Origin of the sequence: Candidatus Competibacter phosphatis, from assembly GCF_012939995.1 — a bacterium.
In the GTDB taxonomy this organism is placed as follows: Bacteria; Pseudomonadota; Gammaproteobacteria; order Competibacterales; family Competibacteraceae; genus Competibacter; species Competibacter phosphatis.
On sequence record NZ_SPMZ01000014.1, the window covers coordinates 1 to 57,671 of the forward strand.

Genomic DNA, 57,671 nt, shown 5'->3' on the forward strand with positions numbered 1-57,671 from the left:
ACCCGCAGCCGTATTTCGTCGTACCGATGCGATTCGCCCGCCGTAATTGGCGGGCGCGGATTGAAACCGCTAAAGAGGCGCGTCAAATGTCGTTTGATGCTGGATTCGCCCGCCGTAATTGGCGGGCGCGGATTGAAACCATACCTCACCTCACATCACAACAAAGAAATACGGATTCGCCCGCTGTAATTGGCGGGCGCGGATTGGAACGATGAACTGCGCTCAGTAAATCACCTGCGCCGAGTCGATCTCGTTGGTTCGCAGGGATAAGGTCACGCTGCCGCCGGATTTGCGAATCTTGATCTTGACGATCCCTTCCGCGACTGCTTCCAACTGCCCTTTGAAGGTGGCGCCGGTGGCGGTTTTCAGCTTGGCGATTTTACCGACGTGTTGACCAAGTTCGCCGACTGGAGTCGGGTGGTAGCTCTTCTGGATCATGACGACCTGTTCGGCAGGGGCCGGCGCGGCTTCCTCCACCAATTTTTCCGGTTGCGGTTCGGCCCCCAGGGCGCGGGCAATCTTGGCGCTGTCCCAGCTTGCGGACAAATCGGCGACCGCCTCGCCATTGACCTGCATTTTCAGACCCAGCAGTTTGATGACGTCTTCGGCGGTGTAATGCTGAAGCTCGGTGGGGTCGATGGGCGCGGGAGGCGTGGCGGTGAGCGTGATCCGCCCGCCATCGACAAGAAATTTCCGGTAGGCCGCAACCAGTCCCGGACCTGGATTGATGCCGTTGGCGCCCAGGCGTTCGACCAGCAACCGCACATGGTTGGCGAGGTAGTCGTCGATGGTTTTGCCGGCCTTGGCGGCGCAGTAGTTGTTTCTGCGCTGGTTGAAACCGTCATCCTGGATCGTGACGTTCAGGCTGGCCAGTCTGGGTTTGGTTTGGGCGGCCAATTCCGTGATGGAGCGTACGGAACCGGGGATGGCGAAGCCGATGTCCATGTTCAGCGTCGCCCAATCCCGAGTGTTGCTGTCTACCCGAACCGCCAATACGTTGCGAGCGGCATCGAGGTGGTAACCAATTTCGACGTTGCCGATGAAATGATCGTAACCCATCTCCTGCCACTCGGTGCCGCCAAGATGCGCGACCTGCCCGCACCCCAGAGCATCCAGATCTTCAAGCGGGCCACTTTGTTGGGAAGACGGCGGCGACGCGCCGAGAATGCCGCCGTGCAAGGGAAGCTCGAATTCGCGTACGGAGAGCGACAACGCGCCGGGTAGTTCTGCTTGGCTCAGTTGCCAACGGGTTTTCAGTAGGGCCAGAATGTTGGGGGCATGCATCCGAATGGCGCCGATGGTGATCACATCGTTCACCATGTTGGGCGAGATCCGTAGCCGCGTGACTCCCAGCGATCCGGCCGGCGAGACTTCGATGCCACCGTAACTGATTTCGGCGAATGGCTTGGCCATCATCACGAATTGATCGACGTGCTGTTTGGTGTCGTACCACAGGTAACCGCCCACACCGCCGGCGATCAGGATCAGGACGATGAGGAGGGCGACCACGATTTTCATCAGCTTGCGCATGACGGATACCTTGCGGGTTGCGGGTTGCGGGATGTTGGTGGCGCGGCGGCCATGGTTCGATGGTCAAATGATACCCCGCCGCCGACCAGCTTGCTGGACGGCATGAGGATGGTTTGTTCGATTCGGACCATTTGTTAAGCTTGCGAGCGCACCGCCGGCGCGTTGGCCGGAGTTGCCGCCGCCACCCCTATCAAAGAGGCTGTCCATGAATTTCGCGCAGATCGCTCTACAGATTCCGACTCTTCTGCTGCCCCGAGTGGAGACAGACCTCACTCGCTGGGCGGTGGTCGCTTGCGACCAGTACACCTCGCAGCCGGATTACTGGGCACGGGTCGAGGCGCTGGTGGGGGAGGCGCCCTCCACGTTGCGGCTGATCCTGCCTGAGGTGTATCTCGGCGCCGCCGACGAGGCCGCGCGGATTCAAACCATTCAGGACACCATGCGTCGCTATCTGGCCGATGGGGTACTGGCGCCGCAACCGCCGGGTCTGGTGTTGGTGGAGCGGGAGACGGCGCGTGGCCGAACCCGCCGGGGACTGATCGCGGCCCTGGATTTGGAGCATTACGATTTCAATCCTGGCGCCAAGACGCTGATTCGTCCGACCGAGGGCACCATCCTGGAGCGCTTGCCGCCGCGAGTGCGAGTGCGGGAGCGCGCGCCGCTGGAGTTGCCGCATGTCATGGTGCTGATCGATGACCCGCAACACCTGGTTCTCGATCCGCTGTTCCTCGAACCGCTGGAGCCTCTGTACGACGTTCCGCTGATGCTGAACAGTGGCCGGGTACGTGGCTGGCGCTTGGGGCATCCGCTGCTGGTGCAGTGGGTGGTCGAGCAACTCGCGCGGTTGGCCGATCCGACGCTGTTCGCCGAGCGTTACGGCGTGACCGACGAACCGGTTCTGCTGTACGCCATGGGTGACGGCAACCACTCCTTCGCCACCGCCAAGCAGATCTGGGAGAACCTCAAACGCACCGCGCCCGATCCGGCGGCGATCATGAACCATCCCGCCCGCCATGCCCTGGTCGAATTGGTCAACCTGCACGACGAGGGTCTTGAGTTCGAGGCGATCCATCGAGTGGCGTTCGCGGTGGATGCCGAACGGCTGCTGGCAGCGCTGGCGACGTTTTGCCAGACGCAAGGTTCGTCGCTGACGGTGCTCGAAAGCCCGAGCTGGGCCGCCGCGCGGCAGCGCGCGGCGGAGGTGGGGCAGCCCGACCGCCATGCGATTGGTTTTGTGGCGGGGGAGCGTTACGGCGTGCTGGCGATCGAACGGTCGTCTCTGACCCTACCGGTCGCCACCTTGCAAGCGTTCCTGGATCGCTATCTGGCGGACCAGCCCGGCACTCGGCTGGATTACATCCATGGCGAGGACACTTTGGAGCAACTCGGCGCCCAGCCCGGCAACATCGGCTTCCATCTGCCGGCGCTGGCCAAGGACGACTTTTTCCGCACCATCATCCGCGATGGTGCCCTGCCGCGTAAAACCTTCTCGATGGGCGAGGCCGACGAGAAGCGCTTCTATCTGGAGTGCCGGCGAATCGTACCCTGATGGATCGAAGAACGAGGATGGGGGACAGGCTTGGACAGTTGAAGACTGGCATCCTGTGCCCTGCCGCATAAGCTGATGCTTGGTTGACGAGGAGTTTGCAATGTCCAAGGCCCCGGACTTGAATTGGGTTCGCAACATCGGCATCGCCGCGCATGTGGACGCCGGCAAGACCACGCTGACCGAGCGGATGCTGTACTACGCCGGCGCCTCTCACAAGATCGGCGAGGTCCACGAAGGCGCGGCCCACATGGATTACATGGCCGAAGAGCAGGAGCACGGCATCACCATCACCGCCGCCGTGACCCGCTTGCCGTGGCGGGATCACCTGATCCAGTTGATCGATACGCCGGGCCATGTGGATTTCACCATCGAAGTCGAGCGCTCGATGCGGGTTCTGGACGGTTGCGTGATCGTCCTGGACGGGGTGCGCGGCGTGGAACCGCAGACCGAAACCGTCTGGCGTCAGCGCACTCGTTTTCTCCTGCCGACCCTGTTTTTCGTCAACAAGCTGGATCGGCCCGGCGCCGACTTCGGCCGCGCCTTGGCGACGGTGCATGAGCGCTTGGGCGTGGAAGCGGTGGCGGTGACGGTGCCGTTGCCCGACCACGATGGCACGGTCGTCCATTTGCTTGACCGCACCCGGTTGCGCTTCAGTGGCGAGCGTGGTGAGCAGGTGGAGAGCGAAGCCTGCGACCCGGCGACTTGGGAGTGGGCGCAACCTTGGCGGGAAAGCCTGCTGCTGGCGGCGGCGGAGATGGACGAAGCGCTGGCCGAGCAAGTATTGACCGAGCAGGAACCGGAACCGGCGGCGGTGTGGGCGGCGCTGCGTCAGGCCACGCTGGCCGGCAGGATCTGCCCCTGTTTCGCCGGCAGCGCCCTGCGCAATCAAGGTGTGCAGCCGTTGCTGGATGGGGTGGTGCGGCTGTTGCCGGCTCCGCCCGAGCGGCCTCCAAGCCTGGCGCATCGCGCCGATGGCGGCGAGGAGTGGGTGGCGATGGACCCAACCGGTCCGCTGGCGGCGCTGGCGTTCAAGGTGCAAATGTGGGAAGGCCGCCGCCATGTATTCGCCCGGTTGTATCGAGGAATCTTGAAGGCCGGTGACGAGGTGGCGATTCCCGGCCCGGACGGCGCGGTGCGTCAGGAACGGGTGGCGCGGCTGTTCGAGGTGGACGCCAACCACAAGGCGCGGCTGGATCAGGTGAGCGCTGGGCAGATCGTGCTGTTGGCCGGGCTGCGTTGGGCGACCACCGGCGATACCCTGTGCGCGCCGGAGCACCCGCTATGGTTGGAGCGCATCGAGACCCGAGAGCCGGTGCTGGGGTTGGCGATCGAGCCCCAGTCCAGTGCCGATGAAGAGAAATTGCTGGAGGCGCTGGACAAATTGCAGCAGGAAGATCCGACCCTGCGGGTCGAAGAGGACAAGGAGACCGGCCAGCGCGTGCTGCGTGGCATGGGCGAGCTGCACTTGCAGATTGCCGGCGAACGGCTGCGACGGGAGTTTAACGTCAACATCCGGGTCGGCCATCCCGATGTGGTGCTGCGCGAGACGGTCACCCAGGCGGCCGAGGCCGATAATCTGTTTCATCGGGTGATCGAACAGCCCGATGGCAAGAAACTGGAAATGAAGGCATGGGCGCGAGTGGCGGTGGAACCGTTGCCGCGCGGGGCCGGCACCACCATCGGTGCCGAACCGCGATTGCGGCCGGAAGGGGTGGACTTGAATCCGGCCCAGCGGGAAGCCATTACTGGTGCCGTCGAGGACGTGCTGGCCAACGGCCCAAGCACCGGCTCGCCCTTACGAGATCTGGCGGTGCGGGTGCTGGAAGTAGAGCTGTTTGGTGCCTTGTCCAGCCCGCAGGCGTTGCGGGTGGCGGTGGCGGAAGCGACCCGCAAGGCGTTGACGCGGGCTGGTGGGCTGATCTTGCGGCCGATCATGGCTACCGAGGTGGTGGTGCCCGAAAGCGACGTCGGCGCGGTGCTGGGCGATTTGCAGTCCCGTCGGGCGGCGATCCGGGATACCACCAGCTTGGGCGAAGTGACGGCGATCCACTGCGATTGCGCCCTGGACCGGCTGCTCGGTTACATCACCGATCTGCGCGGCATGACCCACGGCCGAGGTCAGTTCACCATGCGCTTCGACCGTTTCGACGTCGGTTGAGCCAGCTTGGCGTAGCAAGAGACTCCGCAGCACCGGTTGACCATCAATCGAACTTTCCCTGGTCGAGTTGTTCCAGCAGCAGCGGCGTGACGTCGTCGAAACGGACGATCCGCCGGCCCCGATGATCACGCAGGAAATCCTTGGCCTCTTCTTCGCTGCCGAGCGGCACCAGTTCGTGGCCCATCGGGCCGAGCATGTCGGAACCGATCACGTACCAGGCGGCGCGGGCGTCAATCCGACTCAGACCGTAGTACTCGGTCACGCCGATGCGGGTGATGTCGTCCCGATTGTGACCGGGCGCGTATTTCGGCAGGTTCAGCAGGTACTTGAACAGATCCTTGGCACCGTCGAAGTGGTGGGCGTGACCGTCCTGGTACACCACCGTCGCTACCCAGTCGGGATAAAGGCTGACGAACATGCCGCAGACCGGGCAGGTGTCCTTGGGACCGGGCGCGGGCAGTTGCAAAGATTCGGCCCAGACCGACGACAGACTGAAGATCAGCAGCCATGCCGCCAGCCTGTGAATTACACCTCTCGTTCCAAGGCGAAGGGAGCGCTTCACTGCCCAGTTCCGGCCTGTCCGGCGTGCTGCCGCCGTTCCGCCCGCTTTTTGCGGATCATCGCGGTATCGCTGGCCATGCTCAGATAGGCAGCGCGCAAGGCGGCGTCGAAATTGCCCAGCTCTCCACCCTGCGCGGCCTTGGCCGCTTCCGCCGCCGGTCGGGAGCTGAAGGCGACCTTACTCTGTTTGGTCATGACCCCCGGCAGCTTCGAGCCGACCAGATAGATCGCCTTGTCGACATCCACCAGCGGTTTCGGCTCAGCAGTGGCGCCGTAGTCAGCGGCGTAGATGGCCTTGGGTCCCCGATCCATGTTCAGTGCCAGGCTGAGTGCGGTGCAGTGCAGCGAACAGGTGGCGTCCACCAGATCGTCCTGGTAATGAACCAGATGACGGCTGTAATGGAACTTGCGCCGATCCATGCCGCAATAGGGGCATTTGGGATATTTGCCCAGTTCGTTTTCCAGCGGATTGGGGTCCGGCTGGGTCTTGGGCGCGAATTGCAGGGGCGTGCCGTCGTCCGCGCATTGGGTGGCATGTGCCACCGGGCTTAGAGCGGCGGTACTCGCCACGGCACCCGCTGCGGCGAGAAGGCGCAGAACCTGACGGCGTTCAGTGTGGATGGGATCGCTCATGGATTACAGGACTCCATTTGTGGTTTTAAGAACGGCATTCTAAGACAGGGCAGCACGAAGCGCTTTGAGAATGCTCATAGCAGGGTGGCGATCGCTCGTTCGAACACCTCTGGCGTGGATTCACCGACGATCCGGGCGCGGATGACGCCCTGCCGGTCGACGATGAAGGTCATCGGTAGACCCATGACCCGATAGTCGCGGGTCACCGCGCCTTGCGGATCCAGCAGCACCTCGTAGGAAATGTCGAGTCCCTGGACGAAGGGCCGCACCGTTTCCAGCGGTTGCAGCACGTTGACGGCGAGAATGGCTAGTCCCCGGTCGCGGTACTGGCGGTAAACCGGTTCCAGCGCCTGCATTTCGGCGTGGCAATACGGGCACCAGTCGGCCCAGAAGCGGATGGCGACCACTTGGCCGCGATACTGTTCGGGGAAATGGACGGCGGGACCGTCTAGCCGCTCCAGGGTGAAGGCGGGGGCGGGAGAATCGGTTTTGGCGGCGGTGACGTTTTGCTCGCAGCCGGTCAGCAGGACCGACAGGAGTAGAAAAGGGAGTATTCGCAATGGATTCATGATCGTTCGGTTATCCCAGCAAAATCAAATTCGACCGTAGTATCAGCCACGTCGCCAGTCCGTAGAACACCCCGAATCCCGTCAGCGCCAGTCCGGTCAGGTGCCGCATTTCGCCTGGAATCGTCGCTTGCAGACTGACGATTCGGTGGAACGGAGCGATGATGCCGGCGCCCATACCGGCGGCGGTGGCGGCGAACAGCGGCAGATACAGCGCATAGCCGACGTAATCGTAACCCGCTTTCAACAGACAGAATGGGCAGTGATGATTAGGATTTTCGTACACGTACAGCGACAGGAAGGCGACGATGCCGGCAATGGTGACAGTGAAGGCCAGCAAATTGGTGGCGGCGAACAATGGTCCCAGTTGGGGCCAGCGCCGAAACGCCAACTCCATGACCAGCAATAGCCCTGACATCGCATAAAACAGCACCAGTGCCGGGCGCGCTGGGAGACCGGCCAATTCAGCCGCCACGCCCTGGCCCGTCGCGCTGAACAGCGAACCGCAGCAGGAGGTGATCACCTCCGGTTCCAGTCCCAGGAAAAAGCGGGTTTGCACCGCTCCTTCCAGCAGCGCCAGCGGCGCCAGCGCTAGCAACAACCCGTACTTCACTCGCACCAGCGGATAATCGTAGCCCCGATTGTCCACCCGATTGAGTAGTAGCCACAGCGCCGCCAGGAAAAACAGGGCGATCTTCAGCAGCAGGGTCGGGAAACCGAAAGGATTGACGTTCAGCACGCCGGTGGCGCACATCGCGCCGACGAACTGGCCGGACAGGCTTTCGGCGGTCTGCGCGAACAGCAGCAGCGACAGCAATTCCGCGCCCAGGGCAAAGCCGAGCAAGGTGGAAATCAGATAGGTCCGTCGTTCCAGCCTCAGCTGTAATTCGCTGCCGCTGTGGATGTTCCAGTGGCGTAGGATCTTCCAGGCGAAGCCGGCGGCCAGCAGCACCGTGCCGGCGACACTCAGGGCGATAAGTTGCAGGGCGACGATGGCGGGGGTGATCAGCATCGCGAGTCCCCAACCATGCGCCCGTCGTGCAGTTCGATGATTCGGTCCACCTGAACCGCCTCGAACACCAAGGGATCGTGGCTGCTGATCAGCACGGTTCGCCCTTGCGTTGCCAGTTCGCCCAGCAGCGCCAGCACCTCCCGCGACAAGGCGCTATCGAGGTTGGCGGTTGGTTCGTCGGCGATCAGCACCGCCGGATCGTTGATCAGGGCGCGGGCCAGCGCGGTGCGTTGCGCCTCGCCACCGGACAGCCATTCGACCCGGCTGTCCGCCTTCGCGCCCAGCCCGAAACGATCCAACAACGCCCGCGCGCCATCCCGCAATTCGCGATGCGGTTTACCCAGCGGATAGGCCGGCAGCATGACGTTGTCCAGTACCGTCAACCCCCGAATCAGATTGAACTGCTGGAACACGAAGCCGAAGGTGTGCCGCCGCACCTCGGTCAGAAACCGCTCCGGCAGGTTGGACAACAGCCGGCCGTCGAGCGTGATCCGCCCGGCGGTGGGTCGCGCCAGACAACCGATCAAGGTCAACAGCGTGGTTTTGCCGGACCCGCTTGGCCCCTTGAATACGGTAATGCCGCCGCGTTCCAAGCGCAGACTGACTTCGCGCAGCGCCCGGCATTCGTTGGGCTGACCCTGGTTGAATACCTTGCTGACTTCGTGCAATGCGATCATCCGCGCATCGCCGCGTCGGGGTCGATGATCGCCGCCCGCCAACCGGGAATCAGGGTGGCGACGATATAGGGCAGCACGGTGACCGCCAGCAGGACGAGGATCTGTTGTAAATCGACCGCCGGCGTCAATCGGAAGTCGGGATACAGCACCGCCCAACCCTTGAGTACCGGCGCGAACAGCCGCGCGCCGCCGTGGAACACCTGCCACCAGGCCAGCAGATAGCCGACCAGAAACGCGGTCAGCGATAGCAGCGTGCCTTCCCATAATTTCATGCGCAGGATGTCGCCGGTTTCCCAGCCGATGGCCTTGAGGATGCCGATTTCCCGTTTTTCCTCGGCGCTCAGCCCGGCGGCCTTGTCCCAGGCCAGGATCAGAAAGGCCAGCAGCAGCGAACCCAGCGCGACGAACACCATTCCCTCGCGCCAGTGGAACACGGCGTCGTAGGTGCGCAGGATTTCCGCGCGCAAAATCGGCCGGCTGGCGGGTAGGGCGAGCGCGATCTTGCCGGCCACGGTGCTCGCCTCGCGCGGGTTGCGCACCGTCAGCACGGCGTCGGTGTAGACCTCCGGCGGCAATTGGAACAGTTGGCGAAAGCCGGTTTCGGACAGCAGTAGCAGGTCGGCGCCCAGCAGCTCCGAGGCGGAATCCAGCACGCCGACGATGTGCAGCGACAGCGGCCGGCCGTCGGCGGCACGCAGGCTGAGATAGTCGCCGACGCCGATCTGGCGGATTCGGGCCAGCGCCGCGCCGACGACGATTTCATCCGCCGCCAGTCCGCGTTCCGGCGCGACCATCAACGTGTAATTGGCCTTGATCGCCGGATCGTAGTAGTAACCCCACAGCCGACCTCTCGCGGAACTGACCCCGCGAATTCGCCGCAAGGTATCCAGCCAGGCCGCCGGCAACGGATCGTGGCGGCCGGCAATCAACTTTTGTACGACCACCTCGGGGGCGTCTTGCAGCAGCAGCGTCGCTTCCCGCCGCAATCCTTGACTGAGCAGCAGCACCGAGGCGAACAAAAAACACCAGTAGGGTATAAACCAGCAGCAGGCCGAGGTTACGGGTTTTACGTCGCAGCAGGGCGGCTAGGGTGTAGTCGATCAGGTATTTTTGCCGTTCGAGCAAGGCGCGCATGGCGGAATCGGCAGCGGTGGGGAATAGAAGCGGTGACGTAGCGTGACAATCGCATTAACCGGCCTCGACCGGCATTGACAATTCTCAGAAAGGAAGATGTTGTTTTCACTTCGGCTCGGCATCTCGCTACCCTGTGCAAGTATCTCCACATTCTATAATGCCTACACTAGCCAGGGTGATTTTCGAGTGAGCTACCCGCTGGTTTGAGTACTCGTGGGGATACGGACGAAATATAGGACTGATCTCAAATGGGTATTGAGCGGTGGCAGATCGGAGTCTGGACAAGGCTGGGCGCGATTCTGTTTGGTTTGATGATCGTGTTAGGCGGTTGCTCGAAACTGGAACCGATCGAGATCGGCTTCGTGGGCGGTACCTCCGGGCGGGTTGCCGATCTCGGCATCGCTGGGCGCAACGGCGCCTTGCTTGCCGTGGAGTTGCGCAACCAGGCCGGTGGCGTGGCGGGACACAAGGTGGAACTGATCATGAGGAACGACGAGCAGAACCCGGAAGTGGCCGAGCGGGTGACGCGGGAACTGATCGATCGGGGTGTTGCCGCCATCGTCGGACCAATGACCAGCGTTATTGCGGCGCGCATGGTGCCTATCGCCAACGAGGCTGGGATGCTCCTTATGAGCCCGACCGTTGCGACCGACGACCTCTCTCACCAGGACGATTACTTCTTTCGCGTAAGTTCCTCCGCCCGGGAATATGCAACCAAGGTGGCCATTTACCAGAGGCACTTGCGGCGCGTGGCGGCGGCTTACGATCTGAGCAACCAATCATATACGATAAGCTGGCTCCATGGGTTTCGCGATACCTTGACCAAAAATGGCGGCGCGGTCATTCAGGTGCTTGGTTTCAAATCGGCGGGCGACACTCCGTTTTTGCCCATCGCCCGCGATTTGCTCGCGACCCAGCCAGATGAGGTGCTGATCGTCGCCAATGCGGTGGACACGGCGCTGTTGTGCCAGCAAATCCGCAAGCTCAATGCCCATGTGCCCATCGTGATCGCCGAATGGGGGGCGACCGAACAGTTGATCGAGCTGGGCGGCAAGGCGGTGGAGGGCGTGATCATGACGCAATTTTTTGATCGCAACAGCATCGTGCCACGTTATCGGGCATTTCGTCAGCGCTATCGAGATCGTTTCGATCAGGAGCCCGGTTTCGCGGGTACAGCAGGGTTCGATGCCGCCAATGTGGTTATGGACGCGCTCGCCCAGCGCCGGTCCGGGCAGAGCCTCAAGGAGGTTGTTCAGGCGGTGCGCCGGTTCGAGGGGGTCCAGCATCTTGTGTATTTCGATGAGTACGGCGACACGAAACGCGAAACGTTTATCTCCGTCGTGCGCGGCGGTCGGTTCGTCAGGGTCGAGTGAAGTTTGTGCGGAGGCAATCTCTCCGGTGGTGGTTGACGCTGCGGTTCGTGTGGGTGGCTGCATTGCCCTTGACTGTGGTCGCCATGTTGGTGTGGCTGTGGTTGGTGCCCCTCATCCGTGCCGACTTCGAAACGCGCCACCAAGCGCTGGCCCGGGCCGTGGCCGGTCAGATTGAGACCTACCTGTTCGGTGTCCAGCGCCAGCTCGACGCGGTCGCCGGACTATGGCGTGGCTTGGGCTATCGCCCCACCCCCTACTGGTTTGCGCTGCTCGACGCGCATGTCGGCACAGGCGAGGTGTTCGAGGCGATCTACATGTTCAATTCAGCCGATAGGGTGCATTCCGTGGGTTTACCCGAGACTCAGCGGGGTCGGCGCGAGGATTTGATCGGGCTGGATCTATCCCAGCGCGATTTTTTGCGCCGGACGCGCACGCTGGGTGAACGGGTTTGGTCCGAGGTTTTTCTGTCGGTCGTAACGGGACGTTTGGCGGTGGCGCTGGCGGTTCCGGTCAACAATCAGGGGGTCGTCGGTGAGATCGCCATCGAGCCGCTTGCCGCCTTCTTGAACGGCTTGCCCGGCCAATCGGACCTGCTTGCATTGATTCTCGACCATCGCGGCCAGGTTATCGCTCATTCCGGGCGTGCCTTCGGTGGCCAGCAACTCAACTTGAGTCACCTACCCATCGTCCGCGAGGCATTGCATGGCCAGTTCTCGACCCAGGGTTTCGAATTCGAGGGCGAGGCGTTGCTTGGAACCGTGGTCGGAGTTCCACGGGTCGATTGGATCGTTCTGATCGCCCAGCCGCAACGCGAGATATTTCAGCAGGTCGCGACCATACTGTCGGTGATGGTCGTTGGTGTGGGGGGGGCGCTACTACTGGCGATTTTGGCCGGATCGGTGCTGGCCCGCGCTTGTTCGAAGCGCTTCGCCGATTACGTTGAGCAAACCGGCGCGATTGCCAGAGGTGACTACGACCGTCCGTGGCCAACCTCCCGCATCGTGGAATTCGCCGATTTGGCGAACGGTCTTCAGCGTATGTCGGATGCCATTCACCAGCGCGAACAAGCGATTCTCGCCAGCGAAGCACGGTTTCGCGACCTGTCGGCCATGGCGTCGGACTGGTTCTGGGAGCAGGACGAGCAATTTCGATTCACCTATTTTTCCACGGGCGACGCGACGCACTGTCTGGAGCAGTCCGGCATCGTTCTCCCCGCATTGTTGGGTAAGACCCGCTGGGAAATACCCATCGACATGACGGCCGAACAGTGGGCGGAGCACCGGTCCATGCTGGAAGCTCACCAACCGTTTCGGGACTTCGAGTACCGACGGTACCTGAACGACGATGCCGAACACTGGTTCAGCATCAACGGTCAACCGCGGTTCGATGCCGCCGGCCGGTTTGTCGGCTATCGCGGTACCGGCCGCGACATCACCGAGCGCAAGCGGGCGGAAGCGCACCAGCGGTTGGCGGAGGCGGTGTTCGAGGCGGCCCAGGACGCCATTCTGGTACTCGATTCCGAAGGAAGAATCGTTGCCGTCAACCCGACCTTCACCACGATTACCGGCTATACCGAAGCGGAGGTGCGGGGGCAAACCCCACACCTGCTGTGGGCCGACAGCCAGCCGGAGGCCTATTTTGCAACCCTGTGGCAGACCGTTTTACACGAGGGAGCATGGCAGGGTGAGTTCTGGAGCCGATGCAAGGACGGCGAACACCGTGCGATGTTGGCCAGCCTGGGGGCGGTGCGGGACACGGCCGGTCGAGTGACCCACTACGTAGGCATTGCCACCGATATCACCACCTCGAAGGTTGCCGAGAAGCGCATTGAGCGTCTGGCCTTTTTCGACACGCTGACCGATCTGCCCAATCGGGCACTGCTGGCACAGCGAGCCGAACTGGCGCTGGCGCTGGCCAAGCGGCATCACGATACCTTGGCGGTGCTATTTCTCGATCTGGACCGCTTCAAGGAAGTCAACGATTCGCTCGGTCACGCCGAGGGCGACGATCTGCTGATCCAGGTCGCTGAGCGCCTTAAGGCGCTTACCCGGACCGAGGATACGGTCTGTCGGCTGGGGGGTGACGAATTTGTACTGCTGTTGCCCGAGGTCAACCAGGAGAGGACATTGCGGGTGGCTGGTAAGATCCTGGCGGCGTTTTGCCAGCCGTTCACCGTGGCCAGCCACTCCTTGCAGGTCACCGTTTCCATCGGTATCGCTCTCTACCCGCACGACGGCATCGACTTCGCCGAACTGATGAGAAACGCCGACACTGCCCTGTACCGAGCCAAGCAGGACGGGCGCAACACCCGCGTGCTCTACGATCAGGCAATGAACGCCGCGCTCGTCGAGCGACTGATACTGGAGACGGATCTGCGCGGCGCCATCGCCGCTGGCCACCTGCGCGCCTATTTCCAACCCAAGGTGCGGTTGGGCGACCAAGCCTTGGTCGGGGCCGAGGCCCTGATGCGCTGGTTCCACCCCGAGCGCGGCCTGATCCCACCGGACCAGTTTATCCCGGTGGCGGAGGCCAGCGATCTCATCATCACGCTCGGTGACTGGATGCTGGCCGAGGTCTGCCGGCAACTGGCTGCTTGGCGCGGAGAGGGCTGGCCGCCGTTGGTCGTCGCGGTCAACCTGGCCGCCCGCCATTTCCGCCAGCCGGGTCTCGTCGAGCGGATTTGCGGTTTGCTGGAGGCCCATGGTCTGCCGCCACATGTCCTGGAACTGGAGCTGACCGAATCCACCTTGCTGGAGCTTGGGGCGCAGACCGAGGATACGCTGCGGTCCCTGAAGCAATTGGGGGTTGGGCTGGCCATCGACGACTTTGGCACCGGCTACTCCAGCCTGAGCTACCTCAAGCGCTTGCCGCTGACCGCCCTGAAGATTGATCGGGGCTTCGTGCGCGACCTGGCCATCGATCCTGACGACCGTGCCTTGGTTGCCACCATCGTCGCCATCGGTCATCAGATGAATATGGTGGTGGTGGCCGAAGGAGTGGAGACCGAGGATCAACGCCATTTCCTGCTGGAACAGGGCTGCGATCTGGCCCAAGGCTATCTCTTCGGCCGCCCCATGCCCGTTGAGGAGTTGGTCAACTGGTTGGCGAGCGCGTCTTACGAGCTTGACCCAGGTGCGTGCTCGGCTTGACTGGTGTGTGAAGCGACCGGTGCGAAAGGGCATTATTTTTAGTTGCCCTGTCGTTCGGCGACAAACCGGGGTACTGGGTTACGCTGCTGATCAACCGAACATGGTCAAGCCGGATCGGGATGATGGGAAATTCCCGCCGCTCAGCGGGAGGGCAAGGTCAGGCTAGGTGGAGGAGGCAGCAGCGCGCCGCTGGGAAAATGGTCCAGTGCCGCCGGATGATCCTGAAACGGGCTGTGCCGGTCGGCCTGGGCCGGGTGGCGGGTGTAGCGGGCCTCGGTGAACAGGCTGAGGTCCGTCAAACCCAGTTCGCGGACCAGCGCCCGGTCGGCGGCGCGAGCCGTCGGCCGGGAGCGCCACGCCGAGTCCGCCAGCGTCAGTCCGAACAGCAGCGACAGAATCGCTAGCAGGGTCAAGGCGGCATTCGCCTTGTGGGGATGAGGGAAGCGTCGCAGCGGCATGGATAATTTCAGGTGATTGACTGATCGCAGCTTATTCGGCTGGACTTGCTTTGGCAACGGCAAACCGGACCGGGTCCGTTTCATCCAGGCGAATCGCTGGGCGGCTCCCGTCGTTGCGTCCCCTGGCCTTTCCTCCTAGAATACCTACCCCTTGCGGTCCGCTTGGACCGCGACTCCTTGCCTCACCGGTTCTCGGGAGGCTGTCTATACATCCGTAAGGAGCCGCAATGCGACATTACGAAATCGTGTTTCTGGTCCATCCCGACCAGAGCGAACAAGTGCCGGCGATGATCGAGCGTTATCGCGCGATGGTCGAAGAGGATGGTGGCCATCTTCACCGCCTGGAGGATTGGGGTCGGCGACAACTAGCCTATCCCATCCATAAGATCCACAAGGCGCACTACGTATTGATGAACGTCGAGTGCAGCTTGGCGGTGCTGGAAGAGTTGCAGAGCGCCTTCCGCTTCAACGATGCCGTGATTCGCAACCTGATCATCGAGCGGGATGGCCCGGAAGTCGAACCGTCGCCGCTGGTCAGGTCGCGCGACGATCGTGGCGATCGTGGCGATCGTGACGATCGCGACGACTCCGACGATGTCGTCGAGGCCGACGACGAAGCCGCCTGAGCCCGAGCCGGTGTCGGCCTCGCGTTACCATGCCGTCCGCACCACCCGCCGACAACTGTCTGCTCATCGTCGGTCAGGTCGCGGGGAGTTGCGAAACCCGCCAGTCGCCAGCGGGCGTGCCCATCAGCCGTTTCCTGCTGGAACACCATTCCGGCCAAGTGGAAGCCGGTATTTCGCGCGAGGCGCGCTGCCGGATTCCGGTGGTGGCTTGTGGCGAGGCCCTGACCGGCATTGCTGGCTCGCTGGTGGCCGGTACCCGGTTGCGGGTGCGAGGCTTTGTCAGCCGCGCCAATTATCGCGAGGGCGAATACCGTTTGGTGTTGCACGCCGCCCGCATTGAGATGCTTGATCACGAATCATCCGAGGATTGAATCCCATGTCGCGTTTTTTTTTCGTCGTAAGAAGTTTTGCCGTTTCACCGCCGAAGGCGTCAAGGAAATCGACTATAAGGACATCGCCACCCTGAAGAATTACATCAGCGAGACCGGCAAGATCGTGCCGAGCCGCATCACCGGTACCAAGGCTCGCTACCAGCGGCAACTCTCGGTGGCGATCAAGCGCGCCCGTTTTCTGGCGTTGCTGCCGTACTGCGACCGGCATTAAGTTCGCCGAGCGGGACGATCGACCCGGCCGCGGCGGGTATCCGGCGTGAAATCCATTGCCGTCTTCGTCATGCGCGGCCGGTCCGCAGCGGTGCTGATCGCGGCACCCACGGCGGTGCTGTTTTGGTTGTTCCCACCACTCCTGATCGTATCCGGCGCGGTGGTGGCGTTGGTGACCTTGCGCCGGGGCGCGGCCGAAGGCGCATTGCTCGCGGTGCTGGCCGGGTTGGGTGCCGGCGCGCTGGCCGGACTGGTGCTGGGTCTGGGCGCAATGTGGCCGATGCTGTCGGTGGTGCTGGCCTGCTGGATCCCGTTATGGGCACTGGCGTCGCTGTTGCGAGCCACGGTATCGCTGTCCGTGACGCTGCGAGCCGCCGCCCTGCTGGGTTTGCTGGGCGTGGGTGGATTCTACCTGGTGCTAGGCGACCCGGCGGTTTGGTGGAGCCAGACGCTTGACGGCCTGCGGCAGGGATTGACGACGTTGCCATCGGGCGAACGGGCTACCTTGGAGCAGTTGCTGGATCTGTTGCGGAGCTGGGCGCCGTTGTTGCCGGGACAGGTGGTCAGCGCGGCGCTGTTATTCGTGCTGGCGGGATTGCTGCTCGGCCGCTGGTGGCAGGCGCTGTTGTTCAATCCAGGAGGTTTTCGTCCCGAATTTCATCAGTTGCGCCTGGGTCGTCCGCTGGCGTTGCTGGCGCTGGCGTTGTTCGGCGCGGCGGTGTTGTCCGGCTGGCCGGCCCTGAGCAATCTGGTGTTGGTGCTGGGAACGCTCTACAGCGTGCAAGGCATCGCCGTGGCACACGCCCTGGTCTTCAAGCTGCGGCTCTCGCCGGCCTGGTTGCTGCTGCTTTACCTGTTCCTGGTGCCGCTGCTATCGCAACTGGTCATGGCGTTGGGCATCGCCGATGCCTGGGCCGATTTTCGGACCCGTGCCCGGCCGCGTCCGGGCAAACCCTGAACTCACCTTATTTACCCTACGCGTCGAAACGCACATCGGAGTTTGACGATGGAAATCATTTTGCTGGAAAAAATCACCAATCTGGGCGGTCTGGGCGATCGGATCAAGGTCAAGCCGGGCTATGCCCGCAATTTCCTGATCCCCAAGGGCAAGGCCACCGAGGCGACCCCGGCCAACCTCGCCCGTTTCGAAGCCCGCCGCGCCGAACTGGAACGGATAGCCGCCGAGTTGCTGGCCAAAGCCAAGGCCCGTGCCGAACAACTCGCCGAGTTGATCGTGACCTTGTCGGTCAAGACCGGCAGCGAAGGCCGTTTGTTCGGCTCGGTCGGTGCCGCCGATATCGCCAATGCGGTGTCGGCCGCCGGAATCGAATTGCAGAAGCACGAGATCCGGCTGTCGACCGGTTCGATTCGCCAGATCGGCGAGTACGATGTGGATTTGCTGTTGCACCCCGAAGTGAAGACCCAGATCCGGGTCAACATCATCGCCGAGGCCTGAGCCGCGACTAATCGGCGCGTCCCCGCCGGGGATTTGGACTAGACTCAAATCATCCATTTCCCGCGCGGGCCCGGTCCGCGGGCCGGCGCCGCATCGGGCGTCTTGCGCCCACTCATCCCCCCTCGCGGGAATTTCGTGGCCGTGCCGCCGAACCATAGCGGCGGGCGGCGGATCGCCGGTTGTTTCCGAGAGTTCCGTCATGCTGCCCGTTTCCCCGTTTCCCAACCGTAAGGACGCCGCCACCGAGGCGCTGCGGATGCCGCCGCATTCGCTGGAGGCCGAACAGGCCGTGCTGGGCGGTCTGATGCTGGATAACGCCACCTGGGATCAGGTGGCCGACCGGCTGGATGAATACGATTTCTACCGCGCCGATCACCGGCTGATCTTTCGCGCCATCCGCCGGCTGGCCGAACAAGGTAAGCCGTTCGATTTGCTGACCCTGGCGGAATGGTTGGAGGACCACAACGAACTGGAGGAGGGCGGCGGCTTCGCCTACCTGGGCGTGTTGGCGCGGGATACGCCAAGCGCCGCCAACGTCCGCGCCTACGCCGACATCATCCGCGAGCGGGCGATCCGCCGCGAATTGATTCGCTCCGCCACCGAGATCGCCGACAACGCCTACGACCCCAAGGGTCGCGATAGCAAGGAATTGCTAGACGAAGCTGAAAAAAAGGTGTTCGCTATCGCCGAGCGAGGGTTTCGCGCCCACGAGGGTTTCGCCGACATCAAGGATCTGCTGGCGCGCACGGTGGAGCGGATCGATCTCTTGTTCCAGCGCGACAATCCGATCACCGGTCTGCCCACCGGCTGGTCCGATTTCGATGACAAGACCGCCGGCTTGCAGCGCGGCGATCTCATCGTGGTCGCCGGCCGGCCGTCGATGGGCAAGACCGCCTTCGCCATGAACATCGCCGAGTATGCGGCGATTCAAGCCAAGTGTCCGGTGGCGGTGTTCAGCATGGAAATGCCGGGCGAGAGCCTGATCATGCGGCTGATGTCGTCGCTGGGGCGGATCGACCAGCATCGGGTGCGGACCGGACGGCTGGAGGAAGAGGATTGGCCACGGCTGACCTCGGCGGTCACCATGTTGTCGGAGGCGCGGCTGTTCATCGACGATAGTTCCAATCTGAGCCCGAACGAACTGCGAGCGCGGGCGCGGCGTCTGCATCGGCAGGAAGGACAACTGGGCCTGATCGTGGTGGATTACCTGCAACTGATGCAGGTGCCGGGCACCAACGAGAACCGCGCCACCGAGGTTTCGGAAATTTCCAGGGCGCTCAAGGGCCTGGCCAAGGAACTGTCGGTGCCGGTGCTGGCACTGTCGCAGCTCAACCGCACGCTGGAGCAGCGCGGCGACAAGCGGCCGATCATGTCGGATCTGCGCGAATCGGGGGCGATCGAGCAGGACGCGGACCTGATCTGCTTCATCTACCGCGACGAAGTCTACAATGCCGACAGTCCCGACAAGGGCATCGCCGAAATCATCATCGGCAAACAGCGCAACGGCCCCATCGGGACCACGCGCTTGACCTTCTTGGGGCAATACACCCGTTTCGAGAGTTACGCCCCCGAATTCTATTCGACAGGTTCCGCTTATGAGTCGAGCAACCACGGTGCGTCTCGATCTGGGGGCGCTGGTTCACAATCTGCGGCGAGTCAGGGCGGCGGCGCCGGGCCGGCGGGTGGCGGCCGCCGTTAAAGCCGAAGGCTACGGCCATGGCTTGGTCCGAACCGCCCGCGCGCTGGATGCCGACGCCTTCGCGGTGGCTTGTGTCGAGGAGGCGCTGGCCTTGCGCGAAGCCGGCATCGACCGGCGGATTGTGTTGCTGGAAGGAGTGTTCGAGGCGGACGAACTGCCATGGTGCGCCCGGCATGCCCTGGATATCGCCGTCCACCAGCCCGAGCAGTTACGGATGCTGGAACTCGCCCGGTTGGAACGGCCGCTGCGGGTCTGGCTGAAGATCGATAGCGGGATGCACCGTCTGGGTCTGGCGCCGGAAACGACCTCAGCGGCGTTCCAGCGCTTGCGCGCTTGCCCGGCGGTGCAAGCGGAAATCGGCATGATGAGTCATCTGGCGCGGGCCGACGAGCGGGATTGCGACTACACCCGCCAGCAACTCCACACCTTCGAGACTGCCACCGCCGGCCTGCCGGGCGAACGCTCGCTAGCCAATTCCGCCGGTATTCTGGGTTGGCCGAACACGCATTTCGACTGGGTACGGCCGGGCATCATGTTGTACGGCGCTTCTCCCTTCGTGGATAGCCTGGCGCCCGATGAGGATTTGCGTCCGGTGATGAGCTTTCATACGCGACTGATTGCCATTAAGCGGTTGCGTCGGGGCGAACCGGTTGGCTACGGCGGAACCTGGCTTTGTCCCGAGGACATGGACGTGGGTGTGGCGGCGGCCGGCTATGGCGACGGTTATCCGCGCCACGCGCCATCGGGAACGCCGGTGCTGATCGACGGCCGCGCGGCGGCATTGGTCGGCCGAGTGTCGATGGACATGATCACGCTGGACCTGCGCCGGCATCCCGAGGCACGGATCGGCGATCCGGTGCTGCTGTGGGGCGAAGGTTTGCCGGTGGAGCGGATTGCCCAGGCCGCCGGCACGATTTCCTACACCCTGCTGTGTGGTGTCACGGCACGGGTGCGACGCGAGGTGCTACCGGTGGCCTCGGTCGATGGCTAACAAGGGACGCACGGTCTACGTTTGCGCCGAGTGCGGGGCACAGGCCAGCAAATGGGCGGGTCAGTGTGGTGACTGCGGGGCCTGGAATACCCTGCAGGAGGCCGTGGCGGCTCCGGCGGGAGGAAAGAACCCATCATTCGCTGGCTATGCCGGTCCGACGGCGGAGGTGCGCACCCTCGCCGAAGTGGACGCGGTGGCGGAAATCCGCCAGTCCTGCGGCAACGGTGAGCTGGATCGGGTGCTGGGCGGTGGCTTGGTCGAGGGTTCGGTGACACTGATCGGTGGCGATCCGGGCATCGGTAAGTCTACCCTGTTGTTGCAGGTGCTAGCCGAGCTGGCAGCGCGCAGCCGGACGCTGTACGTCAGCGGTGAGGAATCACCCCGGCAGATCGGTCTGCGCGCGCAGCGGCTGGGGCTGGCGCGCGACCGGCTGAGGCTGCTGCCGGAGGTCAACGTCGAGCGCATTCTGGCTACCGCCGAGATCGAACGACCACAGGCGATGGTGATCGACTCGATCCAAACCGTGTTCACCGAACGGCTGCAATCGGCGCCAGGCTCGGTGGCGCAGGTGCGGGAAAGCGCGGCGCAACTGGTGCGCTACGCCAAGGCCGGTGGCGCGGCCTTGTTCCTGGTCGGTCACGTCACCAAGGAAGGCGCTATCGCCGGGCCGCGCGTGCTGGAGCACATGGTGGACACCGTGCTGTATTTCGAGGGCGATCCCAGCGGTCGGTTGCGGGTGCTGCGGGCGGTGAAGAACCGCTACGGGCCGGTCAACGAGCTGGGCGTGTTCGCCATGACCGAGCGCGGCTTGAAAGAGGTCAGCAATCCGTCGGCGATCTTTCTGTCGCGCCACGACACGCCGGTGGCCGGCAGCGTGATCATGGTGACCCGCGAAGGTACCCGACCGCTGCTGGTGGAAATCCAGGCGCTGGTGGACGAGTGCCACGGTGGCCACCCGCGCCGGGTGACGCTGGGCCTGGAACAGAACCGCTTGGCGATGTTGCTGGCGGTGTTGCACCGGCACGGTGGGGTGGCGATGTACGATCAGGATGTCTACGTCAACGCGGTCGGCGGAGTACGGATCAACGAGACGGCGGCCGATCTGGCGGTGTTGTTGGCGGCACTGTCGAGTTTTCGCGACCGGCCGCTGCCGATCGATCTGGTGGTGTTCGGCGAAGTCGGACTGGCCGGGGAAATCCGCCCGGTGCCCAATGGCGAGGAGCGGCTGCGGGAGGCGGCCAAGCATGGTTTCAAGCAGGCCATCGTGCCGCGCGCCAATCTGCCCCGACGCGGCGGACGGGTGGAAGGACTGGAGGTGCGCGGCGTCAGTCGCTTGGTTGAAGTGATGGGGGATGTTTGAGGTTGAGGATGCTTGGTGGAGATTTTCAATCCGTCAAACACAATCCACTGGTTTTAGCCGGTGATTGTTGAGTCCTTAAGGAGATACGACCGTGATCGATGTTACGGATATTCTGAAAATTAATTCCATGGATCCTGTATCTAAACGCAAGATGTCCATGGACGCAGGGTTTTTTTTTCATTAATGCCCCATATTTAGATGCATATATCCGGCTGCTTGACGGTATTCGTGAACATCGTCGTTTATTAGTATTGACAGGCGAGGCAGGTGTAGGAAAGACCATATTATTACGCAAACTGATCAGCGAATCGCCAATTAATATCAAGTTTGCTTATTGCTATACAAGTAATTTTGATTTTTTATGGTCTGCTTACGATTATTGGTGATCAATTAGGAGTGATAGCGACTAATCAGGAGTTATCCGGAAAAACTGGAAGCACTAAAAAACATATGTGAATGACTGCATTGCACGAGCGATCCAAGTGGTATTGCTAATCGATGATGCGCATCATTTGCAAAAAGAGGCCTTGGATGGCTTGCTCAGTTTGTCCCGCTTTGAGTTTGCAAGAGGTCGTACCATACAAGTTGTTCTGAGTGGAATCCCAGTATTGGAAGAGATCTTGAGTGAGACGAAGATTTTTTCGTGGCAATGTAGCCGACGCTATTCATATTTTACTTGAAACCTTTGATCGCCACGGATGTGGCGGCCTTCATATCCAGAAAATTGCGATATGATGCTGAGGGACCAATCATGGATTCGTTGGTTTCACCACCCATTGTTGAGCGGATTAACGATTATACTAGCGGTAATCCTCGTTTGATCGATACGCTCTGTGAGCATGCATTATTAATCACTAAAATTAGAGGGCAAACCACCCTGTCGATGGATATTATCGATGAGGCTGCCAGTGAGTTGAGCCTTAAGATTAGGCAAATGGATTTATCTCCTGGGGTTGATTTCGACTCTTTGGAAATAACGCATTCAGGGAGCGTTGCCCAGAGTAAGATGATTGAACAATTGCTGGCCCGTGCGGATCTCATGAATAATGAAGACAATGCCCTGCGAAGCACGAGAATGGAACGATTACCAGCCTATGATGATCTGATCAAGGATACCACTCGATCTTTGGTCATCAAGCCACTACCAGTGAGTGAATCCAAAGGGTTTTTATCTTCCATAATGCGATGGAAGGGTGCTCGTCGATTTGGAAAAGGATATCCACAACGGCTTAATTTTTCTGGATTATCAGTCGCATTGTTGGCGGGTTTATTTGGAGGAATGGTGAGTGTTTATCTGTATCAGCGTATTGTCGATGATGTCGAATCACAGGCTTCAATAGTGGCATCGGTTGGTATGACAACACCTGCACCTATGTCAACAAAAAAAATCTCAGTCATCGCCTTCATCGGAATTGGTGCGACCTGTTCCTGTCAACAGCCAAGACTCGCCCGCTGAGCCAGAGGCTGGATCATCGGAAAAACCATTGGAATCTCTCCAGACTCCTCCAGTGGTGGCAAAAACTACTTATCCTGATGAGAAAATCGAAGTGTTGCCCACTTCGCCGGCACCATCACCAGCAGTGATGAAACCGCTTGATGAATCAGTTATTTTATCCTATATGAAAAATGGCGATTTATTGTTGGGGCGAGGTGACGTGGCTGCGGCGCGGCTTTTTTTATCAGGAAGCGGCCAGTGCTGGTTCAGTTGAAGCGATGGTCGCGGTTGGTAAAACTTATGATCCAGTTATATTGGATCAATTGGAAATTAAAGGATTTCATCCTGATCCCGTCAAGGCGGCGGAGTGGTATTTGCAGGCTAAGGACAAGGCTGCTGATCCACAAAGTATCGAGCGTCTTGAGGCACTGAGAAACTGGTTATCCAATTCCTCAGTGTTAGGAGAAAGCGAGATGAGTAACCTGAAGCGGTTACTATACTAAATCGAAGGCAAAGCTACTGAGGAATGGTGGATATACCGTGTTCTACATTCTGAGTAAAATATGGTGATGTAATGGCTGGCGCTAATTCAAGAATAACAAACAGGATTTATGGACTGGCACGAGTCATCTTACTTTTGGTGTTCCAGCCACTCCTGCGCGGGTTTGAATCGTGTCCAGCCGGGAATGACGGCGGATAAGCTGACTTCACGCCACTTTGGATGTCGAGTCGGCAGTTGAAACTCGTTGAAGTTCTCAAAAAAGTGATTGACGAAATTGGCTGTTTTCTGGTAGCGAGGGCTGGTGCTTTTCCAATTGTATACCGCTAGCACGGCTCCGACGGCGATTGTTTTTACCGTTTGGTTAGGCTCGATCAACTGGGGATAGTCTTGACTGTTGAGCTGGGTTGGCAGATAGGTTGCCAGTAATGTCGAAGTGTGATCAATAGGCACGAAATGCAAGGAGTTATCGGTTGTCAGCTTGTCGAACAACTGGGCTGGCTTTCCAGCAACATAGACCAGTGCATCGATCTCATGATTTCCCAATTTTTCCAATGCAGTGGCTTGATCATAATAAGTGGGTTCCACTGAAACATTTAGAGTATCAAAAACAATGGAAGCGGTAAGGAATGTGCCGCTACCTTTTGTGTCGAAATTGACTTTTCGACCAGAAAGATCACTCAGGTTTTTAATTTCTGAATTGGCAAGTAGATGAAATTCCTCATTGTAAAGTTTTGCGATATAGTAAATACTACTTTCAATATTTTTTATAGGTACCGTGACGTTTTTAGGTATTCTAATACGTCGGATTGGACAATCGCCAAGTCAATGCCTTTTTAGATAGAGAAGATCGCTGATGTTCTGAACCGATCCTTTGCCAATAATAGCTAAAATACGTAAACCATCGGTGTCCAAAACAGTGGCAAGCTCAGAGGCGATACGTATATAGGTGCCATTAACACTTCCTGTGATGATACTGACTACACCTTTATTGGATCGCGCGCTGGGCTGTGTAAGCGGAGTGATATCCTGATCGTCAGTGGTAGCCGCTTGGATTGTCAAGGGTATGCTCAAAAAAAACAAACAGAAATAACATCTTGATTGTATTTAACATGATGGCTGTCTTCATGGTTTGTTTGGAATTATGGTGGGATCGAAGCAGAGAAAATCATTGGCTTTTTGGTTCGGTTTGAGTGCTGGGATTTTGCGCAAAATCTAGATTAGTTATCCATCGTCATCCACCCCCAGCGTTCCGGGACGAAAATCTCGTGCGGATTGAAGCGGGCCTTGTAGGCCATTTTGCCGCACTGCTCGATCCAGTAGCCCAGATAAACCCACGGTAAACCCAGTCGCCGCGCCTCGGCGATTTGCCACAGGATTGCGTAGGTGCCGAGGCGCGCGCCTTGTGGAGCGGGTCGAAAAAGGTGTAGACCGCTGATAGGCCCTCGTCCATCCGGTCCACCACCGCCACCGCCAGCAGCGCCCGGTCGAGGCGGAATTCGTATAGCCAGGTCGAGCACCAGCGCGAGGTCACGAACGACCAGTAGTTCTCCGGGCTGGCGGGGTCCATGCCGCCACCGGCATGGCGGGTCCCGATGTAGCGGGCGAACAGCTCGAAGTGTTCGCCGTCGAATTCGGCTGGCAGCACCCGCACCCGTAGATCCCGATTGCGTTTCCACAGCCGCTGCTGCGAGCGGTTCGGTTGAAAGCGCTCCACCGGAACGCGCAGCGACCGGCAGGCCGTGCAACCTCGGCAGTGCGGTCGGTAGACGTGTTCGCCGCTACGGCGGAAACCGAGTTCCGCCAGTTGGGTGTAAAGCGGGTTGTCGGTCACCGCTGGATCGGCGACCAGGTTGCGCGCCCGCCGGTCCGGCAAATAGCTGCACGCATAGTCGGTGGTCAGAAACATGCGCAGGTCGTACAGCGAATCGCGGGGGTTGCTCATGGGCGCGCGCCGGCAAACAGGGAGTCGAGCAGATCGGCGTCCAACCGCCAAGGGCCGGGCTGGCCTGGTTGGGGGCAATAGCATTCCAACAATTGCAGGAAAGAGGAGCGAGGAATGTCGATCGCGCCCATGCTCAACAGATGGGCGGTGGTGACCTGACAATCGATGACGGCGAACTCCCAACGCTGGAGCTGGGCGGCCAGCGCGACCAGCGCGATTTTGGAGGCGTCGCTGATCCAACTGAACATGGATTCGCCATAAAATACCCGGCCCAGTGATACCCCATACAGCCCGCCCACCAGCTCGCCCTGTTGCCAGGTTTCGATGGAGTGGGCGTGGCCGAGCCGATGCAGTCGACAGTAGGCGCGGAACATTTCCGAGGTGATCCAGGTGCCCGGTTCTCCCTGACGCGGCCCGGCGCAGGCCGCGACGACCTGCTCGAAGGCGGTGTCCGCAGTGATGGCGAACAACCCCTTGCGGAGAGTCTTGCGCAAGCTGCGCGAAACCTTGAGGCATTCTGGCAGCAAAACCAAACGTGGGTCCGGTGACCACCACAGGATCGGCTGATCGGCCGAGTACCACGGAAAGATACCCATCCGATAGGCGCGCAGCAGACGGCGCGGCGTCAGATTGCCGCCGGCGGCCAACAGGCCGTCCGGTTCGGTCAGGGCGCGGTCTGGATGAGGAAAAGGTTGATTGTCGTTATGTGGGTCCAGCCACGTCAGGTGCATCCGGCGTCACCTCATCCCGATAGGGCGAATGTCGTAACAGTTCCCCGGCATACTGTTGTAGAGCAGGTGTCTCCCGAGCGAGAAAATCGGCCACGGCGCTTCGGAAACCCGGATGAGCAATCCAGTGTGTCGAGTGTGTAAGCGTCGGCAGAAAGCCTCGATAAATTTTGTGCTCGCCCTGCGCGCCCGGCTCGAAGTGCTGTAGACCGGTGCGGATACAGTACTCCAGACCCTGATAATAGCAGGCTTCAAAGTGCAGGCTGTCATAATCGGCCCGGCAGCCCCAATGGCGGCCGTAGAGCGTGGTGTCGCCGCGAAAACTGATGGCGCCGGCGACTTCGCGGCCTTGGGAACGGGCCAATACCAACACGATCTGGTCGCCCAGCGTGGTGGCGATCTCTTGAAAAAAAGGCAGGGTCAGGGTCGGCGTGCCGCCCAGCCGGTCGAAGGTGGAGCGGTAAAAATCGTGAAGAACCCGCCATTCGGCCTCGGTTGCCTCGTGGCCGGAGAGCAATCGTAATTCCAAGCCGGCGTCGCGGACCAGCCGGCGTTCCCGGTTGATGTTCTTGCGGCGCTTGGCGGTGAAGGTGTCGAGAAAATCCTGAAAGTCCCGGTAGCTGCGGTTGCGCCAGTGGAACTGGCAGCCCAGACGGTGAAGAAAGCCCTGGGCCAGCAGCGGGTCCAGATCGGCGGCGGTGGGGAACAGCCAATGGATCGAGGAGAACTGGCGGTGGCGGCTCTCCTCCAAGACCTGGTCGATCATGGTCCGTGCCGTCGCCTGAGGGTCGGGCTGATCGGGCGCCAGCAACAGCCGGGGGCTGGTGACCGGCGTGTAGGGAATGGCGCCGACCAGCTTGGGATAGTAGGACAAACCCTGTCGCCGATAGGCTTCGGCCCAGCCCCAGTCGAAGACGAATTCACCGTAGGAGTTGTATTTCAGGTACAGCGGCGCCGCGCCCAGCAGTCGCCCATGTTCGTCCCGGCAGGCGAGATGTCGGGGTATCCAGCCGCTGCATTCGCCGACGCATCGATGCCGCTCCAGGGCGCTGAGAAACTCATGGCTGAGAAAAGGGTTGTGGTCGGGTACGAGCGCGTTCCACTCGGATGCGGAAAGCTCGCTCAGGCTATCGAGGAATTGGATGCGCATGAGTCATGGGTTGGAGTGATGGGAGAATCGGATCGCAAGCGCGCCATGCGGTTTTGAACCCGAAACGGCGTGGTGGTTCGTGTCCGGCGTGTCGGCGCCCTTCACCTGATCGTCTGGGGATGGGACAATAACCCGTATTCGATTTTCCGATCGCCAATCGATGGTGATCGCGCCCAACGCGGGCGGCTGGCCCTTGAACTTCGGGCACATCCTTCATATCACCATACCACCAATAGGATTCCATTTTGGCGCAGGCACATCGAGTCAAGACCGAACGGCATGAGATTCGGTTCGGCGTTCTTCGTTTCTTGAAGCGTGTTTTGAGGGAAGTCGGTTTCTGGCTGTTGGTTGCGGTCGCGTTGGGAATGATCGGTGCGTTGGTGACCTACAGTCCGGCGGACCCGGCCTGGACTCATACCGGCCCCGTGGCTCAGCCGCATAATCTCGGTGGCGTGACCGGCGCATGGTTTGCCGACATTACCCTGTATTTTTTCGGCTATTCTGCTTATCTGCTGCCGCTGGGTGTGATGTTCGGCGGTTGGCGGCTGTTCAAGTGCGGCATGCTGCTGGATCTGGACGCGGAGGTGGTGTTGTTCCGGGTGCTGGGCTTCGCGGTGGCGGTGGCCACCGCCTGCGGCTTGGCGGCGGTGCATCTGCAAGCGGCTCCCGGTACGGTGCCCGGCGATGGGCCGGCGGGTGGGTTGGTGGGCATGCATGTCGGCCGGTTTCTGATTCAGCCTCGGGTTTACGGGCGGCAATCTGTTCATGGCGGCCTTGTTGCTGGCCGGGTTTACCCTGGGTACCGGTTTGTCGTGGCTGGTGTTGGTGGAAGGTTTGGGCGGCGCGGTGTTGAAGGCAACGGACTGGGTTGGCGGTTTGATCCTGGCGCCGCTGTCTCGGAGTCGTCCGGCGAACGGCAACGCCGCGCCGCCGCCCGATTCCCCGGTGGTGGAGCCGATCGCCGATGCCGAGGCGGCGCCAGTGGCGACGGAGCGATCGGCTCCAGGGGCGCGGTTGCGCGGCGCCGCCAGCCGCTTGTTGGCCTGGTGGCGCGACCGACGGACCAGCGAGAGCAAGGAACCGGCCGTCGATCGGACGTCCACGACGAAAGCCGCCGGCGAAAATCCCACCTCGGCCGACTCCATTCCGCCACCCGACACCGCTCCGCCGCCTGGCAAAACCGAGGCGGTGGCAGGCTCGCGGCCGTCGGCGCGCATCGAACCGGTGTTGAATTTGCCGACACAGGACCGTCGGCCGCATGCGGTTACGGCCGCTCCCGAACCCGTCGCTGGGGCCTCCGCCAGGCCGATGCTGGATATGTTGACGCTGGTGCCCACCGCCGGCATTGGCCGTAACCCCACCGTTAACCAGCCCCCTCCGGCAACGGCCCAACCGGTGACGCCGGTCCCGCCAGCGCGGACGGACCGGCCCACGGGCGCGGGTTTCGGCGGCGGCGTTGCCAACGCGCGGGCGGTTCCGGCCGGTGGCGATCGACTCGCTCGCGTGGTTTCGATCCCTTATCCGGTGGCTGACGCGCAAACCGATTTTACGCTGGAAGAGCAAGAGGTTCTGGAGGAGCCGGCGCATTCGCCGCCACCGGTCGTGGTTCCGCATCCGGCGCCGCGCGCACCGGCATCTCCCGCGCCGGTGGTGACCCTGGCGCGGCGGGTCGCCACCCCGGCTCCGGCCGCGCCCCGTCTGCTCCCTTCGTTGGATCTGCTGGATCGACCTCCGGCTCGCACCGCCGGTTATTCCAGCGAGACGCTGATTGAGATGTCCCGACGGGTGGAAGTCCTGCTCAAAAGTTTTGGCATCGAGGCCCAGGTGGTGGCGGTGGAACCGGGTCCGGTGATCACCCGCTTCGAGGTCGAGCCAGCGCCGGGCGTCAAGGTCAGTCAGATCAGCAATCTAGCCAAGGATCTGGCGCGCGGTCTGTCGGTGATCGGGGTGCGAGTGGTGGAGATCATCCCCGGCAAGTCGGTGATCGGTTTGGAGATTCCCAACCGGCATCGCGAGATCGTCTACCTGCGCGAGGTGCTGGAGGCGCCGGTCTACACCCAGTCGAGCGCGACGCTGACCCTAACCTTGGGCAAGGATATCGGCGGCAACCCGGTGGTGGCGAATCTGAACAAGATGCCGCACCTGCTGGTGGCCGGCACCACCGGTTCCGGTAAGTCGGTGGCGATCAACGCCATGCTGCTCAGCCTGCTGTACAAAGCGCCACCCAGCGAGGTGCGGCTGATCCTGGTCGATCCGAAGATGCTGGAGCTGTCGATTTACGAGGACATCCCGCATCTGTTGACCCCGGTGGTGACCGACATGAAGGAGGCGGCCAACGCCCTGCGCTGGTGCGTGGCGGAAATGGAGCGCCGCTACCGCTTGATGGCGGCCTTGAAGGTACGCAACATCGCCGGTTTCAACCGCAAGGTGCTCGACGCGCTGGCGACGGGGGAGGGGCTGGCTGATCCATTCTGGACACCGGAGCGCGCGGAAGTGCCGGGCGAAATCGCGGTGTTACAGCCGTTGCCGTTCATCGTGGTGGTGATCGACGAACTGGCCGACATGATGATGATCGTCGGCAAGAAGGTCGAGGAGTTGATCGCCCGGCTGGCGCAAAAGGCGCGCGCCGCCGGCATACACCTGATTCTGGCCACCCAGCGGCCATCGGTCGACGTGATCACCGGTCTGATCAAAGCCAACATCCCGACTCGCGTGGCCTTTCAGGTGTCGTCGCGGGTGGATTCGCGCACCATCCTCGATCAGATGGGGGCGGAGCAGTTGCTCGGGCACGGCGACATGCTGTATCTGCCACCCGGCACCGGTTTGCCGCAGCGGGTGCATGGCGCGTTCGTGGACGATCACGAGGTTACTCGGGTGGTCGACTTTTTTGCGCCAGACCGGGGCGCCGGATTATATCGACGATGTGTTGGCCGAACCGCGCGAGGAGAGCGACAACGGCAACGGTAATGGCGATGGCGAGGGTCGGGGCGGTGAGAGCGATCCACTCTACGATGAAGCGGTGCGCATCGTGACCGAATCGCGCCGTGCCTCGGTGTCGGGCGTGCAGCGCCGCTTGCGTATCGGCTATAACCGAGCGGCGCGGCTGGTCGAGGAAATGGAAAGCGCCGGCGTGGTGGGGCCGTTGCAGTCGAACGGCAGCCGTGAGGTCATCGCGCCCCCACCGCCTTGAGGGGGTGGGGACGGACGACGTGAGCCGGATATACACCGGGATCGACCGTGGGCTTGCACGGTTTCATTCCGACATATTCCGGCTTTGTTTCTAGTGACTGACCGTGAGCTTCTTGCCTTTCGGTTGCCCGATGGCCGCCAGCATGTCGGTGAACCAGGGGGTATCGATATCGAAGGGCTTGCCGCCCTTGATGCGCGGGAACTCGATGGCGCGCAATACGCCACCGCGATCTTCGTCGTGGCCGATGACGCCGGCTTCGCGGCGCATGGCGCATTCGACGGCCATGTCAACGCAGGATTTGATGAGGCGGATGTCCTCGCTGTTGGCGGCGGAAGCGCGCGCGAAATAGCCGGACTTCTGGATCAGGGTTTTTTCCGAGCCGATCATCTGGGCGAACTGCTCGCCGAACCATTTGCCGGGGTTGACGGCGTCGAGCTTGATGTGGCCGAAGGCGTCGCGAGGCACTTCCTGACCCTTGGCCTGTAGTTCGGCCACGATCGCTTCCACGCCCGCGCCTTCCGAGACGAAGATGTTGATGTCGTCGACTTGGTCCATCAAGGCGCGCAGGCGCTTGGCTTCGGCGGCGATGTCGATTTCCATCTCGGGGATGAAAACGGCGTGGATGTCGAACGAGGGACGGCCGAGCCCGATGGCGGGCAGCCATTCGGCGCGGTCGAGCAGCTTGCGGTATTCCAGCGCGGTGGCGGCGGTGAGCCAGCCGCAGTTGCGTCCCATGACTTCGTGGACGATCAACATGCGCGGGTTGGCGTTGTTTTCGGCGACGACATTCTGGAAGTAGCGAGCGCCCTGTTCGGCGGCGGTCCAGGCACCTAGCGATTGTTTGATCGGGTACACGTCGTTGTCGACGGTCTTGGGCAGACCGATGACCGTGAGCCCGTAGTTGTTCGTGGCCAGAAAGGCGGCGAGATCGGCGGCGGCGGTGTTGGTGTCGTCCCCGCCGACGGTATGGAGCACGTCGACGCCATCCTTGATCAGTTGGTCGGCGGCGACTTTCTGCGGGTCCTCGCCTTCCTTGATCAGGCCGCGTTTTACGCAGTCCTTGACGTTGGTGAGCTTGACCCGGCTGTTGCCGATGGGCGAGCCGCCGAAGCCATGCAGTAGCCGGGCTTTTTCGCGAATTTCCGGAGTAACCACATAGGAATCACCCAGCAGGAGTCCTTTGTAGCCGCTGTGATAGCAGATGATGTCGATGCTGGGATCGACTTCGGTATAGCGTTCGATGAGGCCACCGACGGCTGAACTGAGGCAGGGGGCCAAACCGCCCGCTGTGAGGATCGCGACTTTCTTGGGCTTGCTCATGGGGAACATTAACCTCACTAAATTAAAGGAAAACAAAGGGAACGGCTAAAAACCAAAGTAAGATAGTAGGGTGAGTTTCGCCATTGAACAACGCGCGGTGCGCGGAAATTATTTCCGCTGTCGGTCGGTGGGGTTGCCAGTCCATGGGGAGCGAGGCGTCGGTGCTTCTGGCAGTGCGACCGGGATCGCGAGCGGTCGTGCCAGTGCCTCACGGACGAACAGGTCAAACCTCACAGGCTCCTGATCGGTAAGCTCAAACTGGCGGTCAAGGCGCATAAAAGCCACGACTGGCATCTGTCGCGGATGTTGGCCACTCAGACCGGGATGACTAACGGCTGGTTGATTGGAAGGAGTATGAGATGGCTACTCGTTTGAATTCACCGGCTTGCGCGGTGTTATCGCGCAGCGTCCGGTGAATGATGGGCGGGCATCATCGCACCAATCCCTTCGGCCGAATCTTTTTCATGAGTTCTTCTTTTTCTACCCTACAGGTTCCGGTTAATTGGTTGTATGGATTCTCACCGTCGAGAAGAGGATGTAGCCCTACTCTTGCTGGGGCCGACGGAAGCCATCCCTGTGCTCCCTCTTTTGGGGAAACGGTGATAACTACGCCATCGCGTTTAGCGGTAAATCGGAAGAAGTTCTTTCGTTCTCCTCCAATGAAATCAAAGGCAGTAATAGTCGCGATGTCTCCGCCGACCTTTCCTTCTAGGAGTAGATAGTCAAACATGGGGACTACATTGCAGATTGATTTCATTGAAATTTCACCGTCGATCCAGCCATGCTCTGCTATGAGATGGAGCTTGATATCAACATCGGATAGTTTCATATCTTCTGTATCAACATACCCTTCCGGATTCGCTGACCAAAGTCCTGTCCACGCCTGATCTTTGTAGTACCAAGAGAGGAATTTGCCGGACACACGCTCGAACTCTGAGGGAAGTTTTTCAGCGTTTGAAAGTAACGTTGGGCCGTTTGCGAGCAAGCCGTATATCCCGGCGCCAATGAGAGTAATCAGGAACCACGCACGTCGATACCAAGGCACTTTGACAAGAGCATCAGAAGACGCTTCGGGTAGCTTGGCGGATGGTTGCCGTTTCTTTCTTGGCATATCGATGTCAGTCAGATGCTAAGAAGCCCAACGGGCGCGAGTTGAGTATCATTCCGAACGGAGTGGATTGACCACCTGACCACGGAACTGTGAAGTTCCATGGGTCGTGATGGGTGGGGTGAGGCTCCAATGAGGGTTCGACGACGCGCAGCGCCGAGAATCTGATATTGGACACAACTCGCGCCTTTCATCGATCAAACGCGGTTTTCCATCATGGCAACGTGCCGCCTACTGAAAAATATTAAAGTCGGGGTGGATGCGAATGTCAAATAAAAGTTACTTGGTCGATTTTGCGACAACATCCGATTCAATCATGACCGCATCCGTACCGAGCACAGATGATCTACACTCATCTCCCCAACCGTAGCAGTGGGGCATGGTCAGTCCACTGAACTCAATCGGAGCCGCCCCATATCCGCCCGTGGGCACCTCCCTCACGACTCGACCTTTCCTACCGGCGATGGAACGACCCGGCGATGTGTGGTCTATGCTGGAAACCTCAACGAGAGAACCCATCGTGATACGCCAATTGTTATTGTTGATGCTGAGCATGCTGTTGATGTCGCCGGTTTGGGCGACGCCATCGCCGGTGCAGCGCTATTTCCAGGATCTGCAATCGCTGCGGGCCGATTTCATCCAGCGGGTGTTCGACGAGCGGTCGCGGGTCGTGCAAAGCTCCAGCGGTCAGATGCTGATGCAGAAGCCCGGTAAGTTCCGCTGGGATTATCGAACGCCTGCCGAGCAAATCATCGTCGCCGACGGCAATCGGCTGTGGGCCTACGATGTCGATCTGGCGCAAGTGACGGTTCGCAAACTGGACAAGGCCCTGAGTTCGACCCCGCTGGCCCTGCTGAGCGGTGCGGCGCCGATCGAAGAAACCTTTACCGTCAGCAACGCGCTCGGCCGGGATGGCTTGACCTGGTACGAGCTGGAACCCAAACAACCGCAGCCCGAATTCCGTCTGCTGCGGGTCGCTTTCAAGGGCGATCTGTTGGTCAGTCTAGAACTGGAGGACAGTTTCGGTCAGCGTACCCGGCTGGATTTCCAGAAGCTGGAGCGCAACCCAACGATCGATCCCGCGCTGCTGAAATTCACCCCGCCACCCGGCGTGGACGTGGTCGGCGATGCCGGCTGAAGCGAGCGACGCCGATGCGCTTCGACCGCTGGCCGACCGCTTGCGTCCGCGCGGCTTGGATGAGTTTGTCGGTCAACCGCACCTGTTAACTTCCGGCAAGCCGTTGCGGGTCGCCATCGAACGAGGTCAGCCGCATTCCATGGTGCTGTGGGGACCACCCGGCACCGGTAAGACCACCTTGGCGGAACTGCTGGCCGGAGCCTGTCAGGCGGAATTCATCCGGCTGTCGGCGGTGATGGCCGGGGTGCGCGAGGTGCGAGCGGCGGTGGAACGGGCGCAGGTGCTGTGGCGCGAGCAGCGGCGTCGCACCGTGCTGTTCGTGGACGAGGTCCACCGTTTCAACAAGGCCCAGCAGGATGCATTCCTGCCTTATGTCGAGGATGGCACCCTGACGTTCATCGGCGCCACCACCGAAAACCCCGGCTTCGCCCTCAACAACGCCCTGTTGTCGCGAGTACGGGTCTATGTATTGAACAGTCTCGACCCCGTCGCCATCCGTCAGGTGGTGGACCGCGCCCTGAGCGATGCCGGGCGCGGTCTGGGTGGTCGCTGGCCGCTGTCCGAGGCGGCGCGGGATCGCTTGGCCCAGTCCACCGACGGCGACGCGCGCCGCGCTCTGATCTGGCTGGAACTGGCGGCGGAACTGGCGGCGGCGCAGGGCACGACCTTGGAAGCCGCGTTGCCGGAGGTGATGAACGAAGGAGCGGGGCGGCGCTTCGATCGGGGCGGCGATCTGTTCTACGATCAGATTTCCGCCCTGCACAAAGCGGTGCGCGGCAGCAGCCCGGACGCGGCGTTGTATTGGTTGGCTCGGATGCTGGACGGCGGCTGCGATCCGTTGTATCTCGCCCGGCGGGTGGCGCGGATGGCCAGCGAGGATATTGGCAACGCCGACCCCCGCGCCCTGCAATTGGCGCTGAACGCTTGGGAGGCGCAGGAGCGGATGGGTAGTCCCGAAGGCGAATTGGCCATCGCCCAGGCCGTGGTCTATCTGGCGGTCGCGCCCAAGAGCAACGCGGTCTATACCGCACTGGCGGCGGCGCGGCGCGATGTCGAACATCATGGCACGCTAGACGTGCCGCCGCATCTGCGCAATGCGCCCACCAAGCTGGCGCGGGAGCTGGGACACGGCGAGAGTTACCGCTATGCGCACGACGAAGCACATGCCTACGCCGCTGGCGAATGCTATTTTCCCGAAGCGCTGCAAGCTGCCCGCTACTATCAACCGACCGCCAACGGCCTGGAAGGGCGGATCGGGGAAAAACTGGAGCGGCTGCGGGAGCTGGATCGGCACAGCAGCCGGCGGCGATACTCTGAGAAACAATAAGAAAGCTTCCCTCTCTCTGGGGAAAGGATCGGGGGTGAGGAGGCTTGGCAAACGAACCACTGGGAGAACGTTTTATTATGAGTCGATTAACGGGCAAGGTCGTGATCGCCCAAGGTGGCGGTCCGACGGCGGTGATCAATCAGAGCCTGGTCGGCGCGGTGCTGGAAGCGCGGAGATTCCCGGAAGTGACCCGGATCTGGGGCGCGCGCCACGGGGTACGCGGCATCGTCGCCGAAACTTTCGTCGATCTGTCCGAGGCGACTACTCACAATCTCGAACGGGTTGCCCAAACGCCGTCTTCGGCGTTGGGTTCCACCCGCGACAAACCGGACGCGGCATATTGCCAGCGGATTTTTCAGGTGTTCAGAAAACACGACGTCCGCTATTTCTTCTACATCGGCGGCAACGACTCGTCCGATACCGTGCGGATCGTCAACGAATACGCCAGCCGGGAAGGTCATGAGCTGCGGGTCATCCACATCCCGAAGACCATCGACAACGATCTGCCAGTCAACGATCACTGCCCCGGTTATCCTTCCGCCGCTCGTTTCGTCGCCGGCGCCTTCGGCGGGATCAACGCCGATATGATGGCCTTGCCAGGGGTCTATATCGGCGTGGTCATGGGCCGTCATGCCGGCTGGCTGACGGCGGCCGCGGCGCTGGCCGGTCGGCACGACGACGACGGCCCACACTTGATTTACTTGCCGGAGCGACCGTTTTCGATCGAGCGCTATCTCGCCGACATCGACCGTACGCTCCAGCAACAGGGTCGCTGCGTCGTGGCGATTTCGGAAGGGGTGTGGGCGAGCCGGGACGGGAAGGGTCGGGAGATTCCGCTCGCGGCCGAGCTGATGCGCAAGGCGGGCCGCGAACCGCAGGTCGATGCCCACGGCAACATCCAGCTTTCCGGCGGCGCGTTGGCCGACGAACTGGCCGATGTCGTGCAGAAGCGGCTGGGCATCAAGCGGGTGCGCGCGGATACCTTCGGTTATTTGCAGCGCTCATTTCCGGGCGTGGTATCCAGCGTGGATGCCCGCGAAGCGCGCGAGGTGGGCGAGAAGGCGGTCCATTACGCTTGTGAGCACCACATGAGCGGTTCGGTGGTGATCAAGCGCGTCGGGGATTATGCGGCCAAGTACGAACTGGCCGATCTGAACGAGATCGCCGCCCAGACCCGGCACATGCCCGACGCGTTCATCAACGCCGAGGGCAACGGAGTGACCGAGGCATTTCGCGGCTATCTACGACCGCTGCTCGGCGATGACCTGCCTCGCCTGGAGCGATTGTGGGCGCCGATGGTCAAGCTGGGCGACTGATCCGGTCCGATTCCCGTCGCCTGTTGGCCTAGCGGCGTAGGTAGGCCAGTTCCTTGGGCAGAGCGATGTTGTTGCCGAAACAATCCTCGCCGTAGCCGGATTGGGCCAACAGCAGCAGGTCGCTCAGGACCCGTTTATCACCGGTGAACGCAATGGTCAGGTCGGTCTTGATATCGATCTGGCCGGTGGCCAGCAAATGGGCGATTTCGGTGGTGATGTTTTCCAGCAGGATCCCGGTCCGATCGAATTCGTTCGAGAGTTGCAGCGGCTGTTGATAGAGAAAGAGCTTGCCCTGTTCGGCCAGCTTGAGCACCACATCCAGGATGACGGTTTGGATTTGTCGGTCGTTCAGGTTGCCGGCCGGTAACGGAAAGTAACCGATTTCCAGAATCAACCAGCGCCTTTTTTTTGGCGTTGATCTTTTCGTTGGCCCTGAAAATATCCATGGGCAAACTGGCGTCGTAGGATTGGTCGTCCAACTCCATGCGTATGTCGCTGCCGTAATGACGCACGATTTTCGCGATCAGAGTGGCCGGTCGGACGTGTAATCCTCGGTAGCAAGGCACGGGCACCGTAACCCTTCCCACTTCGGCATACCGTCTGAGCATGGTATACGACAGGGATTGTCCCTGATTGAGGTAAAGCCCCGCAAAGGCGATGGCGTAATTCATCAGCATGGTCAGCAGGGTTTGGAGTGCGATGACTGGCTTGCGCCGTAATGAAGAGTCGCCTGTGTCTATATTGAGATGGCGCTCGTAATAGTGGACCAGTTGGGTGGCGATTTCCAATAGGTGATAGACCACGCTGACATGGCCGCGCAGGATCGGCAGGCCCGCATCCAGGCCTTCGACTTCGGTCTCGGAGACGTGGGTATCGTAAAGAGATTGCAGGCTGTGAAAGCGAAATTTCAAAAAGCGTAGATTGTCCTCGCTGACGGGGTCCGGGAAACAGGCGGAATATTCCGCTGGATCGGTTTTCTCGACGATGTTCAGAAGCTCGCTTTCGGCGGCCAGATTCAGATAGGCGGTGGCGAGTTGGGTGACGGTTTCGGCGGCACTCTTGACCTTGCGCATGGCCCGGTCCCGCGCCAGACGACCGGCGGGAAGGTGCTCGACGAATTGTTCCATGGCGGTGTCGTCAACCGGAACCGGCAGGTTCAGACGAGCAGCCTGTACGAGAATTCCATGGGTTGCCGTGGCCAGGATTTCGCGGGTGAGTTCCAGCGACTGGGCGGTGCTTGCGGCGAAATCCCGCTCGATGGGCAATAGCTGATAGGACGGCAGGGAGTACTTGATGTGGAGCAGTTCGTAACAGACGTCGGCAAATAGCTTGATCGTGGCGGTCAGCGATCGAAACCGGGACCAGCGGCGATTGTTGCGCGCGCCGTAAGCATCGAGGAATTCTTCCAGTTGAATGGATTGAGAGAGTAAATCACCTATGAAAATACGGGTTAAATAGCTGGAATTCGGGCTGCTCGTCGAAAATAGCCGTGCCAGTTGCAGCAAACGGCGGGCGCGTTGGCCGGTTAGATGAGTGAACTCATGGTCGTTGATGGTGCCTCCGCCGCCAACGGCTTCGGGTCTTTTCCAAGGGTCATGACGGTGTCTCGTTGGCGCCGCCAATCTGGCCAAGGCGTCGAACCGATGAATCCAGTCGGAAGAATAGCTCACTCGCCACCGCTTATCATGATGGCCATCGAATAAATAACCCGGGTAAAGGGCATCCAGGGCGAATGGGCGATGGATGCTTCTCCGCGTCGGCCCAAGGCCGAGCCTGGCGGCTTGATAATCTGATTAACGACAGGGTCTTATTCGCGTCCAGTTGAAATGGCGGCCAGAACATTTTCATAACGCGCGCCTTATATCATCATATTTATCACCAGACAACGGGAAAAATTGACATACACGAAAGTTGAGCTTTACTTTCCAACGTCCGTTCGCGCGCTGCCGCCCAGCACGCGCGGATATACAAGGTAGGAGACTTCGGCAACAAAGTCGGGGACAGGCCCGAGCCAACGCACAACTACCGTAACTACATAAAATCTGAGGAGTAACTGATGGCTCTTAAAGAAGTCGTGATTGTCAGCGCCGCTCGCACGGCGATTGGTAAATTCATGGGCAGCCTCAAGGACGTATCGGCTCGCGATCTGGCGATAACCGCGGCCAAGGGTGCGATCGAGCGGTCCGGCGTTCCAGCCGACAAGATCGACGAAATCTGCATGGGCCAACTGTACACCGGGATGCAAGGCTCCCTGCCGGCCCGCCAAGTGAGCATGCGGGTTGGTTTGCCCGCCTACAGCAGCGCCGTATCGGTCAACCAGAACTGCACGTCCGGCATGCGCGCGCTGGAGATCGCCTGCCACAACATCATGCTGGGCCAGACCGAGATCGGCTTGGCGGTCGGTGTGGAAAGCATGACCAACGCCCCCTACCTGCTGCCCAAGGGCCGCATGGGCTACCGGATGGGGCAGGGCAACATCGAAGACAGCATGATCCATGACGGCCTGTTCGACGAACTGGTGCCCGGTCACATGGCCATGACGGCGGAAAACGTCGCGACCAAGTACGGCATCACCCGCCAGGAATGCGACGAACTGGCGCTGATCAGCCACACCCGTTGCACCACGGCCACCAAGGAAGGCGTTTTCAAACGCGAGATCGTGCCGGTCGAACTCAAGTCTAAGAAGGGTCCGACCTTCTTCGAGGCCGACGAGAATTTCATCCCGGACGCCAGCCTGGAGAGCATGGGTAAACTGAAGCCGGCCTTCAAGAAAGATGGCGTGGTTACCGCCGCTAATGCTTCCAGCATCAACGATGGCGCCAGCGCGGTGGTCATCATGTCGTTGGACAAGGCCAAGGAATTGGGTATCAAGCCCTTGATGAAGCTGGTCGGCATCTGCAACGCCGGCATTGAGCCGGAAGTCATGGGGCTGGGTCCGGCGGTGGCGATTCCGAAGTGCCTCAAGCAGGCCGGTTTGAAGTTCGAAGACATCGATTACTGGGAAGTCAACGAAGCCTTTGCCGCGCAGTGGTTGGGCGTGGGGCGGATGCTGAAAGAGCAGGGGATGAGCCTGACTCCGGATAACTGCAACTTCAACGGTTCCGGTATTGCGCTGGGTCATCCGGTCGGTTCGACCGGCCTGCGTATCGTGGTCAGCCTGTACTACGAGCTGGAGCGGCAAGGCAAGAGCACGGGTGGCGCTTCCTTGTGCGTCGGCACGGGCCCATCAATGGCCTCGCTGTGGACCCGCGACATCTAAGCTAAGCTGAGTTTTTGATCGATCCGGGCGGCCTGAAAAGGCCGCCTTATCGAAATCCGAAATTTATATCATCATCTCACGAAATCATAACCCACAACGATATAATCCACAGCAGCCAAATACCCAAACAGGATCATCAAACCTTTATGCTGGACCCCAAACTACTCAGAAGCGAACCGGAACAAACCGCCGCCAAACTGGCCCGGCGGGGCTATACACTGGACGTAAAATCCATCAGCGCCTTGGAAACCCAGCGCAAGAATCTACAAGTTCGAACACAGGAACTACAAAACGAGCGCAATACTCGCTCCAAGACCATCGGCCACGCCAAAGCCAGCGGACAAGACATCCAACCGCTACTCAATGAGATCGCATCTCTCGGCGACAACCTCAAACAAGCCGAAAGCGAACTAGACGCCATCCAACTCCAGCTACTCGCTCTCCAACTGGAAATTCCCAACACACCACACGACAGCACCCCAAGCGGTAGTCGCGACTCCGACAACGTCGAAATCCGACGCTGGGGAAAGCCCCGCCAACTACCATTCGAACCACGCGACCATGTGGATCTAGGCGCGGATGGTGGTCTGGACTTCGAAACGGCAGCCAAACTAACCGGAGCCCGATTCGTGGTCATCCAGGGCCAACTAGCTCGACTGCACCGGGCACTGACCCAATTCATGCTCGACCTGCACACCCAGGAACACGGCTATCGAGAAGTCTATGTACCCTACCTGGTCAACGCCGATAGCCTACGCGGCACCGGACAACTGCCAAAATTCGAATCCGACCTGTTCAAACTAAGCGGCGACCTAAACTACTACCTCATCCCCACTGCGGAAGTCCCCGTCACCAACCTGACGCGTGGCGATATCCTCGAAGCCGACTGTCTCCCACTGCACTATGTCGCGCACACCCCTTGCTTCCGCAGCGAGGCGGGTTCTTACGGCAAGGACGTACGCGGCATGATCCGCCAGCACCAGTTCGAAAAAGTGGAGCTGGTGCAGATCGTTCGCCCCGAGGACTCCTACGCGGCGCTGGAAGCGCTGACCAACCACGCCGAAACCGTGTTGCAGCGGCTGGAGCTCCCTTACCGAGTAATGGCCCTTTGCACGGGCGACATCGGCTTCGCCTCAGCCAAAACCTACGACCTGGAAGTCTGGCTACCCGGCCAGCAAAAATATCGGGAAATCTCCTCGTGCAGTAATTTCGAGGATTTTCAGGCCCGACGACTACAAGCCCGCTGGCGCAACCCAGCCACGGGAAAACCGGAGCTAGTTCACACACTTAACGGCTCCGGCCTGGCGGTGGGCAGAACCTTGGTGGCGGTGATCGAGAACTACCAAGACGAACGAGGCCACATCCAAGTTCCCGAGGCGCTCAAACCCTACCTGAAAGGACTGGACATCATCGTCCCCGACGGGCGCTAAGCCGCCAGAACCGCAGATTCAATAACACGGCGGCCACGGTCAGACCCACGATCAAACCCAGCCACGGACCGGCTGGTCCCAATCCCACGCGAACTCCCAGACAAGCCAACGGAAAGGCCAGCAACCAATAAGCGACCAGCACAATCACCAAGGGCAGCCGGGTGTCCTTAAGACCGCGCAGCGCGCCAAGAGCCCCCACCTGCAAACCATCGGAAATCTGAAAAAAACGCGGCCAGTCGCAACAAACCCGCCGCTACCGCCACCACCGCCGCATCATCGGTATAGAAACGCGCTATCGTTCGATGAGCACCGAAGATCAGTATCGCCATGACCGCCATGAACAACCCAGACAGGGCGATGCCAATCAGACCGCTGTATCGAGCCGCGCGTGGATCGCCCGCGCCCATGGCGTGTCCTACTCGCACGGTGGTAGCCATGCTCAAACCCAGTGGGATCATGAAGGTCATGGCTGCTACATTCAAAGCCACTTGATGCGCGGCCGCCGCCACCGCGCCGAGCCGGCCCAGCAACAGGGCAACGGTGGCGAAAATAGCGGTTTCCAAAAACAACCCGATGCCAATCGGCAATCCCAAGACCAGCAACGGCCGCAATTCCCGCCAGCATGGCCAGTCCCATTGTCGAAACAAACCATAGTGGCGATAGCGGGTATCCAAACACATCATGACAACCATACCCACCAGCATCGTCCACATGCCGAGAGCAGTTGCGATCCCACAGCCCAACGCACCCATGGGCGGAAAACCCCAACGACCGAAAATCAATGCGTAGTTGGCCAAAACGTTGACTAACAACCCAAGCAGACTGATCAGCAGGACCGGACGGGTTCGAGCGATCCCTTCGCTGAACAAGCGCAGGCCCATATAGACGAAGATCGGTGGCATTCCCCAGGACAGCGCCTGCAGGTAATCCCCGGCGATGGGCACGATGGCCGGTTCGATGCCCAACAAGGTCAATCCCACCTCCATCCGCCGCAACATCGCCCAGCAAAACAAACCCAAGGCCGCGCCCAGCCATAGCGCCTGCCGAACCAGCGGCGCGATCGCGGCGATGCGGCCGGCACCGTTGAGTTGAGCCACGGAGGGGCTCAACGCCATCAGGATACCCAGCGCGAACAAAAACAGGGCATGCCACAATCCGGTCCCGATGGCGACCGCGGCGAGTTCGATCGGCCCAACTCGACCCATCATGACGGTATCGAAAAACCCCATCGCCGTCTGTACCAACTGCGCGGCCATCAGCGGGCCGCCGATCCGAAGCAGAGCGGCGAGTTCGCCGCGCAAGCGGAGACTGAAAAGCGACGATGGCCAGCAGCTCATGATGACGCGGTCCGGCTCGTGGAGGTACTGGCGTTGCCGCCGGGCAATGGTAGTATGGCGTCCCGCCGGGAAAAGAGGCTCTGGCTACTCCATCTAGGTGCAAACAACGCCATGATCATCATTTTGGATCCAAACATTACGGAGATCTCCGAAGAGTATCGGACGACGCTTGACCATCTGTCCCAGATGCCAGGCATCACCATGCGCGTTCACAAGGTGCAGGGTGCACAACAGACGCTCACCGAGATTTACCTGATCGGCGACACCAAGACCTTGTCGGCCGAGGACCTTCATGCCTTGCCGGGGGTGGAACGAGTCATCCGGGTATCCGAAGAGTACCGTATTCTGGGCCGGCACCAGGACCAGCAACGCACCAATGGCTTCGAATACAACGGCATTCGCTTCGCTCAGGATACCCTGAATATCTTCGCCGGCCTGTGTGCCGTGGATACCCCCGAACATGTGGAACAGATGCTCGCGGCCCTGCGGGACCACGGGCAGACCTGCACACGAATGGGAGCCTACAAACCTCGCACCAATCCCTATTCCTTCCAGGGACACGGCAAGGACTGTCTACCGTACGTATTCGATCTGGCGGGTAAATACGGCATCAAGGTCATCGCCATGGAGATCACCCACGAGGATCATCTGGCGGAAATCCATGAAAGCCTGGAACAAGCCGGACGACCCACCGGAGTCATGGTGCAAATCGGCACGCGCAACACGCAGAATTTCGAGTTACTGAAAGCGGTCGGGCGTCAGCAAGAATTTCCGGTGCTATTCAAACGAGGGTTCGGCATCACCCTGAACGAGTCGCTCAACGCCGCCGAGTATCTGGCCAGCGAAGGCAATTCGCGGGTGGTGTTCTGCCTGCGCGGGGTGAAAACCAACATGGGCGACCCGCACCGCAACCTGGTGGATTTCAGTCAAGTACCGGTGATCAAGCGACTGACCCGCATGCCGGTGTGCGTCGATCCCTCGCATTCGGTCGGTTCGCGCGAGCATGCACCGGACGGGATTCTGGATCTGATGCACGCCGCCGCGCAGGGCGTGGTGGCCGGCGCCAACATGGTGCTGGTGGATTTCCATCCGGAACCGGCCAAGGCGCTGGTGGATGGTCCACAAGCCCTGTTATTGAGCGAACTGGGCTGGTTCCTTGACGATCTTGCCCTGGCGCGGGAATGCTACGAGAAGCGACTGGCGCTCAGCCGCCGCCGGCACGGCCAGCACTGAAGTTCCTACCGACGAAGCAAGACGTCCCGCGCCTGATTGATTCGCGCGGCCAGATCACTGGAACCGCCTTGATCGGGGTGAACCCGCTGGATCAAACGACGGTAAGCGGCCTGGATTTCGTCACGGCCGGCGCTGGGTTGCAGGCCAAGGACCCGATAAGCTTCGGCCCGATCCATGCGATTGTTTTCCGTGGCTTGCGTCCGATCCTTCCGCCCAATGTCCGCCTGGTCGCGCCAACTCGCATCGGCATGGCGATCCAGATAGGCTTCCAGCACCGCCGTCGATTGCGGATCGGACTGACACTCCCGCCAGAGTTCCAACAATTCCGGTAGTGTGAGGTCTTGTAGGGAACGGCCGGCAAACCGGCCTTCGCGAACCGTGCCGGACATGACGCCGGAGGCATGATCGAGCGTCATGTCCAGAAAACGGGTGGTGACGGCGGACTGGTTCGGACTGGCCTGACCAGTCGTGGTGGAGGAGGGGGAGGGAAGCTGCAACCAGCGAAGCAGCAACGGCGCCAGAACGGCCAGCAAGGGCACGGCAATCTCGGCACCGCCGCGCACGGTCAGCAGCATCAGAAAACCGGCGATCCCAGCCGCCGCCAACAGGCGCGGCAAGCGGGCAATCGAACCCGAGCGGCGCAACTTGCGAACCAACAGATACAGGCCGATCAGAACAGCCGCGACCAGCAACACCCGAATCAGCATCGATCTGCTCAGAGTTGGCGGGTCAGTTGCCGCGCCAGACCGCCGTGACGCCGGCCGAATTCCTCCAGTGCCGGGCGGCCTCCCGTGGCGTAGATCGCCACGGCGGTAAGCAACTCGCGTAATTGCCGGGCGCTACCCCTATCGAAGGTGCAATAGGCGCCACGAGTCAGCCGAGCGATTTCCCGGAAACCCAGCGTGGCATCGAGGTCGTTACCCTCCTGAAAGACAAAGGCCGGCACTCCCAATAACCCGAGCTGACCGGCCTGTTGGCACAGCGGGTCCACGGCTTCTTCGAGACAGTCGCCGACCAGCACCAGGGCGTTGACCCGATGCAGCCGGGTTTCGCGAGTGGCGTGTTCCAGCACTCGACCGATCTGGGTCAAGCCACCCCGGCATTGCACTGCGGTCATGCGCCGTTGCAGGTCGGCGGCCTGGCTCAGCCACGGCTCGACCTGGAATTCACCATAGCCCCGGTACCAGACCAGTTGCACGGCCAGCCCGCCGATGTCCGCCGTGGCCGCGAACATATCTCCCTGCAACTGGCAGGCTCGGTCCCAAGTCGGCTGGCGGCTGGCGGTGGCATCCAGGGCGAAGATCAAGCGGCCGCTCGGTTTCGCGGCGACGGGAGTGCGAGCCGCTTTTTGCAGGAATTGCACAACCTCGCTGTCCGACGAGGTCGTAAGCCGGTTGACCATTTGCCGCTACTTCTGCAACACGTAAGTACCCGGCGCCTCGCAAATCGGGTATAGCCCTTTTTCCGGCATGCCCATCGGCGGCGGCGAGACTTGATGCGCCGCCGAATGCTTGGTCAGCCACGCTTCCCAAGCCGGCCACCAGGAGCCTTCCTGCTTGGGTATGGTGGCCTGCCAGGTATCCGGGTCGATGTAGCGATCCTGATCGTTGCGGGTAGCCATCTGAAAGCTGCGCCGGTGGTGGCCGGGCTCGCTGACGATACCGGCATTGTGCCCGCCGCTGGTCAGCAGGAAGGTGACTTCGTCGGCATCCGCCAGCAGGTTGATCTTGTAGACCGACCGCCAGGGCGCGACGTGATCCTGTTCGGTGGCGACCGTGAAGATCGGCGCGCGGATGTCGGTAATGGCAATGGTGCGGCCATTGACCTTGTAGTGACCCGTGGCGAGTTCGTTGCCGAGAAAGATATGCCGCAGGTATTCGGAATGCATGCGGAACGGCATCCGGGTCTGATCGGCATTCCAAGCCATCAGGTCGTTGAGCGACTGACGACGCCCCAGAAGGTAGTCATGGACCAGTCGCGACCAGATCAAATCGTTGGAGCGCAGCATCTGGAAGGCACCCACCATTTGGTCCGCGTCCAAATAACCCTGATCCCACATCATGTCTTCCAGGAAGGAGACCTGACTTTCGTTGATGAACAACAGCAGTTCGCCCGCCTCGGTGAAATCGGTTTGCGCCGCGAACAGGGTCATGGTCTTGAGGCGGTGATCGCTGTCGCGAACCATGGCGGCGGCGGTGATGGTCAGCAAGGTGCCACCGAGACAATAGCCGACCGAGTGGACCTTGCGTCCGGGCAAAATCGCGGAGATGGCGTCCAGCGCCGCCATCACGCCGTGCTGCCGGTAATCGTCCATGCCGATATCGCGATCCGCGGCGGTCGGGTTCTTCCAGGAGATCATGAAAACCGTGTGCCCCTTCTCCACCAGGTATTTAACCATGGAGTTGTGCGGCGACAGGTCGAGAATGTAGTACTTCATGATCCAGGCCGGCACCACCAAAACCGGTTCGGCATGTACCTCGGCGGTCGTTGGCCGATACTGGATCAGTTCGATCAAGTGGTTGCGGAAGATCACCTTGCCTGGGGTGATGCCCACATCGCGGCCAACCACGAATTGCTCCGCTTCGCCGCCCAACTGTTTACTGGCTATCGCCGTTTCCATATCGGCCATGAAATTGGTCCAACCGCGCACCAGATTCTGACCACCTTCTTCCATGGTGGCCTTGAGGATCTCCGGGTTGGTGAGCGGCGAGTTGGAGGGCGAGAACATGTCGAGGATTTGCCGCGTCACGAAGGAGACGATCGCTTCGTTCTGCTTGTTGACGCCACGGACATGCGTGGTGGCGTTGTGCCACCACTGCTGGGTCAACAGAAACGACTGCGAGATGAGGTTATAGGGCCATTGCCGCCAGCTCTCGCTATCGAAACGGTGATCTTGGGGCAAGGGCTCGATGGAGGGCGGGATCTCGGGATTCTGGCTGGCCTTGAACGCGTACAGCGCCAGCCGCACCATCTTGCGAACCGCCTTTTCATTCAGCAACGCCTGTTTGCCTGGAGAAAGACCCAAGTGCATCAGCCAGTCGAGGTAGGCCATGGCCAGTACCGCTGGCGATGTTCCGGCGGTGCCGCGCGCGAGGTTGGCGTTGACCATCCGGTCGATGGTTTCGGGAATGTGGGTACCGAGCAAGGAGCGCTCGATACCGTAGGCGCGGTGCGCCGAGGATTTTTGGCCGGACGGACCGAGCCAGGAACGAATCGGCTGTTTGGGTGCGGGTTCGATCTTGGGGGTGGTCGACTGCTCGGGCGTCGCTGCTTGGACGGGAGCGGCCGGAACGGTCTGTTTGGAGTCTGGCATGATTGCATACCTCACGGATACGAGGATCGCGCGGTGCCGGACAGCGATGGAATCGGCAGGTCTGCCGTTGCTCGCACCGCTCCCACAGTGTAACGCAAACCCAGCCCGGCGTGTGGTGTATGCCGATGATGTTAGGTAAACGGCTGCCGTACAAGGGTCTATATTATTATGTGGGTATCTGCGCGGAAAAGTGACGTCGTGCCTTATCTTCCCATGGCTTCCATTCAGACACCCATTGAGCGTTCATCGATACCGAAAGCAACAACAACGACTCAGTTCGGTGTTCGGCGACCGTTGACCCTACGGTTAGATAGGGAGACTTGCCGTGATGAGGAGGAACCATGTTGGACGAGACGACCGCGCATGCAGAGCATATTTTGTCTGTGGTGCAGGGCACCAGGACCGAATCTTCACTGGAGGCCAGTATTGCCCGTTCCTGGATCCGCTGCGTCAACAATTACGGCCTTGACGCCGTTCATTCTCATCAGACCCAGGTACTCGAACAGATTCGTTTGCGCGAACACCAGCAACGCCTGGATGACTTTCTGGAAATCGCTCGGATTGAAATGAATAGCCTCTATCAGCGGATCGCCGGCTCGGGCTTTGCGGTGATCCTGACCGATGGCGACGGCGTGATCGTCAATTGGATCTGCGATGCTAATTTGAGCAGACCTTTCAAGCAGGTGGGTCTGTGGCCAGGCGCCATCTGGGACGAAGAAAACGAAGGAACCAACGGTATTGGCACCGCCCTGATCGAACAGCGCGCCCTGACCGTTCACCGCAATGAACATTTCCTTAGCCGGCATATCCAATTGACCTGCTCGGCGGCGCCGATTTTCGGTCCGCGGAACCAGTTATTGGCGGTGCTGGATATCTCCTCGGTCAGTTCCCAGGATTCCAGACAAAGCCAGTTTCATACCCTCGCGCTGGCCGCGCTGAGCGCCCGAATGATCGAACACGGGTTCTTTCTACGGGTGTTTCGCCAGCAATGGATTCTGCGTTTCCACCACCAACCGGAATTCATTGGCGGGAGCAACGAGGGCCTACTGGCTTTCGATGATGGCGGCTGCATCCTGGCCGCTAACCAGAGTGCGGCGGATCAGCTCCGACAACCGCGCCATCAACTGGTCGGCCAGCGTATCGACCGCCTTTTCGCCATCACCTTGGAGACTCTGCTCGGCCACGCCAGCGGCCAGCCCAGAACGTTGTGGCCCATCGTCGACAAGACCGGCCATCGGTTTTTTACGCTGCTGTATGGCACAGAACGACGGTCACCCAAGAGCGGTTTGCGCTTGGCGGCGGCGGAAACCGAGCCTTTGCTCCCGCCGCTGAAAACCCTGGAGGGTTTGGCCGGGAGAGACCCGCTGATGGCGTACAACGTCGATTGCGTTCGGAAGGTCATGAACAAGCGCGTCAATATTCTGCTGACTGGCGAAACCGGTACCGGCAAGGAGGCTTTCACCAAGGCGATTCACGATGCCAGCGCACGCGCCGACAAACCTTTCGTCGCCGTGAATTGCGCCTCGATCCCGGAAACCTTGATCGAAAGCGAATTGTTTGGCTACAAATACGGAGCATTTACCGGCGCACGCCAGGAAGGCCGGCGCGGCAAGATTCTGCAAGCCCACGGCGGCACTCTGTTTCTGGACGAGATCGGTGATATGCCACCGCCTTTGCAAACCCGATTGCTGCGGGTTCTGGAAGAAAAGGAGGTGCTACCGCTCGGCAGCGATACGCCGGTGCCGGTGGATGTCTTCCTGATCAGCGCCACGCATCGCAATCTGCGGGAACACATGGCCACCGGGGCATTTCGGGAAGATCTCTTTTACCGATTGAACGGCCTGGAATTACGCTTGCCTTCTTTGCGCGAACGCAGCGATCGGCTATTGCTGATCCGCAGTTTGCTGGCGGCGGAAAGCGACGGCGTGAGCGTGCGTGTCGCCGAAGACGCGCTGATGGCGCTGAACGCTTATTCGTGGCCGGGCAATATCCGTCAATTGCGCAATGTGCTGCGCACGGCGGTGGCGCTGTGCGATGAGCAGTGTATCCAGCTCGAAAATCTGCCGGCGGAGATTACCGGTCTGACGCCGCATGACCCAACGTGGCGCGCTTTGCGTTATGGCGCGGCGATACCGAGCAACATGGCCACGGGCGGTCTCGCGCACGCGGAGCGGGAAGCGCTGTTAAGCCAACTGGACCGTCATGGTTGGAATATCACCAATACCGCCGCGCACTTGGGTTTCAGTCGCAACACGCTATACCGCAAGATGCGCAAGCATGGCATTCAGCCGCGTGAATATCCGACGCCATAAAACGGGTCAGCGCGACTTTAATCGCGTCGATGATTCCGCAGCGTCATTCACGCGCCATGCGTCAAAAGACCCAATCGCTCCAATTGCGCGACCGCTTTGACCAGTGTCTCGCCGGTTGATGGCGGCATTTCCCGAGATGTCAGGAAATCATCCAGCGTTTCCCGCAATGAGCGACAGCCATCCAGACCGTTCACGAACTCGACCGCTCGATGGGAATGCAGGAAATACAGGCGGCGGTTGTCGTAACGGTACACCAGACCGCCGAAGCGCTCCGGGCGGATCGCCACCCCCGGAGCCAACCGGTAGCAGGCGGCAAGTTCGACCGTTGTGTTCATTTCAGCATTCTCCCCGCATCGATATTGAGTTTCTGCCCGGTCACGTAGCGCGCTTCACCCGAGACCAGCCATAAGGCCGCCTTGGCGACATCTTCCACGTCGATCAGTTTGACCGGCAGGGCGTTGCCATGGCGGATGAATTCGACCAGATCCTCCGTCGCCATGTCGGCGGCCTGGGCCATACCGGTGATGATGTCGGTATCGACGGCAGTGGGATGCAGCGTGTTGACGGTAATGTGGTGCGGCGCGAGTTCATGCGCCAGCGAATTGGCCAGTCCGACGACGCCCCATTTCGACGCGCAATAATGGGCCATGCCCGGTTCACCGCGCAGACCGGCGACCGACGAGGTCATGACGATGCTGCCGCCCGTTCCCTGAGCCAACATCCGTGGGACGACGTATTTCACCGCCAGCCAATAGCCCTTGAGATTGACGTCGAGCATCATGTCCCACCATTCCTCGGTGATGTCCCAGGTCAGAGCCATATCGGCGATGCCGGCATTGCAGATCAGGATATCGATGTGCCCGAAAGTCGCTATCGTCTTCTCGACGGCGGCGGCCATCGCCGCGCTATCACGGACATCGGCGACCAGCTCCAACGCTTGGCGTCCGTATTCCCGCACCTGTCGGACGGTTTCCTCCAGGTCGCTGCGCATCGCTAGCGAATAGCGCGGATAGGGAAGATCGCGGCAGATGTCCAGCGCCGCGATATCGGCCCCCTCGCGGGCCATCAGCACGGCGTGCGCCCGGCCTTGGCCACGCGCCGCGCCGGTAATGAAAGCGACTTTGCCTTCCAGTTTGCCCATTTGCCCCGCCTTTCACGGTTTAATGAACCACGACAATCAGTTGGCTGACCGGCCCTTGCAGGCATCGGTCAGCGCCGATCTCAATAAACGCCGCACATACCGTCGATACTGACTTCTTCGATCAGCAATTCTTCCGTGACCTCCGGCAGTTCCACCGCAGGTTCGGGATGCCGCGCCAACGCCTCGGCAATCGGCGTGATTTCCGCGACGGGCGCCGCGTGGAGAGTGGACGTTTCGGGGCGTTGCTCGACAGGAATGAACATCGGGATGATCTCCTTCAGGTTGACGATGCACAGGGATACGACAACGGTAAAACGCGGCGGGGATTGATCATGATCGATTATCTCCGCCAGATCAGGCGCGGCAGCAGCGGACGCAAGATGCGCCGTTGCCGACAGCCGCGCCAGAGTCCCACTTGATACGCGGCCAGTTCCAGGCCATACAGGCCGATAAAGACCAGTAGGGACAATTGGGGTCGTAGCCGCCGGTGATCGGCCAGCGGCGCGACGATGAGCAACAGGAGGATGGCGGGCAGCCCAGACGGCTGTATCCCGCCGATAACAAGCAGCGGCAGGCTGTAATAACGGACGGCATTGGCGCTCAGGTGATATAGCGCCGCCGCATGTTCGCGGCCTAGCGCGACGGCGACTCGACCGATGGACAGCGTGACCCCGACGCGCCGCAGCTCCCGCTGTTTTTTCGTCAGTTCCGCGCTGAACAGACCCAGGGCAACCGCCGCTGGTCCCAGTCCCCAGAATCCGAACCACGGCGTGAGCATCACGCTCAGCAGCAACAACAGGCCGACGCGCGGCAGGTGCATCACTCGCCGACCTTCGGGATAGCGTTGCTGCAAATCGGCTTCGGAGGAACCGTAATCGGCGCGGCGGCGCAACCAGTCACCCCAGCGCACGCGATGGTCGTGCACGACTCGGCCGGCGGGGACATACCAGGCACGATGCCCGTTTCGCAAGGTGCGCCAGATGAAATCCACGTCTTCGCCGACCCGCAGCGTTGCGTCGAAGCCGCCATGCGCCAGCAGCACATCACGCCGCACCAATAGATTGCAGGTCGGCAGATAGGACACGGCGGCATTCGGAGTGACTTCCGTTTCCGTCGCGCCCATATCCAACGGCGAGCGCACCGCTTCGAACGCGGCCACCGCGCCCCGTGCTGGCGGAGCGACGACCCGACCACCGATCATGGCGACCGACGGGCCGTCCAGATAGGGCAGCAAGCCTCGCAGCCAATCGGGTTCGGCTACGCAGTCGTTGTCGATGAACGCCAGCACCGTACCGCTCGCCATGGTCGCCGCCAGATTGCGGGCAGCGGATTGGCCGATGTTGCGTTCCTGGCGTAACAACCGGATCGGCAAATCGTGCAACGCTTCGGCCAACGGTGGCGTGGAGGCATCGTCCACCACGATGATTTCACGGCGGTCAGCGGGATAATCCAGCGTCAGCAAGGAGCGCACGCAGCGGCGCGTGGCCTCGGCGCGACCGTGCGCCGGGACGATGATCGAAACTGTCGGCCAGACGGCCACCTCCGCCGGATGGCGGATCAACAATCGGTGGCGCAACAGCCTGTCCAAAAATGCGGTGATAGCCGCTGGCGTCATGCCGGGAACGCTGGCCGCCAGTTCGGCGACACCGCGAGGTTGCCGCAACGCGCCGAGCAACGTCGTGGCCTGCCGATTCAGGCGCAGCGCCAGCAACGGGCGCAGGCACAGCAACAGACCGCCTCGCTCGTCGGCCACGACGGACAGATTGGGTTGCAAGGCATAGCGCGCCGGTTGAGCTGGCGGTGGGGTAGGCAACGAGGCGATGGCGGCACCGCCGGTATCGCCTCGCCTTTCCGCCCATTTCACGCTGGGTTGGGTTGCAGGAGCCATTGTCGCCACGCCGCCTCGTAACACACAACTTGTGCCGCCAGATAACATTCGCCCCGGCTCGCGTTCGCCGAGCGAGGATCGCCCACCACGCCGGTTGCCGTCAGCGCCCGCGTCCCGTTTGCGACCAAGGTTGCCAATGCCGCGTCCATATCGCCGGTATGGCCGGGTGCGGCTCGATCCATGCGCACCTGTTCCGGGTGCAGACGCAGCAGTTCCGAAGTTTCCCATTCGCCGGCGTGCAAGCCGAGGGCATTGAACGGCAAACCCGCCTCTGTAGCGATGGTCAGCACCGCCTCGCCGCAGATCGTCATGGCGTCGGGAATCCACACCGCCAACGCCGGCAACTCCCGCCGCAAGCGCGTCTCCGCCAACGCCAGTGCCCGTCCGTTGCCGCCATGCGCCGACAACACCACCAAGCGCCGCACACCCCAATCGATCATGCACCGGGCGCAGTCCACGATCACCGCCGCCAGCGTTTCCGCCTCCAGACTCAACAGGCCGGCAAACCCGCCGTGCTCGTCGGAACAACCGATCGGGATGACGGGCGCGACCAACGCCGGCAAACGTTCCGCCAGGCGCTCGGCCAACGCCGCCGCTCGGTGAGTATCGGTGCCCAAGGGCAAATGCGGGCCGTGTTGCTCGGTCGCGCCCAATGGCAGAATCACCGTCGTCATGCCCGCAGCAACGGCTTGCGCCACATCCGGCCAGCTCGATTCGGCCAGTCGCCGGGTATTCAAGTCGGCTGTTCCAGGAAACCGCGTTGGCACAAGAACGCGATGATGGCGTCGGCCTGCTGTTCCGGCGTACCACTTTCCAGGATTTTCCCCGCCTTGCCGGCAACCCCGGCGGACATGATCTGGGCGACCCGTTCCTGCACCGATCCGCCGACATCCGGGGTAAACATCATCCGTGCCCGTGGACGCGGCGGCATGACTTCATGCAAGGTCATCGCCGGGAAGTGCAAGTCCTGTGGTGACAAGCCCAATTCCTCCAGCCCGTACAGCGGAATCGGGGTGTATTTGACCCGCATCAAGTTCGGCAGGCTGGCTTGGCGCAGATGCACCAGACCAGTTTCCAATCCCAGGATCGCCGGCAGGGTGACTTCGCTTTCGGCCCGCGCCCCGCGCGCCAGCCGCCGCCGCGCCCGCAACCGTCCCGACTGGATCTCGAACTGGGTGACATCGGTAACGACCGGCCAGTCCAGATGCTCGGCCAACAGCGCCGGCACGGTGCCCGATCCGCGATCCACGCTATGCCCGCCGCACAACACCAGATCGGGAAGCGCTTTGACTCGCAGCGCCGCCGCCAGCAGCGTCGTGGTTACGATGGGTTTGAGACTGCCGAGCGCATCATCCCACACGCGCAGCGCCGCATCGGCGCCCGCCGCCAGCGCGTCTTGTAACAAGCGATCCGCCTCGATCGGCCCCACGCTGAACACGGTCACGGTGCCATCGGGCGGTCGCAGCCGCAACGCCAGCTCCAGAGCGCTCTCGTCGGCGGGATTCATCATGTACAGCACGCGACCGATATCGATCATCCCGGTCAGCGGATCGACCTCGATGGTGCTGGGGTCGGGGACGTATTTAAGACAGACCGCGATACGCATGAGTCAACCCCTCTAGGACTCCCGGAACGTGACCCCATAACCACCATCGGGATAGGACCAGCGAATGGCACCTTCCTGGTTGCAGGCGATATAACAGGTGCCGCATTCAAAGCATTGTTCGTAATTGAACAGAATGCCGCCGTCGTCCAGCGGGACGAACAGGTTGGCCGGACAGACGTAGACGCAGGCATGAACCGAGCATTCGTTGCGGCAGATTTCCGAGTTCACGACGATATGCGGGGTCGCGCCCACTCGGAAGCGTACCGTGCGCATCTTCTCTTCATGGGTGGTCATCACCATAGATAAGCCCTCGCCACTTGGTAGACATCGCGGAGCAATTGCCCCGGCTTGATCGAAGACTGACGGACCATCCGGTAGGCCAGCGGCAGAATCTTCCGCTTGGGCGCACCGTCCACCCGAAAGATTTGTTCCATACCTTGCGCGACCATTTCGGGATAAAGATTTTGCAGGCGCGGCCCGTTGACGAAGGATGGCGCATGACGATAGGCGCGAAAATCGGTGGAAACGTGGCGCTGCTTCAGGTTTTTTTGATAAACCGAGAGGGTGCGAGCGGAGAAATTTCCCTTTTGGCAGGCGAGGATCGCCGTTTCCGCCGCCGCCAAGCCGGATTGCATCGCGTAGTTCATGCCTTCCAGATACAGGCCGGCGGCCAGACAGAAACCCGCCGCGTCGCCGGCGACCAGCATCCCGTCGGTGTACAGCTTCGGTTTCATCGCCCAGCCGCTTTCGGGAATCAGGTGGGCCGAGTACTCGCGCAGTTTGCCGCCGCGCACCAGCGGCGCGACCGCCGGATGCGCCTTGAACCGCTCCAGCAGTTCGTAGGGCCGCTTGCGTCGCTCGACCAGCGACGATACTTGGCCGATCACGCCCAGCGATAGTGAATCCCGGTTGGTGTAGAGAAACGCACCGCCGTGGACATCCTCGGTAATTGCACCGAGATATTCGTAAGCGATCCCGTCGTTGTCGGTGAGATGAAAGCGATCCTGAATGATCGCCGGGTCCAGCCCGAGCACTTCCTTGACTCCCAGCGACAGTTCGTGCGGGTGAAATTCGCGTTGCAAACCCGCTTTCTTCGCCAGGAAGGAATTGACTCCATCGCAAGCGATCACCACCTTTCCGTAAATTTCGCCCTGTTCGCGACGCACGCGAACCCCGACGATGCGGCCGTTTTCCCGCAGCACGTCATCGACGACCGCCGAGGTCAACACGAAGGCGCCCGCCGCTTCGGCCTGCGCCGCCAACCAACGGTCGAACTTGGGCCGCAATACCGTAAAGCCGTTGTAGGGGGCGGTGGCGAAACCGGCACCGGCGCAACGGAAGTCGAGCGCCACGGCGGTGGTCGGCGACATGAAGGCGATGTCGCGGCGGCAAACAGGACGCTCCACCGGCGCTTGTTCCCACCAGTTGGGAATCAGTTCGTTGAGAATGGCGCTGCCGTAAAACACCGCGCCGGAGACGTTTTTCGCACCGGGATACTCACCGCGCTCCAGCAGCAGCACCTTGAGGCCGGCCCGGGCGACGAGCAAGGCGGCGGCACTGCCGGCTGGTCCCGCACCGACGACGATGACATCGAACTGTTGGTTGGCGGGATGCGTGGTCATGGCATCATCTCCAAAGTCCGATGGGCGACGGAGGCATCGGTCGGCGCGGTCGATTCGCTGTGGTTCTCGACGTTGACCGCAGTCAGCGCCTGCAATTTGTCGAGCAAGATCGGCAGAATTTGATGCAGGTCGCCGACGATGCCTAGATCCGCCCGTTTGAGCATCGGCGCGGTGCGGTCGTTGTTGATAGCAATCACGGTCTCACTGCCAGTGATGCCGGATAGATGTTGACCCGCGCCGGACACGCCGAACGCCATGTACAACTTGGGGGCGACGATCTGACCGGTCGAACCGATGAAGCGTTCGGCCGCCAGCCAGCCACGATCCGCCGCGACCCGGGTGCCGCCCAATGCCGCGCCGATGTGGTCGGCCAATTGCTTCACCAGTGCCATGCCGTCCGGCCCGCCGGTGCCGAAACCGCCGGAGACGATCCGTTCGGCCTCGTTCAAGGCCACGGTGCGGGGGTCGGCGGGCAAGGTCCGCAAAGTCCGGTCGCGGAAACTGGCGGGATCGAGCGCCGGATGTACGACGGAGATTTTGGCGGTGCGACCGGGCCGGGGCGCATCCACCCCGCGCACACCGGGCGTGAGCATGGCGCAGATCAAGGTGGCATAGGGCCAAATCAGTCGTTCCTGACAGGCCCCACCGTGGGTGTGACGGATCACTTCCGGGTAACCGTCGCCGACGATGCCGATGCGCATACAGCAGCCGACCAGCGGCAACCGCCAGCGCACCGCCAGCCGGGGTAGCCAGGCGCGAATCGGACCGCTGTCCGGGGCCAGCAGCAGTACCGGATCGGCCTGAAGCAGCACGGGGGCGAGCGCCTGCAACCAGCCATCGGCGCTGAACTGCGCCAATGCCTCGTGTTCCACCAGCGTGACCTGGTCCGCGCCGTGCGCCGCCAGCGTCCCGGCCAGCGGTTCCAACGCGCTACCGCACAAAATCGCCTGGACCTTGGCGTCGAGCCGATCGGCGATCTCACGGCCTTCTTCCACGCACTCCAGGCTGGCGAGGGTCAATTCGCCTTGCTCGCATTCGGTGATGACGACCACGCATTTATCCATTTAAACAGCCCTCCCGGCGCGTTCGCCTTCGATGATCGCGGCGTGCGCCCGACGTGGCGCGACGCAGTCGCCGATGCGGTAAAGCGCGGGCACCCGCCCTTTCAAGTTTTGATACAGCTCTTCATCGACTTCGCGGACTTGCGAAAGCATGTGGGTGGCGCGGGCGTTGTCGGTCTTCAGCGCCTGATACAGGCTATCGTCGGCCTGACGGTGTACCGCCAGCACCACCGTATCTACTTTGGGGAAGTGCACCATTTGGCCACTGTAGTTGTGCAGCGCCATGACCACGCCGTTGTCGATGCCGAGGACCGAATGGTTCGGGGTGCAGCGAATGCCCAAGCGCCGGGCTTGGCGATACCAGTTTTCCAGATCGAGGGTGACGCCCAAATCCTGACCGACGTATAAGGTGGGGGTGACTACTTCCACTTCGCAGCCCTGTTCCGCCAGATACTCGGCGACGCTGGTGGCTTCGTGGAAACCGAGCCGATCCACAATCAGCACCTTGGGTCCCGGCGTGACCTTGCCCGACAGGATATCCACCACGTCCGCCACGCCGGGGCTGTCGCCACCGGGAATAGCGGCATGGTTGGGTAGCGAACCGGTCGCCACGATCACCGCGTCCGCCTTGGCGGCCAACACCGAATCGAGCGTGGCGGTGGTATTGGTCTGTACCTCGACACCCAGTTGTTCGATCTCGTGCAGCAGATTACGCACGATATCGCCGAACTCCGCCCGCCCAGCGATCCGAACCGCCCACACCACCTGGCCGCCAAGAC

53 protein-coding genes and 4 pseudogenes (1 of these 57 running past the window's edge) are annotated in these 57,671 nt (G+C 61.2%); 25 read left to right on the forward strand and 32 right to left on the reverse strand.

The genetic code is table 11. The annotated features are described in order from the left end of the window. Positions 1-215, forward strand: a 215-nt coding sequence (locus E4P82_RS23515) for a hypothetical protein (RefSeq protein ID WP_420887063.1), incomplete at its 5' end; no start/stop codon positions are given. 7 nt (positions 216-222) lie between these two features. Here the strand turns inward: E4P82_RS23515 and E4P82_RS04705 are convergent. Further along, positions 223-1,530, reverse strand: a complete 1,308-nt coding sequence (locus E4P82_RS04705) for a hypothetical protein (protein ID WP_169247814.1) — start codon at positions 1,528-1,530, stop codon at positions 223-225. A gap of 205 nt (positions 1,531-1,735) precedes the next feature. Between E4P82_RS04705 and E4P82_RS04710 the strand changes: the two genes are divergently transcribed. Beyond that, the gene (locus E4P82_RS04710; RefSeq protein ID WP_169247815.1) at positions 1,736-3,079 is read left to right on the forward strand and encodes a DUF1015 domain-containing protein; all 1,344 of its coding nucleotides are present in this window, start codon (positions 1,736-1,738) and stop codon (positions 3,077-3,079) included. 100 nt (positions 3,080-3,179) lie between these two features. Continuing rightward, on the forward strand, positions 3,180-5,237 hold the full coding sequence (locus E4P82_RS04715; RefSeq protein WP_169247816.1) for an elongation factor G: 2,058 nt from the start codon (positions 3,180-3,182) through the stop codon (positions 5,235-5,237). A 43-nt stretch (positions 5,238-5,280) separates the two neighbouring features. On the opposite strand, the gene E4P82_RS04720 is transcribed toward E4P82_RS04715, so the two are convergent. The 6 genes from E4P82_RS04720 to E4P82_RS04745 all read right to left on the reverse strand — a co-directional run bounded on the left by E4P82_RS04720 (position 5,281) and on the right by E4P82_RS04745 (position 9,705). Further along, positions 5,281-5,799, reverse strand: a complete 519-nt coding sequence (locus E4P82_RS04720; RefSeq protein WP_169247817.1) for a nitrous oxide reductase accessory protein NosL — start codon at positions 5,797-5,799, stop codon at positions 5,281-5,283. Next, entirely contained in the window at positions 5,796-6,431 is a 636-nt protein-coding gene (locus E4P82_RS04725; protein WP_169247818.1) for a nitrous oxide reductase accessory protein NosL, read from the reverse strand. The genes E4P82_RS04720 and E4P82_RS04725 overlap by 4 nt, the downstream gene beginning before the upstream one ends. Before the next feature lie 74 nt (positions 6,432-6,505). Then, positions 6,506-7,000: a TlpA family protein disulfide reductase gene (locus tag E4P82_RS04730; protein ID WP_169247819.1), complete on the reverse strand. Its 495-nt coding sequence runs from the start codon at positions 6,998-7,000 to the stop codon at positions 6,506-6,508. Between the two features lie 10 nt (positions 7,001-7,010). Further along, the gene (locus E4P82_RS04735; protein ID WP_169247820.1) at positions 7,011-8,009 is read right to left on the reverse strand and encodes a hypothetical protein; all 999 of its coding nucleotides are present in this window, start codon (positions 8,007-8,009) and stop codon (positions 7,011-7,013) included. Next, the gene (locus tag E4P82_RS04740) at positions 8,003-8,686 is read right to left on the reverse strand and encodes an ABC transporter ATP-binding protein (protein WP_169247821.1); all 684 of its coding nucleotides are present in this window, start codon (positions 8,684-8,686) and stop codon (positions 8,003-8,005) included. Before E4P82_RS04740 ends, E4P82_RS04735 begins: the two co-directional genes overlap by 7 nt. Further along, on the reverse strand, positions 8,683-9,705 hold the full coding sequence (locus E4P82_RS04745; RefSeq protein WP_312914146.1) for an ABC transporter permease: 1,023 nt from the start codon (positions 9,703-9,705) through the stop codon (positions 8,683-8,685). The genes E4P82_RS04740 and E4P82_RS04745 overlap by 4 nt, the downstream gene beginning before the upstream one ends. Before the next feature lie 363 nt (positions 9,706-10,068). On the opposite strand from E4P82_RS04745, the gene E4P82_RS04750 reads away from it, so the two are divergent. Together E4P82_RS04750 and E4P82_RS04755 are read left to right on the forward strand one after the other, a co-directional pair. Next, on the forward strand, positions 10,069-11,193 hold the full coding sequence (locus E4P82_RS04750; RefSeq protein ID WP_169247822.1) for an ABC transporter substrate-binding protein: 1,125 nt from the start codon (positions 10,069-10,071) through the stop codon (positions 11,191-11,193). Between the two features lie 53 nt (positions 11,194-11,246). Beyond that, positions 11,247-14,342 (forward strand): EAL domain-containing protein, encoded by a 3,096-nt coding sequence (locus tag E4P82_RS04755; protein WP_169247823.1) that lies wholly within the window; start codon positions 11,247-11,249, stop codon positions 14,340-14,342. 140 nt (positions 14,343-14,482) lie between these two features. Here the strand turns inward: E4P82_RS04755 and E4P82_RS04760 are convergent, their stop codons facing one another. After that, positions 14,483-14,800 carry a hypothetical protein gene (locus E4P82_RS04760; RefSeq protein ID WP_169247824.1) on the reverse strand — a complete coding sequence of 106 codons (318 nt, stop codon included), beginning with the start codon at positions 14,798-14,800 and terminating at the stop codon, positions 14,483-14,485. A gap of 227 nt (positions 14,801-15,027) precedes the next feature. Here E4P82_RS04760 and rpsF point away from each other — a divergent pair, with 227 nt between their 5' ends. From rpsF to E4P82_RS04815, 11 genes and pseudogenes are all read left to right on the forward strand, one after another. Further along, on the forward strand, positions 15,028-15,426 hold the full coding sequence (gene rpsF / locus E4P82_RS04765; RefSeq protein ID WP_169247825.1) for a 30S ribosomal protein S6: 399 nt from the start codon (positions 15,028-15,030) through the stop codon (positions 15,424-15,426). 29 nt (positions 15,427-15,455) lie between these two features. Continuing rightward, entirely contained in the window at positions 15,456-15,797 is a 342-nt protein-coding gene (priB, locus tag E4P82_RS04770) for a primosomal replication protein N (protein WP_169247826.1), read from the forward strand. Next, positions 15,793-16,029, forward strand: coding sequence for a 30S ribosomal protein S18 (gene rpsR / locus E4P82_RS04775; RefSeq protein ID WP_169247873.1), 237 nt, complete (start codon positions 15,793-15,795; stop codon positions 16,027-16,029). The genes priB and rpsR overlap by 5 nt, the downstream gene beginning before the upstream one ends. A 45-nt stretch (positions 16,030-16,074) precedes the next feature. Then, positions 16,075-16,986, forward strand: a complete 912-nt coding sequence (locus tag E4P82_RS04780; RefSeq protein WP_169247827.1) for a DUF2232 domain-containing protein — start codon at positions 16,075-16,077, stop codon at positions 16,984-16,986. 48 nt (positions 16,987-17,034) lie between these two features. Continuing rightward, complete coding sequence (gene rplI / locus E4P82_RS04785) at positions 17,035-17,484, forward strand: 50S ribosomal protein L9 (protein WP_169247828.1); 450 nt, start codon at positions 17,035-17,037, stop codon at positions 17,482-17,484. A gap of 199 nt (positions 17,485-17,683) precedes the next feature. Further along, on the forward strand, positions 17,684-19,183 hold the full coding sequence (dnaB, locus tag E4P82_RS04790; RefSeq protein ID WP_169247829.1) for a replicative DNA helicase: 1,500 nt from the start codon (positions 17,684-17,686) through the stop codon (positions 19,181-19,183). Continuing rightward, positions 19,080-20,174 (forward strand): alanine racemase, encoded by a 1,095-nt coding sequence (alr, locus tag E4P82_RS04795; protein WP_169247830.1) that lies wholly within the window; start codon positions 19,080-19,082, stop codon positions 20,172-20,174. The genes dnaB and alr overlap by 104 nt, the downstream gene beginning before the upstream one ends. Beyond that, positions 20,167-21,534 (forward strand): DNA repair protein RadA, encoded by a 1,368-nt coding sequence (radA, locus tag E4P82_RS04800; RefSeq protein WP_169247831.1) that lies wholly within the window; start codon positions 20,167-20,169, stop codon positions 21,532-21,534. The genes alr and radA overlap by 8 nt, the downstream gene beginning before the upstream one ends. 224 nt (positions 21,535-21,758) lie before the next feature. Continuing rightward, positions 21,759-22,214: pseudogene (locus E4P82_RS23520) on the forward strand (AAA family ATPase). Next, positions 22,211-22,990, forward strand: coding sequence for a hypothetical protein (locus E4P82_RS04810; RefSeq protein WP_169247833.1), 780 nt, complete (start codon positions 22,211-22,213; stop codon positions 22,988-22,990). The pseudogene E4P82_RS23520 and the gene E4P82_RS04810 overlap by 4 nt, the downstream one beginning before the upstream one ends. Before the next feature lie 194 nt (positions 22,991-23,184). Beyond that, a complete protein-coding gene (locus tag E4P82_RS04815) occupies positions 23,185-23,472 on the forward strand; it encodes a hypothetical protein (protein WP_169247834.1) in 288 nt (95 codons plus the stop codon). A 128-nt stretch (positions 23,473-23,600) separates the two neighbouring features. Here the strand turns inward: E4P82_RS04815 and E4P82_RS04820 are convergent, their stop codons facing one another. From E4P82_RS04820 to E4P82_RS04840, 5 genes and pseudogenes are all read right to left on the reverse strand, one after another. Next, positions 23,601-24,278, reverse strand: a complete 678-nt coding sequence (locus E4P82_RS04820; protein WP_169247874.1) for a TAXI family TRAP transporter solute-binding subunit — start codon at positions 24,276-24,278, stop codon at positions 23,601-23,603. Positions 24,279-24,293: 15 nt separating this feature from the next. Then, on the reverse strand, positions 24,294-24,530 hold the full coding sequence (locus E4P82_RS04825) for a hypothetical protein (RefSeq protein WP_169247835.1): 237 nt from the start codon (positions 24,528-24,530) through the stop codon (positions 24,294-24,296). A 158-nt stretch (positions 24,531-24,688) separates the two neighbouring features. After that, positions 24,689-25,413: pseudogene (locus tag E4P82_RS04830) on the reverse strand (arginyltransferase). Further along, positions 25,410-26,144: a leucyl/phenylalanyl-tRNA--protein transferase gene (aat, locus tag E4P82_RS04835; RefSeq protein ID WP_169247836.1), complete on the reverse strand. Its 735-nt coding sequence runs from the start codon at positions 26,142-26,144 to the stop codon at positions 25,410-25,412. The pseudogene E4P82_RS04830 and the gene aat overlap by 4 nt, the downstream one beginning before the upstream one ends. Beyond that, entirely contained in the window at positions 26,116-27,291 is a 1,176-nt protein-coding gene (locus E4P82_RS04840) for a GNAT family N-acetyltransferase (protein ID WP_169247837.1), read from the reverse strand. Before E4P82_RS04840 ends, aat begins: the two co-directional genes overlap by 29 nt. A 365-nt stretch (positions 27,292-27,656) precedes the next feature. Here E4P82_RS04840 and E4P82_RS23525 point away from each other — a divergent pair, with 365 nt between their 5' ends. Together E4P82_RS23525 and E4P82_RS04850 are read left to right on the forward strand one after the other, a co-directional pair. Beyond that, positions 27,657-28,646 (forward strand): DNA translocase FtsK 4TM domain-containing protein, encoded by a 990-nt coding sequence (locus E4P82_RS23525; RefSeq protein WP_420887064.1) that lies wholly within the window; start codon positions 27,657-27,659, stop codon positions 28,644-28,646. A gap of 214 nt (positions 28,647-28,860) precedes the next feature. Continuing rightward, positions 28,861-30,481 (forward strand): annotated as a pseudogene (locus E4P82_RS04850) (DNA translocase FtsK); the annotation flags it as partial. 90 nt (positions 30,482-30,571) lie between these two features. Here the strand turns inward: E4P82_RS04850 and E4P82_RS04855 are convergent. Continuing rightward, entirely contained in the window at positions 30,572-31,801 is a 1,230-nt protein-coding gene (locus tag E4P82_RS04855; RefSeq protein WP_169247839.1) for a pyrophosphate--fructose-6-phosphate 1-phosphotransferase, read from the reverse strand. Between the two features lie 430 nt (positions 31,802-32,231). Further along, on the reverse strand, positions 32,232-32,912 hold the full coding sequence (locus tag E4P82_RS04860) for a hypothetical protein (protein ID WP_169247840.1): 681 nt from the start codon (positions 32,910-32,912) through the stop codon (positions 32,232-32,234). Positions 32,913-33,429: 517 nt separating this feature from the next. Here E4P82_RS04860 and lolA point away from each other — a divergent pair. From lolA to E4P82_RS04875, 3 genes are all read left to right on the forward strand, one after another. Next, the gene (gene lolA, locus E4P82_RS04865) at positions 33,430-34,047 is read left to right on the forward strand and encodes an outer membrane lipoprotein periplasmic chaperone LolA (RefSeq protein WP_169247841.1); all 618 of its coding nucleotides are present in this window, start codon (positions 33,430-33,432) and stop codon (positions 34,045-34,047) included. Then, on the forward strand, positions 34,037-35,374 hold the full coding sequence (locus tag E4P82_RS04870) for a replication-associated recombination protein A (RefSeq protein WP_169247842.1): 1,338 nt from the start codon (positions 34,037-34,039) through the stop codon (positions 35,372-35,374). Before lolA ends, E4P82_RS04870 begins: the two co-directional genes overlap by 11 nt. A 77-nt stretch (positions 35,375-35,451) precedes the next feature. Continuing rightward, on the forward strand, positions 35,452-36,690 hold the full coding sequence (locus E4P82_RS04875; protein ID WP_169247843.1) for a 6-phosphofructokinase: 1,239 nt from the start codon (positions 35,452-35,454) through the stop codon (positions 36,688-36,690). Positions 36,691-36,718: 28 nt separating this feature from the next. Here the strand turns inward: E4P82_RS04875 and E4P82_RS04880 are convergent, their stop codons facing one another. After that, entirely contained in the window at positions 36,719-36,886 is a 168-nt protein-coding gene (locus E4P82_RS04880; RefSeq protein WP_169247844.1) for a hypothetical protein, read from the reverse strand. Continuing rightward, the gene (locus E4P82_RS04885) at positions 36,828-38,360 is read right to left on the reverse strand and encodes an HPr family phosphocarrier protein (protein WP_169247845.1); all 1,533 of its coding nucleotides are present in this window, start codon (positions 38,358-38,360) and stop codon (positions 36,828-36,830) included. The genes E4P82_RS04880 and E4P82_RS04885 overlap by 59 nt, the downstream gene beginning before the upstream one ends. 386 nt (positions 38,361-38,746) lie before the next feature. Between E4P82_RS04885 and E4P82_RS04890 the strand changes: the two genes are divergently transcribed. After that, entirely contained in the window at positions 38,747-39,949 is a 1,203-nt protein-coding gene (locus tag E4P82_RS04890) for a thiolase family protein (protein WP_169247846.1), read from the forward strand. 146 nt (positions 39,950-40,095) lie between these two features. Next, positions 40,096-41,379: a serine--tRNA ligase gene (gene serS, locus E4P82_RS04895; RefSeq protein ID WP_169247847.1), complete on the forward strand. Its 1,284-nt coding sequence runs from the start codon at positions 40,096-40,098 to the stop codon at positions 41,377-41,379. On the opposite strand, the gene E4P82_RS04900 is transcribed toward serS, so the two are convergent. Then, entirely contained in the window at positions 41,357-41,578 is a 222-nt protein-coding gene (locus E4P82_RS04900; RefSeq protein WP_169247848.1) for a hypothetical protein, read from the reverse strand. The genes serS and E4P82_RS04900 overlap by 23 nt on opposite strands. Then, positions 41,547-42,716 carry an MATE family efflux transporter gene (locus E4P82_RS04905; RefSeq protein ID WP_169247849.1) on the reverse strand — a complete coding sequence of 390 codons (1,170 nt, stop codon included), beginning with the start codon at positions 42,714-42,716 and terminating at the stop codon, positions 41,547-41,549. The genes E4P82_RS04900 and E4P82_RS04905 overlap by 32 nt, the downstream gene beginning before the upstream one ends. A gap of 111 nt (positions 42,717-42,827) precedes the next feature. On the opposite strand from E4P82_RS04905, the gene E4P82_RS04910 reads away from it, so the two are divergent. Next, positions 42,828-43,949 (forward strand): 3-deoxy-7-phosphoheptulonate synthase, encoded by a 1,122-nt coding sequence (locus E4P82_RS04910; RefSeq protein WP_169247850.1) that lies wholly within the window; start codon positions 42,828-42,830, stop codon positions 43,947-43,949. 5 nt (positions 43,950-43,954) lie between these two features. Here E4P82_RS04910 and E4P82_RS04915 read toward each other — a convergent pair whose 3' ends face one another. From E4P82_RS04915 to E4P82_RS04925, 3 genes are read right to left on the reverse strand one after another with little or no spacing between them, the layout of a single operon-like run. Further along, entirely contained in the window at positions 43,955-44,656 is a 702-nt protein-coding gene (locus tag E4P82_RS04915) for a DnaJ domain-containing protein (RefSeq protein ID WP_169247851.1), read from the reverse strand. 8 nt (positions 44,657-44,664) lie between these two features. Then, entirely contained in the window at positions 44,665-45,351 is a 687-nt protein-coding gene (locus E4P82_RS04920) for a vWA domain-containing protein (RefSeq protein ID WP_169247852.1), read from the reverse strand. 6 nt (positions 45,352-45,357) lie between these two features. Then, positions 45,358-47,262, reverse strand: coding sequence for a PHA/PHB synthase family protein (locus E4P82_RS04925; protein WP_169247853.1), 1,905 nt, complete (start codon positions 47,260-47,262; stop codon positions 45,358-45,360). 341 nt (positions 47,263-47,603) lie between these two features. Here E4P82_RS04925 and E4P82_RS04930 point away from each other — a divergent pair, with 341 nt between their 5' ends. Continuing rightward, positions 47,604-49,574 carry a sigma-54-dependent Fis family transcriptional regulator gene (locus E4P82_RS04930; protein ID WP_169247854.1) on the forward strand — a complete coding sequence of 657 codons (1,971 nt, stop codon included), beginning with the start codon at positions 47,604-47,606 and terminating at the stop codon, positions 49,572-49,574. A 47-nt stretch (positions 49,575-49,621) separates the two neighbouring features. On the opposite strand, the gene mftB is transcribed toward E4P82_RS04930, so the two are convergent. The 10 genes and pseudogenes from mftB to E4P82_RS04980 form a co-directional block, all read right to left on the reverse strand. Then, complete coding sequence (gene mftB / locus E4P82_RS04935) at positions 49,622-49,909, reverse strand: mycofactocin biosynthesis chaperone MftB (RefSeq protein ID WP_169247855.1); 288 nt, start codon at positions 49,907-49,909, stop codon at positions 49,622-49,624. Further along, the gene (locus E4P82_RS04940) at positions 49,906-50,715 is read right to left on the reverse strand and encodes a mycofactocin-coupled SDR family oxidoreductase (protein WP_169247856.1); all 810 of its coding nucleotides are present in this window, start codon (positions 50,713-50,715) and stop codon (positions 49,906-49,908) included. The genes mftB and E4P82_RS04940 overlap by 4 nt, the downstream gene beginning before the upstream one ends. A gap of 80 nt (positions 50,716-50,795) precedes the next feature. Then, positions 50,796-50,894, reverse strand: coding sequence for a mycofactocin precursor MftA (mftA, locus tag E4P82_RS04945; RefSeq protein ID WP_211203034.1), 99 nt, complete (start codon positions 50,892-50,894; stop codon positions 50,796-50,798). 161 nt (positions 50,895-51,055) lie between these two features. Beyond that, a complete protein-coding gene (gene mftF, locus E4P82_RS04950) occupies positions 51,056-52,603 on the reverse strand; it encodes a mycofactocin biosynthesis glycosyltransferase MftF (RefSeq protein WP_169247857.1) in 1,548 nt (515 codons plus the stop codon). Next, positions 52,576-53,340 (reverse strand): mycofactocin biosynthesis peptidyl-dipeptidase MftE, encoded by a 765-nt coding sequence (gene mftE / locus E4P82_RS04955; protein WP_169247858.1) that lies wholly within the window; start codon positions 53,338-53,340, stop codon positions 52,576-52,578. The genes mftF and mftE overlap by 28 nt, the downstream gene beginning before the upstream one ends. Next, positions 53,337-54,176, reverse strand: a pseudogene (locus E4P82_RS04960) (electron transfer flavoprotein subunit beta/FixA family protein); the annotation flags it as partial. The gene mftE and the pseudogene E4P82_RS04960, both read right to left, overlap by 4 nt. 45 nt (positions 54,177-54,221) lie before the next feature. Continuing rightward, positions 54,222-54,509 (reverse strand): ferredoxin family protein, encoded by a 288-nt coding sequence (locus E4P82_RS04965; protein ID WP_169247860.1) that lies wholly within the window; start codon positions 54,507-54,509, stop codon positions 54,222-54,224. Beyond that, positions 54,503-55,831 carry an FAD-dependent oxidoreductase gene (locus E4P82_RS04970; RefSeq protein WP_169247861.1) on the reverse strand — a complete coding sequence of 443 codons (1,329 nt, stop codon included), beginning with the start codon at positions 55,829-55,831 and terminating at the stop codon, positions 54,503-54,505. The genes E4P82_RS04965 and E4P82_RS04970 overlap by 7 nt, the downstream gene beginning before the upstream one ends. After that, complete coding sequence (locus E4P82_RS04975) at positions 55,828-56,883, reverse strand: electron transfer flavoprotein subunit alpha/FixB family protein (RefSeq protein WP_211203032.1); 1,056 nt, start codon at positions 56,881-56,883, stop codon at positions 55,828-55,830. Before E4P82_RS04975 ends, E4P82_RS04970 begins: the two co-directional genes overlap by 4 nt. A gap of 12 nt (positions 56,884-56,895) precedes the next feature. Further along, positions 56,896-57,671, reverse strand: partial view of a mycofactocin system FadH/OYE family oxidoreductase 2 gene (locus tag E4P82_RS04980; RefSeq protein ID WP_169247863.1) — the 3' end only. 1,258 nt of this gene lie beyond the right edge of the window; 776 of the gene's 2,034 nt are visible here — the last part of the coding sequence; its start codon lies beyond the right edge, outside the window; the stop codon is at positions 56,896-56,898.

What these genes read in the sequence shown, in the direction of transcription:
- E4P82_RS04705 (WP_169247814.1), bottom strand. Translation starts at nt 1,530, where the DNA reads ATGCGCAAGCTGATGAAAATCGTGGTCGCCCTCCTCATCGTCCTGATC.
- E4P82_RS04710 (WP_169247815.1), top strand. Translation starts at nt 1,736, where the DNA reads ATGAATTTCGCGCAGATCGCTCTACAGATTCCGACTCTTCTGCTGCCC.
- E4P82_RS04715 (WP_169247816.1), top strand. Translation starts at nt 3,180, where the DNA reads ATGTCCAAGGCCCCGGACTTGAATTGGGTTCGCAACATCGGCATCGCC.
- E4P82_RS04725 (WP_169247818.1), bottom strand. Translation starts at nt 6,431, where the DNA reads ATGAGCGATCCCATCCACACTGAACGCCGTCAGGTTCTGCGCCTTCTC.
- E4P82_RS04730 (WP_169247819.1), bottom strand. Translation starts at nt 7,000, where the DNA reads ATGAATCCATTGCGAATACTCCCTTTTCTACTCCTGTCGGTCCTGCTG.
- E4P82_RS04735 (WP_169247820.1), bottom strand. Translation starts at nt 8,009, where the DNA reads ATGCTGATCACCCCCGCCATCGTCGCCCTGCAACTTATCGCCCTGAGT.
- E4P82_RS04740 (WP_169247821.1), bottom strand. Translation starts at nt 8,686, where the DNA reads ATGATCGCATTGCACGAAGTCAGCAAGGTATTCAACCAGGGTCAGCCC.
- E4P82_RS04750 (WP_169247822.1), top strand. Translation starts at nt 10,069, where the DNA reads ATGGGTATTGAGCGGTGGCAGATCGGAGTCTGGACAAGGCTGGGCGCG.
- E4P82_RS04760 (WP_169247824.1), bottom strand. Translation starts at nt 14,800, where the DNA reads ATGCCGCTGCGACGCTTCCCTCATCCCCACAAGGCGAATGCCGCCTTG.
- rpsF (WP_169247825.1), top strand. Translation starts at nt 15,028, where the DNA reads ATGCGACATTACGAAATCGTGTTTCTGGTCCATCCCGACCAGAGCGAA.
- priB (WP_169247826.1), top strand. Translation starts at nt 15,456, where the DNA reads ATGCCGTCCGCACCACCCGCCGACAACTGTCTGCTCATCGTCGGTCAG.
- rplI (WP_169247828.1), top strand. Translation starts at nt 17,035, where the DNA reads ATGGAAATCATTTTGCTGGAAAAAATCACCAATCTGGGCGGTCTGGGC.
- dnaB (WP_169247829.1), top strand. Translation starts at nt 17,684, where the DNA reads ATGCTGCCCGTTTCCCCGTTTCCCAACCGTAAGGACGCCGCCACCGAG.
- alr (WP_169247830.1), top strand. Translation starts at nt 19,080, where the DNA reads ATGAGTCGAGCAACCACGGTGCGTCTCGATCTGGGGGCGCTGGTTCAC.
- radA (WP_169247831.1), top strand. Translation starts at nt 20,167, where the DNA reads ATGGCTAACAAGGGACGCACGGTCTACGTTTGCGCCGAGTGCGGGGCA.
- aat (WP_169247836.1), bottom strand. Translation starts at nt 26,144, where the DNA reads ATGCACCTGACGTGGCTGGACCCACATAACGACAATCAACCTTTTCCT.
- E4P82_RS04840 (WP_169247837.1), bottom strand. Translation starts at nt 27,291, where the DNA reads ATGCGCATCCAATTCCTCGATAGCCTGAGCGAGCTTTCCGCATCCGAG.
- E4P82_RS23525 (WP_420887064.1), top strand. Translation starts at nt 27,657, where the DNA reads ATGATCGGTGCGTTGGTGACCTACAGTCCGGCGGACCCGGCCTGGACT.
- E4P82_RS04855 (WP_169247839.1), bottom strand. Translation starts at nt 31,801, where the DNA reads ATGAGCAAGCCCAAGAAAGTCGCGATCCTCACAGCGGGCGGTTTGGCC.
- E4P82_RS04860 (WP_169247840.1), bottom strand. Translation starts at nt 32,912, where the DNA reads ATGCCAAGAAAGAAACGGCAACCATCCGCCAAGCTACCCGAAGCGTCT.
- E4P82_RS04870 (WP_169247842.1), top strand. Translation starts at nt 34,037, where the DNA reads ATGCCGGCTGAAGCGAGCGACGCCGATGCGCTTCGACCGCTGGCCGAC.
- E4P82_RS04875 (WP_169247843.1), top strand. Translation starts at nt 35,452, where the DNA reads ATGAGTCGATTAACGGGCAAGGTCGTGATCGCCCAAGGTGGCGGTCCG.
- E4P82_RS04890 (WP_169247846.1), top strand. Translation starts at nt 38,747, where the DNA reads ATGGCTCTTAAAGAAGTCGTGATTGTCAGCGCCGCTCGCACGGCGATT.
- serS (WP_169247847.1), top strand. Translation starts at nt 40,096, where the DNA reads ATGCTGGACCCCAAACTACTCAGAAGCGAACCGGAACAAACCGCCGCC.
- E4P82_RS04905 (WP_169247849.1), bottom strand. Translation starts at nt 42,716, where the DNA reads ATGAGCTGCTGGCCATCGTCGCTTTTCAGTCTCCGCTTGCGCGGCGAA.
- E4P82_RS04910 (WP_169247850.1), top strand. Translation starts at nt 42,828, where the DNA reads ATGATCATCATTTTGGATCCAAACATTACGGAGATCTCCGAAGAGTAT.
- E4P82_RS04915 (WP_169247851.1), bottom strand. Translation starts at nt 44,656, where the DNA reads ATGCTGATTCGGGTGTTGCTGGTCGCGGCTGTTCTGATCGGCCTGTAT.
- E4P82_RS04920 (WP_169247852.1), bottom strand. Translation starts at nt 45,351, where the DNA reads ATGGTCAACCGGCTTACGACCTCGTCGGACAGCGAGGTTGTGCAATTC.
- E4P82_RS04925 (WP_169247853.1), bottom strand. Translation starts at nt 47,262, where the DNA reads ATGCCAGACTCCAAACAGACCGTTCCGGCCGCTCCCGTCCAAGCAGCG.
- E4P82_RS04930 (WP_169247854.1), top strand. Translation starts at nt 47,604, where the DNA reads ATGTTGGACGAGACGACCGCGCATGCAGAGCATATTTTGTCTGTGGTG.
- mftB (WP_169247855.1), bottom strand. Translation starts at nt 49,909, where the DNA reads ATGAACACAACGGTCGAACTTGCCGCCTGCTACCGGTTGGCTCCGGGG.
- E4P82_RS04940 (WP_169247856.1), bottom strand. Translation starts at nt 50,715, where the DNA reads ATGGGCAAACTGGAAGGCAAAGTCGCTTTCATTACCGGCGCGGCGCGT.
- mftF (WP_169247857.1), bottom strand. Translation starts at nt 52,603, where the DNA reads ATGGCTCCTGCAACCCAACCCAGCGTGAAATGGGCGGAAAGGCGAGGC.
- E4P82_RS04965 (WP_169247860.1), bottom strand. Translation starts at nt 54,509, where the DNA reads ATGGTGATGACCACCCATGAAGAGAAGATGCGCACGGTACGCTTCCGA.
- E4P82_RS04970 (WP_169247861.1), bottom strand. Translation starts at nt 55,831, where the DNA reads ATGACCACGCATCCCGCCAACCAACAGTTCGATGTCATCGTCGTCGGT.